This is a genomic window from Flavobacterium flavipallidum (assembly GCF_038289905.1).
GTDB lineage: Bacteria > Bacteroidota > Bacteroidia > Flavobacteriales > Flavobacteriaceae > Flavobacterium > Flavobacterium flavipallidum.
The window spans coordinates 57,672-115,342 of the sequence record NZ_JBBYHU010000008.1; the positions used below are offsets into that span (position 1 = coordinate 57,672).

The following is a 57,671-nucleotide window of genomic DNA, read 5'->3' on the forward strand; positions in this document are numbered from 1 at the left end:
CGGGACCCCGTATCTCTCCATCCAAAAAAGGACCTCGAGGATACCGGCTCTATCAGGGCTAAAGCAGGCAAGATGATTGCATATCTTCTAACAAAATCCGCTTAACAAACCAACAAATAACCAAATTAACCTACTTTTGCAACATGAAAAATTGGTTAATCAACCTCTTTACAAAATCACAAAAAGAGGAAAACGCAGATAACATGAAGAAATACCTAATAGTAGGACTAGGAAATATTGGTGCCGAATATGTAAATACCCGTCACAATATCGGATTTAAAGTATTAGATTATTTAGCAAAAAAAGAAAACTTAGATTTTCAGACTGTAAAACTGGGCTCACTTGCCGAATATAAATTCAAAGGAAGAAGTTTTTTTCTTTTAAAACCAAATACCTACATGAACTTAAGCGGAAAAGCAGTGCATTATTGGATGGAAAAAGAAAACATTCCACTAGAAAACATCTTTGTTATTACTGATGACTTAAACCTGCCATTCGGAACGATACGCATTAAACCCAAAGGAAGCGATGGTGGACACAACGGATTAAAAAACATCAATTTAGTTTTGAACACCAACCAATATACACGCTTCCGATTCGGAATAAGTGATGAATTCAAAAAAGGAAAACAGGTTGATTATGTCCTTGGAGAATGGAATTCTGCCGAAAATGAGGCACTAGCTGAACGACTGGAAATTGCCTCAGAAGCCATAAAATCTTTCGGGACAGCTGGTTTAGAAAACACAATGACTACTTATAATGGAAAATAATAAAAGGCGAGAAAAAAGTATTTCTCGCCTTTTTTAAATCACTTACTTAATTATAATTTTAGTCTTCTTTTCAATATCACCATCTTTCAACACCACAAAATAAACTCCTGATCGAGGCCTGTTGGACAACTGAATATTCTTATCAAAACCTCCTGTATTGACATAACTTTCATAAAATATTCGTTTTCCGGAAAGATCAAAAACAAAAACCTCTATATCATTCGTAGAAGTACTTATATATTGAACATTAAAATTCCCATCATTAGAAGTAGAACTTACAATTAAATCACTACCAGCATCACCATAAGGAATCAACTTATAATCTTGAGTACAAATTGAAACCGAAGCCGAATTTAAAACTCCCGTATCACTTGTATACATATCCCTCATTCGTAAAGTCCAAGTTCCTTCAGGATTTTCACCTATAAAATCACTCAAATTCCCCAAAGGAACAACTGTTTGCAAACCAGACTTCCCACAAGACAATTCTTCTCCAGCATCATCATATACTAATTTTAATTCACCGTCAGTACTTCCGCAAACATTATACAATAACTTAACCACTGTTCCTTGTGGACTCACTAAATCCATCTGAACATCAGAAAAATAAGTATGCGTAATATCCAAACTCACATTCACACTTGCAACAGATGAAGTTGTAGCCGGAAAACTAATAGTTCTACTAGTATTAAAATTAGATTGTTCAGGAATAGGAAATGGAGTAGTGAAATTGAATGTTTGACAACTAGAATCTACCACGTAACCAATTGCGAATGCTTTACTATTTACAGCATAAAAAATATTATTTGTAGGCTCAATTAAAATCCTGCATAATTTAGAAACAACATTAGGTACTTTTATTGTTTCTGCCCCATCATTAGCCACTGAAGCAGCTAGAGTTATCGGAAAAGTAACCCCGTTATCCGTAGATAATTTAATATTGACTGCCGAAGCACCTTCAAGAGCAGCTGTTCCATTTACATTCCATGTTATTGTTTGCTCTGTATCCTGAAACCAACTTAAATTCTCAATATTTTGAGAGGTAATTTCGAAAGGTCCGGCATTAGCGCTAACATTTACTACCATTTCATCAGACAAAGTTTGAGCCTGCCCCTCAGCAGCATTATCTCTTGCCGTTAAAACAAAATGAAGTGTTCTAGCTACATCTGAAACCGACTCCCATTTATTCCTTAACCTCCCAGCTAAAACATTATCAAAAGCTGGCATATATCGAACAGGAGTACTAACTGGTGGCAAAGATCTAAAAAGAGGCCCATTCGTTTTAGTACTAACAGCCAAACTTAAATCCCCACTTGCAGTAGTAGCCGGATCATTTTCTTCCCAAACATAACTTACACCAGACGAAGTCCCTGCGGTTCCTTTCAACACAAAAGCGGTTCCTTTAGGAATAGTATAATCAGCACCGGCACTAACAGTAGGGCCAGCTGCAGCAATAGTCGTAACAACAGGACAGGTCTTTGTCGCTAGATTATTTTGAATTTGAGCAATACTAATAAAAGAAAAGTAATCATCCGAATGTAACTCCACATCATAGCCATCGGAAATTCCTGCATATGCCATAATAGTTGTACCACTACCAGGCTCAACATTAACTCCGGAGTCCTCAATTTTATATGAAAAAGTATGATTTGCTCCTAACTGATGCCCCATTTCATGGGCTACAAAATCAATATCAAAAGTATCTCCTTCAGGTCTGTCATCAGAAGGGGATGTATAAGCACTCCCTTTACCAGAATTACAAACACAACCAATACAACCGGAATTTCCACCACCACCTGTAGCTCCAAACAAATGCCCTATATCATAATTAGCACTTCCTATGACTGAGGTTAAATTATTTTGCAACTCAGAACTCCAAGCACCTTCATTTATTCCATTACTAACTCCGGTTGAAGAATCTGAATAAGGATCGGTAGCAGCATTGGTATAAATAACATCTGTATTATTGCCTATTAGAACTAATTTCACTGCCAAATCCCTGTTATAAATTCCATTAACCCTTGTCATGGTGGCATTCATAGCAGCTAAGGCTCCGCTTACCGTACCACCAAAATATTGGGCATATTCTCCCGTACAGGACAAAGCTAATTTCAATGTTCTAAATTTCTTATCGCTTGAAACGATTTTAGCAGTGGAACTTATTTTATTTGTAACACCTCCTTGATTATCAACAGTACTACAATTAAACGGCAAACGTTCTTTAGATTTATTTCCTGAGTCAAACACCACATAAACACCACCGTTATCGGCATCTTTTTCAATAAACTCGATCTTATTTCCTTTTCTGGTAATCATAGTTTGAATTCCCAAAGAAGACATACTAAAATGTATAACTGCTGTCGCATCTGTAATACCAACTCCGGAATATGAACGGATATCTGGATACTTTGCCTGAAGTTCAGGTTCAAAATTAGAATCTTCATGAATAGAAAACGCTTCTAAATCTCCATTAACATTAGGAATTGTTATTTTAGTTTTAACAGTTGAACTTTTTTTATCCTGAACAACTTTAAGCCTTTCTTTCAAAGTAACTTCATCCAACTGAAACAAGACAGCATTAGATTCCTCAACTTTACCTAAAAATTTACCAGAAGTACGAACTAAAGAAGAATTTATTCGCTTCCAAACCTCATTATCCTGCGCATGAACAACAGAAAAGCACAATAAGAAAAACAAGAGTAGTTTGTTTATTTTCATAATGAAATTAATTTGTGTCTCAAAAATAAAGTATTTAAAGTAATATACATTCACCCATTTGTTAATTAATGCGATAAACGCAACTGCTTTGACCAATATTATTTGCAATAGTTGAACTATTCAACTTAATTCTCTAAAAAAAATAAAATGAACATGTCTCAAAAATTAATTTAGATAGCATAAATTTGCACAACAATAAAACAATTGCTTTGAAGATTTTTAATTCTATAAAAGATTTTAGTTCTCCCAAAAAAACCATCCTAACCTTAGGAACCTTTGATGGGGTTCACATTGGACATAAAAAAATCCTTGAAAAAGTAATTCAAAACACACTAGACAATACTTACGAAAGTTTAGTTTTGACTTTTTTTCCTCACCCTAGAATGATTCTACAGGAGCGTTCAGAAATCAAATTATTAAATACAATTTCTGAAAAGGTAAATCTTTTAGAGCAATTAGGAATTGAAAACCTCGTTATCCATCCTTTTGACGAAAGTTTCTCTAGATTAACCGCCGAAGAATTTGTAAAAACAGTATTGGTAGAACAATTCAAAATCCACAAAATCATTATTGGTTACGATCATCGTTTTGGCAGAAACAGGACAGCGGATATCAATAACCTTATTGAATTTGGTGAGAAATACGGCTTTGAAGTTGAACAAATATCGGCTCAGGAAATCAATGACATCTCGGTAAGTTCTACTAAAATCAGAAATGCAATCCAAGAAGGCAATATGCATTTAGCCAACAACTATTTAGGCTATGATTATTTTTTAAGCGGAACAGTTATTAAAGGAAAACAACTCGGAAGAACTATCGGTTTTCCTACCGCCAATCTTAGCATTGAAGAAGACTACAAACTCATCCCACAAAAAGGCGTTTACATAGTTTCAAGTCAAATCAGCAATCAAAAAGTATTTGGCATGATGAATATTGGTCTTAACCCAACCGTGGGAGGAGAACAACTATCAATTGAAATTCATTTTTTAAATTTTGATGCCGATTTATACAATCAAAAAGTTTCTGTTTCTATTTTAAAACGAATTCGCGGTGAAGAAAAATTTAATTCGATAGACTCATTAAAAGTTCAAATTGAGAAAGACAAAACACAAACACTTTCTTATATCAAAAATTTCGAAATTTAATAAAAAAGCACCTGTTTTTTTAAAATAACTCCTGTTTTTTACGTAAATTTGATAGACAATACCCTGTTTATCAAACCATTATTTTTTAACCTTAAAAAATTAAGCGTATGAAACTCTCTAAAGAATTCAGCAATGGAGTCATTATTTTTTTAGGTATTGCTCTTTACTTTTTACTAATGGAAGCGCTTCAGCTTTCTAACGTTTACTTTTTACGACTCTTTAACATCATTTTTGTTTATTATGGTGTAAACAGAACACTAAAATCTAATTTTTTAGAAGGCAAAACTAACCTGTCTGACAATGCGATTTCGGCATTAATGACTTCTCTAACCGGTGTTTTTTTAAGTATTTCAGGACTTGTGGCCTACATCTATGCCAAAGGCGGCGATAACTACATTCTAACACTATCAGATACATTCCTCTTTGTAGGAAGTCCTTCGGTAATGACCTATAATATTTCTTTACTGTTTGAAGGAATTGTTTCGGCTGTAATCGTTACTTTTTCATTAATGTTATTTTGGAAAAAGAAATATCCATCTGATTAAACCATTAAAATTAGCGCAGTAAACCAAAACCGATAAAACCTACATCAAATGAAACCACCTAAAGAAATTACAAACGGAGTTATCATTTTTATAGCTATTGGAATTTACTTTTTACTCATGGAAGCCTTAAGCCTATCTAATTTATTCTATTTACGGCTTTTAAATATCTTTTTTGTTTTTTACGGGGTAAACAGAACCATTCAAATGAACCTCACTGAGGGCAAGAAAAAGTTTGTGTCAAATGCAGTTTCAGCCCTATTCACATCAATCGTTGGTGTTATTTTAAGCATCATTGGTCTGGTTGTTTACAGTTATCTTCAGGGTGGAGATGCTTTTACACAATCTTTATCTGAAACATTTCTATTTGGAGGCAATCCATCAATTGACGTCTATTCTATATCATTATTGTTTGAAGGACTTGCTTCTTCAGTAATTGTAACTTTACTATTAATGCTCTACTGGAACAATCGCTTTACAACAGATTAAATGTTATATCTTATTTTTACCCAATTCCTTTTTAAAGTCATTGCATTGCTATTTTGAACATTTTGACTACTTTTGAGCCATCAAAAAACACAATACAATGAGTATTACAAAACACAATTGGACAAAAGAAGAGATTATTGCTATATATAATAAACCAATGATGGATTTGCTTTATGAAGCAGCTTCAATTCATAGAGAACACCACGACCCAAATGTGGTTCAGGTCTCTACTTTATTATCTATTAAAACAGGAGGTTGTCCGGAGGATTGTGGTTATTGTCCTCAAGCAGCACGCTACCACACTGGTGTTGAAGGAAACGATTTAATGTCAGTTAATCAGGTAAAAGCACAGGCATTACGCGCTAAAGAATCAGGTTCATCTCGTGTATGCATGGGTGCAGCTTGGAGAAACGTGAAAGACGGACCTGAATTTGATCAGGTTTTAGAAATGGTGCGTACCATTAATAAACTAGATATGGAAGTATGTTGTACTTTAGGTATGCTTACTGAAAATCAAGCACAACGTTTAGCCGAAGCCGGTTTATATGCTTACAATCACAACTTAGATACTTCTGAAGAATATTATAAAGAAGTAATTTCTACAAGAGGTTTTGAGGACCGTTTAGAAACCATCGAAAATGTTCGTAAAACTAACGTTACTGTATGTAGCGGTGGAATAATCGGAATGGGAGAAAGCATCGAAGACAGAGCAGGAATGCTAGTTGCGCTTTCTACTTTAAACCCACAACCAGAATCAGTACCAATTAACGCTTTAGTTGCTGTAGAAGGAACTCCATTAGAAGAAGAAAAACCAGTAGAAATTTGGGAAATGATTCGTATGGTCGCAACTACTCGTATTGTTATGCCTGAAACTCAGGTGCGTCTTTCAGCAGGAAGAACTAATATGAGCCGTGAAGGTCAAGCCATGTGTTTCTTTGCTGGAGCCAACTCCATTTTTGCAGGAGACAAGCTTTTGACAACTCCTAATCCGGATGTAAACGAAGACATGAAAATGTTTGAAATGTTAGGATTAAATCCTCAAAAACCATTTACTAAAATTTCTCAACCTAAAACTGTTGAAGCAGAAGATTCTCAATTTGCTTCTTTAGGAGAAAAACCAAAATGGTCACGTCCAGGACACACTATTGAACGTAACTTAGAAGCATCAGTTAAAGGAAAATAAACCTATTTAACTATAAACAAAAAGCCATTAGACAAAATTCCTAATGGCTTTTTGCTTATATAAATATACATTAGTAAATAATCTTTTTCACTACTTTTCCCCCATTCTCTAATTCAAGTTTGACAATTAAGGCTTTGTTCTCAACTAATAAATTATTAATATTTACATTTTTTGAACCAAGAGCTGTTTCCGAATACACTATTTTACCCGACAAATCATAAATAGCAACTGCTTTAATAGATGTTTCAGCAGAAACAATTTTAATTACTTTATCAAACACCGAAACAAATACTCCCGGAACGGTATCGATTTCTTCTACAAAATCAGTTTTATCTTGGTAACGCAACACAAATCGATCATTAAAAATTCCTTTTTCAGTTAAAAACGAATATGGCTTGCTCAAATCATGCAGAACATTTAATAATTTATCTTCTAATAATACTTTTTGCGAAGCTAAAACACCATCAGCATGATCAATACTAATTTTAAATTCGCCCGCAATAGATGTTTTGTAACCTATTTCGATGCTGTCTTGAACCTGAAACGGTAAAGCGCGACCCTGCACAGTTAATTTCACAGATTGATTAATACTGTAAAAGTCCACATATTGATTACCGTCGTAGCTCATCCCATCAAATACACCTTCATATTCATTTGTTGCTCCACTTATGTACCCAACCAACATTTGTTTAAAAGCTCCTTGAGCGTTAAATAAATTTAACCACAAACGATTCTTTTCTACTTCGGCTACTTTCTGTTTAGCACTAACTGTTTTAAAAAAATGAGAATTATCTATTACATTGTTAGACATAAGCCGCATCTCATTTTTAAAAATTACGACTCCTCCATCTTCACTTGAAGGAGCAAAAAAACCTTGCCCAGCAGCTATTAAACCTGTTGGAGTTTCTAAATTATTATTATCACCTGGATCATTCTCATCTTCATCCTCAATAGCTGCATGAGTATTAACTCCTCCTGTTAAATTATATGTTGCATAATCATTACTAGTATAATTATACATCGCATCCCCATCTACAGCACTACTTGGTGGTGAATTATGAGTCCAAAAATATAGTGTCCCTTCTAACTTGTCTGCATTTTCAGTTAAAAATGCATCAGCACTTATCGCCGACGGATAAGGATTTCCTAACAGATAAACTTTATTAGCATCCAACGACTTGGTAATTTCTCCGTTATTTGGCATTCCTTCAAATTTAGGATTGCAATCAATTGCAGCAGAAGTAATACTAAAACTTTGTGGTGCTCTTATAATATAACCTTCACCTTGCTCCATCTCCTTATTACCATTATAATGAATCACCCAAGCTGTATCTGGATTATAACTATAATACTTATCAAAAAGCGTATATGGCGATAAATTTTTCAAGGTCTGCCCTTCAACCGGTGAAGACCAATAAGTAAAATCATAACGTTTTACTGGCTTTGTATATCGTTTGTAAAATATTTTTCCAAAATTTTCACTTTCATCATTTATCTGAATCAAACTGGCATTATTTTCAAAAGTCAAAGAAGCATTAGCATCTACTATCAACTCATTTCTCAATTTCATATATTTACCCGATTGAATAGTCACATTTGCACCTGAATTGACCTCACAGGAACATCCTTCAATATTAACATTTTCATTAAAATCAGATTCAAAAACCACTTTGTTTTCAATGGTAGGAACCACATCCCATACTCCATTCCATGTTCTTGTAGGTGGTGGATCGTTAATAACAACCACAAAAGGAACAGAAACTGTTTGAGAACTGCAATCGCCATTAGAAACAACAAAACTCTGTATTCCTGAAGACAACCCTGTAAGAGTAGCAGTGGAACCTGTCCCTGTATATCCTCCAGGATAAATAGTCCAAGAACCACTAGGCAAATCACTCAGTTCCACACTCCCTGTTGGGACAGCACATGTAGGATGAATTATTGTCCCTTGAACAGGAACAGTAGGACGGTCAAAAATAATTGAAGCATTCACAACTGTAGAACACTCAACAGAACTAAGGTAGGTTATAGTAACTGTAGTTATACCCTCGTTACGTATATCTTGAACTTCAATAGTTCCTGTTCCAGCAGTTTCAACAATCATTGTAGCCGGAGGTGGTGGCACAACCCCTCCATCGATAAAATAAGTAACCGCATAAGTACCTATTGGCAATCCTTCAGGGGTAGAATGCAATGTGATAGTTGGGCTTTGTTCGCAATTGGTATCGGCACTTAGACTTGTAATGCTATAAGTAGGACAAGTATAAGTTACTTTTATTTGCCCATTACCACCATTCCCTCCTGTACTATTAAATAAACTCAAGAGCGTCAAACCACCTCCGCCTCCACCTCCACATGAAGAACCATTACCACCGGAACCAACTAATAAATTTCCAGTCCCACCAGATCCGCCGCCGACAGAACCTCCGCTTCCAGGACTTTGATTTAACAATGTATTATTTCCATTACCGCCAGACGCACCAGATCCAGCACCACCTCCACCACTACCACTACTTAAACCCAATAGAGCAACATTTGCTGCACCTGCACCATTCCCACCGTTATAATCTCCACTACCACCTGCGCCTCCAGCACCATAGTTACCTGATGCAGTAGCTCCTTTACCTCCTTTACCTCCATTAGCTGTTAGAGTTGAAAAAACCGTATCACCACCATCTAAACCATGCATTGAAGAAGAAAAACCTCCTGTACCTCCTAGCCCTACTGTATAAGAAATTTGGACGTTTGTAGAAATTGGAGTTACAATAACAGTCCCTGACTTATAAGCACCTCCTCCACCACCTCCGCCAGCGGCACTCAAAAAATTAGAACCACCACCTCCACCTCCGGCTCCCCAACACTGCACATTCATACTAGTAACTCCAGCAGGAATTTCTATAGTACCAGAAGATGTAAAAGTTTTAGTAGTTTGACTATATGATAAAATTGTACCTATAAAACTGAAAAAGAACAGACTAATAGCTTTATCAACTACCAAATAAAAAGAGAAGTAATGTTTTTTCATACCCTTAATAATTAAATAGACAAACACCCAGATATATAATATCTAGTTTAGAATGACTTTTTGGGGGTAAAAAAATCTGTATTAAAATTATAAAAAAAATCGATTAAATGTAATTTTTTTCTGTTAAAATACAACAACATTATAACAAGAACTAAAAATCCTTTTGCAAAAGCGACTTGAATAAACTCATGAACTTTATATATAATGCAAAAAAAAATCCCGATTACGGTTTGTAATCAGGATTATAAAACTATCTTAAAATTACCATTAATAAATAATTTTTCTATTTACAGTAGTTCCATCTGCCATTAATACTTCAACTATCAACACCTGATTAGCTACCAGCAATTGATGAACATTAAATTCAGATAAATTAATATCCTTACTTCTAAACAGCACTTTTCCTGCCACATCATATACTACCACATTTTTCAATGTTCTTACTGAAGACTTAACATTTATCTCTCCGTTTTGAACAAAAACTACAACATCAAAATTAGAAGTCCCTTCATTCACCGAACCTTCAGACCCGTTATTCCCAGTATCTGAAGGTGTTTCCACTACTTCCTCAACGATATTTTTATCTACATAACGTAATACAAATCGATTATTAAAAACACCTTTTTCAGTTGTAAAAACATAAGGACCTTTTTTAAGATCATGAAGAACTTTCAAATCCTTATCTTCTAAAAAAACATTTTGAGAAGATAGAACGCCATCTGTATGATCAATACTTATTTCAAATTGACCAACAATAGCTGATTTATAACCTAAAGTCACTGTATCCTGTTTTACAAAAGGTAAAGCACGACCTTGAATAGTATATTTAACTGCTTGATTTACACTATAAAAATCAAGATATTGATTTCCATCATAAGTTAAACCATCAAAATTACCTTCATAATTATTAGTTGCTCCAGTCATATAACCTACTAAAGTTTGCTTAAAAGCACCTTCACTATTAGTTAAATTCAACCAAATTCTGTTTTTCTCTGTAATTGTAGTTGTCGTAGTGGTTTTAGAGGTATTTAACTTAAAAAATTGAGAATTATCTAACAAAGCTCCTGTTGAAGAATTTAACCTCATACTATTATTATAGACTACATTCCCCGTGGCTTTTGCAGTAGCAAAAAAACCTTGTCCCGACGCGATTTGACCATTAGGCACAGCCCCCCCTATAAGAGCAGCAGCAGTAGCCACCCCACCAGTTCTATTATAAGCCGCATAATCACTAACTGTATAATTTTTATAACTAGCACTTCCGGTAATCGAAGTACTAGGAGGAGTATTATGTGTCCAAAAATAAAGCGTCCCTTCTAAAACAGAAGAATTTGCATCTAAAAACGCATTTGCATCTAAAGCTGAAGGATAAGGATTACCCAATAGTTGTGCCTGATTTCCAACTACAGAAACTGACTTCACTCCATTATTAGGTGTTCCTATAAAAGTTGGATTCGTGTCAACAGTAGCAACGGTAAGACTAAAAGTTTGCGGAGCTCTAATAATATAACCTTTCCCAACTGTCATCGAAGCAGCCCCATAATTTATACTTTGCCAACCATTGTTATAACTGTAATATTTATCATAAAGCGTATTAGGAGATAAATTTTTCAATAATTGATCTTCAACTGGTGATGACCAATATGTAAAATCATAACGCTTTACAGCAGAAGTATAACGATGATAAGTAATATTTCCTGTGTTTACAGCCGCATCATTAATTTGAACCAAACTTGCATTGTTTTCAAAAATCAAAGAAGCAGTAGATGCAACATCTACTTCATTCGCAATTTTCAAAGTGCGTCCTGATTTAATAGTCACAACCGTAGAACCTGTTACCTGACATGAACAACCTACAATATCAACATCATTTACATTAGTGTAATCAGTAGAAAAAACTAATCGTTGATTAATAGTTGGTGTACCATTACTCCATCCACTTGTAGACCAAGTATTTGTTTCTGGCGCAACAATAATAACACTTACCGTACCTGAAGTACAACTTCCGTTTGAAGCCGAAAAATAATAAGTCCCTGGTAACAATCCAGTTATTGTTTGTGTTCCACCTCCAGTAATTGTATAAGAAGCATTTGCATAACTTCCTATTCTATAAATTGTACCTGATGATGGTAAATTACTTAAAGTAACACTTCCTGTTGGCACTGTACAAGTTGGATTCGTCGGAGTTCCTGCTGTAGGAGCTGATGGCACATCATTTAATGTTATCGTATAAGAAGCAGAAACAGTACCGTTCCCACAACTATTAACACCATAAACTGTTAAATTACCAGAAGTAGCATTAGTTGCAAAATCTATTGTTATACTATGAGTTGTTCCAGAGATTGTCGCACCTGTTCCAGTATAAGTCCAACTATATGAAGTCGCATTAGTAATTACAGGAACAGAATAAACAATTGAACTTACTCCTTTGCACAAAGAAGTAGTTCCTGAAATGATACCCGCTGCATCTGGAAGAGGATTTACGGTAACAGTTGTAGAAACACAAGAGGTTGTATTACATATACCTTCGTATCTTACAAAATAGGTTGTTGTTAAAGTTGGAGAAACACTTATACTACTTCCAGTTCCAACCAAAGTTCCTCCACATGAACCAGAATACCATTTTGCAGTAGCTCCCGTTCCAGCACTTCCTCCATTTAAAGTAAGTGTAGTTGAAGTACCATTACAAATAGTAGTTGTTCCTGTAATAGATGTTGGTGCAACTGAATATGAATTTACACTTACAGTCACGTCTAGTCTTGAAGTGCTCTCGCAACCAGACACTGTTTGAGACGCATAATAATGAGTTCCATTTGTCAAAGCTGTTGTTGATGCTAAAGCAGAACCACCTGTTGAAGCCGAATACCATTTTATTCCAGAACCAGTAGCAGACAAATTTGAAACCGTAGCTCCAGAACAAAATGACTGAGAAGCTGTTCCTGTAGGAGCTGCAGTATTAACGACTGTTGCAGTTATCGCCTTTCTAGCTGTTGTATAACTTCCATAAGCTACTTCTACATAATAAGTTGTAGTTGTACTTAATGTTGGCGTATAGGTATCTGTTCCGGAAGTACTTGTTCTGAAAGCTGTACCACCAGTTGGAGTAGTATACCATTTAATAGTTGAACCTGAAGTTGGAAAAGCAGTTGCTGTAAATGAAAATGTTTTTGACCCACAAGAAGAATCAGATTCAGGAGAAACATTTAAAACATAATAACCACCATTATTCATCACCTCTTGAAATGTAGGAGTACCTCCTCCACCTTGACAATATGAAATAACAGAAGAACCAATGTAAATATCCTGATTATTACTACAATCTCCAGACAGCCCTCCACTTTTAACATTTACAGGAGTACTAGCTGGCAACTTCAAATTAACTTTGTTCTGAAAATTTACTGTAGCCGCAGGAGTCAATCCTGAGGTCACAATTAACCCACTAGTGTTAATATTATAATTCGTACCCGTACCTCCCGTATTTATTCCATTTAAAACCAAAGTACCATTAATGGTCAAAACTCCAAATACCTGAGTAGTAATCCCAGCTGATCCTATAGAAATTGTATTACCTGCCTGAATTAAAACAGCTCCAGTCCCTGAATACTGACCAGGATAACCTTGAGGAGAAGTACCTGAAGGAGTTACCCAAGTTGTTCCATCAAAATATTGCCAACTTGAAAGAGAAGTCCAATTTCCAGTAGCAACTGATCGATAATCCCCTGTTGATTGCGAAAATCCTTGAATTGCAAAAAATAAAACTGCAATAAGAACTAAAAAGTATTTATAAGTAAAATTAGGTTTCATGGTATTTTTAGATTTGGAGGCCGGGCAAGCCTTAAAATTTAATTCATAACTGACAATTCAATCAATTATGAAGCAAGATTAAATCTATTTCCACTTTCCTAAAACTAAAAACGTTGATATACTTGTTTACTCGTTAAAGTGCATTTTTTTCTCAAACCCCTTTAAACACAAGGCTTTTACTGGAACAAAAAATATATTAAAACCCAGATTTTACTTATGCTATTTCATCTAAAAAAAATCGTATTTAGTCGATACTTTTTAATAAAAAAAAATCCTAATTACAAAATGCAATTAGGATAGATATTCATTTATAGTTTCATCTAATAAACAATCTTTACTGTGCTTTTCTCATTATTTACCAGTTCAACTTTTACAAATAGCACCTGATGTGCTAAATTTAAATTTTCAATCCAAAAATCTTTCAAGTTGATGGAGTCACTTTGATAAACAAGCTGCCCTAAAACATTATAAATACTAACTTTTGAAATCAATTCAGAAGAATTTAGCTTAACAGCATTTGCTTTTACAGAAACCAATATTTTTTTATCTAATGACAAAACCTCTGATTTTTTGTCACTATAACGTAAAACAAAACGATTATCAAATGTTCCCTTTTCAGTAACAAACGAGTAGGGCTCCTTTTTCAAATCATGGACTATATTCAAATAATTATCTTCAAGATATATATCTTGCGAATTCAACAAACCGTCTATTTGATCAATACTAATTTGAAAACTACCTTCATTTGAGGTATGATATCCCAAAACAACAACATCTGCATCATTAAAAGGTAAAGCTCTGCCTTGGATAACTAAATCATGTCCTTGATTTACAGAATAAAAATCAACATCATTATTTATATTCAAAATACTCCCATCAAAACCCTTATCATACTCATTAGTAGCTCCTTCTAAATACCCAATTAATATCTGTTTAAAAACCTCTTCTTTATTTGTCAAATTCAACCAAATGCGACTTTTTTCACTTGTTTTCAACTTAAAAAACTGAGAATTATTCACCCCAAAACTACCTCCACCAACTCGCATACTATTATTAAATGTTAACATACCTCCAGCTGAACTTGAAGGAGCAAAAAAGCCTTGGCCTGCAGCTATCTTTCCACTCGGAAGATAACCACCTGAACCAGCCTTAGTAGCTGTACTAACTGTACCCGTTAGATTAAAAGTAGCGTAATCGTTATTACTATAATTTTTATAACTCGCGCTTCCAGAAACCGTGGCACTTGGCGGAGTATTATGTGTCCAAAAATAAAGAGTTCCTTCTAAAACCGACGAATTAGAACCTAAAAACGCTGCTGCATCAATAGCCGAAGGATATGGATTACCTAATAAATAAAACTTATTTGCTGCTAATACCATTTTAACCTCTCCATTATTAGGCACACCAATAAAAACAGGATCTGCGTCAACTTGCTGATCAGTTATGCTAAATGTCTCCGGTGCTCTTATTGAATAACCATTCCCTGGTTGCATTACAGCAGCCCCATTGTAATAAATAAACCAACCCGTATTAGGATTGTAACCGTAATATTTATCAAATAAAGTATTTGGAGACAAATTATATAACGTTTGACCAACAACCGGAGAAGACCAATAGGTAAAATCATACCTTCTTACTGGAGTTGTAAAACGTTTATAATTAATGATTCCTGTATTAATTGCGGCATCGCTTATTTGAACCAAACTCGCATTATTTTCAAAAGTAAGCGATCCGTTAGTCTCAACATCTACACCATTAGTAACCGTTAAAGTATGTGCAGAATTAATAACTACGTTAGCTCCAGAAGAAACCTTACAACTACAACCTGTAACATTATCAGTAGACGAAAAATTACCAGCAAAAACAATCCTCTTAGAACTGTCAGGAGTTCCATTTACCCAAGTAGAACCATTCCATGTACTGGTCATAATTGAAATAGCATCAATATTAACAGGATCTGAAGCTACTGAAGTACAAGCTCCATTTGAAACCGTAAAAGTAAAACTTCCCCCATCGGCAAGACCTGAAATTACAATACTCGAACCTGTTCCAGTTATCGTACTGGCAGAAGTACCAGAACGGTATAAAGTCCAAGTTCCCGTTGGCAACCCAGTCAATTCTACACTACCTGTATCTAAAGTACAACTAGGTTGCGTAATTGTTCCAACTACCGGAGCTGATGGTGTAACTGGCTGAGTATTTATAGTAAAACTTACATTTGCAGAAGTGCATCCCGATACATTTGAAGCAATAGTATAATTCCCTGAAGGCGCTGTTACTAATGCCCCCACAACACTTACACCTGATGAAGGAGACACCATATAAGTATAGGATGCATTATAATTAGAAATTACAAAACTTCCTGTTGCTGCAGCACATGTAGGATGAGTGATTGTACCAACTGTAGGCACAACCGGAATAGGATTGACTACCATCGTAATTGCATTCGACGTCGTTGGAGATCCAGTTAAACAGGGACTCGCATTTGAAGTCATGACACAACTAACCACATCTCCATTAGACAAAGTCGAATTTGCGTAAGTATCTGAATTAACACCTACATTACTTCCGTTTAATTTCCATTGATAAGTAGGCATTGTCCCACCATTAGTTGGAGTTGCCGTAAAGGTTACGTTTGAACCTGAACAAATAGCACCGGAAGGAGAAGCAGCTATTGCAACACTTGCCGCTAAATTTGGATTAACCGTTACGGTAGCACTACCCGAGATTGGATTACTACAAATTGAAGGTGTTTTATAAATAACACTAACTAAATTATATACAAAAGTTCCGGCTGTACTTGTAGCAACAGCTACATTTGCGAAACTACCTCCTACTATATCTATGGTTTGATTTGCTCCACCATTGATATTATAAGTTATAGTTATGCTTACTGTTTGAGGATTCGTAAATGTAATATTTGGTGATATGTCACCAACACACACACTTGTTGTCCCGCTAATAGTGGCTGTGGGTATTGGACGAACATATAAACTTGCTCCTGAGTCATTAAAACTTAAAACATTTGTGTTTGTACAAGTAGCATTTGAGATCGAAACTAAAGTATAAGTCGCATTTGATGTTGGATTGTCGCCCGGAGTAAAACTATAAGCTGAAGCAGAGGGAATTGAAACCGTATATTGATTTAATGTAGTATCATTTTTATACGTAATACTGTAGGGCGTTGAAAAAGTAGCATCTATTGCATCAAATGTCAAGTGAGGACTTCCTCCAGCACAAATAGTAGTTGCTGCAAAACCGTTTGTTACATTATTAGGCAATTCATTTACTATCAGAGTTCCGGTGGCATTAACACTACCACAGCCTCCTGTTAAAGGAATACTGTAATTAAAAGTTCCTGACACAGTTGGTGTTCCACTAATAGTTATTGTATTTGAAGCCCAAGAAGCTGTTACACCAGCTGGCAAACCAGTAGGCAAACCAATTCCCGTAGCCCCTGTTGTAGTATGCGTAATGGAAGTCATTAATGCATCTACACATAAACTAGACGAAGAGGCTGAAGACACCGTATTTAAATTTACAGTAAAAGCTCCCGAAACAGCGGTAGTAAAAGGCGCACCACACGAACTATTTATTACACAATAATAGTATTTAGTTCCACTACTAGCACTAGAAGGTGTATACACGTTAGAAGTAGCGCCGGAAATCGACGTTCCATCAGAATTAGAAGCCGTAGTATTACTATACCATTGATAAGTCAAACCCGTACCATAAGCAGAAACTGAAATAGGCCCAAAACTTCCACCACAAACAGTTTGACCAGCTGTAGACTGAGTATATGTTGAGGCTGAAACATAAACAGGAACTGGGGCTGAATATTTGAAACCTGTACAACTTGTAGAAGAATATTTCACCCGATACCAAGTAGTAACTGTTAATGATGATGGGGTATAAGTATTAGAAATCGCTGAGGGAACCGCTGTATAAGTACCTCCAGCAGAAGAACTATACTCCCATTGATAAGTAGGAACAGGAGCATTAGTTGTAAATGTCAAAGTTGTAGGTGTTGCACCAGAACAAATCGTTTGACTTTGTGGCGCAATTGTAGCTGTATAAGCATTTCCCCCTGAACCACAACCTAACGAAGTTCCTGAACAATTTGAAGCACATTCATTTCCAGAACCGTAAATATCTGACGACCCCTGTGTAGACATCGAACCTGTAGTATAAAACTGCCCTGTAGTTCCTGAAATATCAATATTCCCATTATTAGTACTATAATTACCATAAACCTGCAATAATCCGTTAACGGTAAAAGTCCCACTACTATTACTATTTACAATATTACCATAAACAATCAAACTCGCCCCTTGTTCGATAACAATAACTACTTTATCTCCAATTAAAAAATTATTAGAGGTAGACCCTAAAGTTCCCAATATTAAAGTAGCTCCATTCTTTACCGTTAACGTAAAAGTTGAATTCCCTCCTATACTTGTAACTCCTCCAATTGTTGTCGTACCTGAAGCAATTGTCAAACTACCTGAAGCGTTTACATTTGTCAAATTATAATTTGATCCTCCTGGTTGATCAGTGACATCTTGATTAAAAGTATAACTACCTGTACTAATAGTCAAATTTTGATCTAGAGTTAGCGGACTATTAACTGTTACATTATTAGTACTTAGAGGAACAGCTGAAGGTGTCCAAGTACTACCTGAAGACCATACATAAGTAGACCCAGAAGTTGCAACCTGACAAATAGCTTTAATTGAAAAGCCAAACAATAAAAAAACAAAAAAAACTCTCTTAAACAAGATAAACCTCATAAATTAACAATTATTCAATTAAATCGATAATAAATTATGAAATAGGGCGATTTAAATTAAATCATTAGCTTTCAGAAGATAAAACAAAATCGACAACAAGCGTTTTTCATCGCCAACTAACATTTTTTTAAAAACAAATATGCTTTTCGCAGTTTAAAACATACTTATCAACAGAAATAAGTACCTTTACAGTAGCTATATAACCAAAAAAATAGCATAAAAATGAAAGAAGTATATTCTATCAAAGAAGCCATTCAAAAAATCGAAAATTATTGTGCCTACCAGGAACGTTGCCATGATGAAGTGGAGCAAAAATTACGCAGTTTGAGAATGGATTCAGATGAAATTGCCCAAATAATTACGCATCTGATTAATGAAAACTTTCTTAATGAAGAACGTTTCGCCTGTAGTTTTGCCCGAGGTAAACACCGTATTAAACATTGGGGCAAAATCAGAATTACCAATGAATTAAAATTCAGAGGAATTAATCAAACACTAATTAATATTGCTCTTAAAGAAATAAGTCCTGAAGAATATTATAAAACTTTTGATTCTTTGGCCAACAAAAATTGGGAATCCATTCGAGAAACGAATTCACTTAAAAAACGAAAAAAATTCTGTGATTTTATGTTAAGACGTGGCTGGGAAAGCAATTTGGTTTACGAAAAACTCAAAGATTTAGAATCGGAGAATACTTTATAACGACAGTAAAACACTCACCGCATTTCCACCGAAACCAACTGCATTTACTAAAACTTTTCGAATTGGTTTGCTTTGTATTTGCGCTTTCGCAAAAGGAACTCCGATAAATTGATTGTGTTCCATCATCAGAATAGCCAATTCAACACTTAACATTCCAGAAGCACCAAATGTGTGCCCGATTTTCCATTTATTAGTAGTCAGCAATGGCAAATGATCTCCGAATATTTTTTGAATAGCTTTATATTCTGTCAAATCACCTACTTTAGTTCCTGGAGCATGCATCACAATCGCATCAACTTCTTCGATTTTAGTGTCAGCCAACGCCATTTTCATTGATTTTTGAAAACAAATCGCTTCGGCAGAAATAGAAATATTGTGTTCCAAAATTTCAGTAGCATAACCTACCCCTTCGATAAAAGCCAAAGCATTGTCTTTTTTCCCAAATTCTAAACAACAAACTGCTCCACCTTCACCTAAAATCATTGAACTTAGTTTTTTATCAAAATTCAACGCCTGGTTTGGATAGGTATCTTCACTGTGCGAATAGATTTTTAACGCACGCATTTGCCCAATAGTAAAATCAGTCAATGGCGCTTCACTACCACCAACCAAAAATTTATCCACCATTCCGGAACGCAACCAAGCTACTCCGTTCAACAGCGCATGTAAAGCAGTGGAACAGGTAATAGAATGTGAAATTTCAGGCCCTGTACATTGTAAATCATGCCCCACCCAGGAAGCAATATTCCCCAAAGTGGTGGTAGGCGAAGCTAATGTTTGCGCTTTTCCGGTTTCTAAATATTCTTTATAATGGTTTTCAAACAACTCAGTTGCACCGCGCGAAGAACCAATATTTATCCCAAAAACAGATTCCTTATCCCATTTAGCATCAGCAATTGCTTTACGCGAAGCTGCCATGGCATATAAAACCGATTTATCTAAAGATTTGTATTTGATATCGGAATGTTGCAACTCTGAAACTATTTTTTGAGATGCTTCATCCAAAACTGCCACCAAAGTCTCTTGATGATCTAACTGTTTTTTAGAAAAAAAATGTTCAGCTGAAAGATAATTTTCCCAAATGGTTTTGGAATCATTCCCTAATGGAGAAATTGAGGCTAAAGCGGTAATTGAAATTATTGTTGACAAGACTTTTTTATTTTACTGCAAATGTCGTAAAGTTTTTAAAAACATAAACTATTTAAACCATTTCAATAGCTTTCTCGACTACGGTATATATTTTTTGCAATTGTTCGTCGGTAATGATATATGGTGGCAAAATATAAACGATATTTCCAACAGGACGAATTATAATTCCGTTTTCAATAAAGAAATTATACAATTTGGTTCGCATAGTTCCATAATAACTTTCTTCACCTTCTTTCTTTATTTCCAAGGCAAAAATAGTCCCTAAAACTCTTGTAGTTGTAACTTTAGAATGCTTTTTTATGTATTCCTGAAAACCCAAATGCCTTTGATTGATACGTACTAAATTAGCCTGCATTTCAGGCGTTTGCAACAATTCAAAACTGGCTAAAGCTGCCGCACAACCCGTAGGATTGGCTGTAAAAGTATGTCCATGAAACAAGGCTTTATTAATATCTTCATCATAAAAAGCTTCAAATATTTCCTGAGTAAAAGTGGTAATCGCCATAGGAATGGTCCCTCCGGTCAACGCTTTAGAGAGACACATCATATCAGGAACATTAGGACAATAATCCATGGCAAAGGTTTTTCCGGTTTTCCCAAAACCAGTCATTACTTCATCGGCAATGGTTAACACATTATTGTCTCGACAAATTTGGATTAACTGATCTAAAGCTTCCGCTTCATACATCACCATTCCGGCTGCTCCCTGCACTAAAGGTTCAAATATAAAAGCTGCACAATCATGCTCCTGAATCACCTTTCGTAAAGTATCAAAACTAAGTTGTTCTTTGCCTTTTACAGGAACAGGAATTCGCACTACGTCAATAAACATCCCCTGAAAAGCCTGTGTATAAAAGGAAATTCCGCTGGCAGCCATTGCTGCAAAAGTATCGCCGTGAAAAGCATCTTCAAATGCAATAATGGTTGTTCGTTTTTCGCCTTTATTATAAAAATATTGCAAAGCTACTTTTATGGCTACTTCCACTGATGTCGAACCATTATCAGAAAAGAATATTTTTTGCTGATTTTTTGGCAATAGTTTCATCAATTGCTCGGCAACCTTAATAGCTGGTTCATGCGTAAATCCTCCAAAAAGCACATGTTCTAAAGTAGTGAGTTGTTTGTAAATTCTATCAGCAATGAATCGATTCGAATGCCCAAAAGGATTCACCCACCAAGAGGCAATCGCATCAATATATTCTTTGTTGTTTTCGTCCCAAAGTAAAGCTCCCTCACCTCTGGTTATCGCAATAGGCAATTGAGCTGTTTTGTGTTGGGTATACGGATGCCAAAGGTATTGGCTGTCTTTTTCAGTTAAAGTCATTTGCTTTTTAGATAAAAGAGTAAAGATACAAGAAGAAAGATTAATACCTGATTTCAAACAAAAGTTCTCTTTTTTCTTGCTTCTTTCCTCTTATAAATTCATTAATTTCTCACGAAACAATTCAGCATATTCACGAATTACATTTTGGTCAAAATATGGTTCTTCATCAATTCTTCCGATACAATTGATTCCTGTTTTTTTCAAAATAATTGATTCTGTTGCTTGATTTTCTTTGCCATTAAAAAGGATTCCTGCAATAGCAATTTTCCTGTTTTGCAAAGCTTCAATAGTCAAAAGAGTATGATTTATACTTCCCAAATAATGACGTGAAACTACAATTACTTTATAATCTAGCTGAATCAAATCGACAATCGTTTCATCATCATTGATTGGCACAAAGACTCCCCCTGCACCTTCAACCACAAGATGATTGTTAGTAACCGGCTCTGTTATATTTTTTAAATCAATAACAACATTATCCAATTCGGCAGCCAAATGAGGACTTGCAGGCGTATTCAAAGCATAGCTGTTTGGATGTATAACTGTCTTATCATTGGACAAAAACGCTTTTATTTTATGACTATCCGAAGTATCTAAATCGCCTGCCTGGATAGGTTTCCAATAATCTGCTTCTAAAGCTTCAGTAATTATTGCCGAAGCAATGGTTTTACCTACATCGGTACCAATTCCTGTTATAAATAATTTCATAGTTTGAATTTAACCGCAAAGTTCGCAAAGAAAGCTCAAAATCCACAAAGAATTAACTTTTAACCAACAATTGAATCAATTAAATTCAAAATTGCAACTATTGCATTTGTATTTATGTTTAGAATAAAACGGAATAAACCCTATTATCACTGAAAAAATATACACTAATAGAGATTTATAATCACTTATAGAAGTTCTCATATTGATTTGCTCTGCTCCACAATTTGGACATTTCATCAGCGTATTTTCATTATCTAATGAATACTCCGATATTTGGGAAATAATTTCCATAGCTTTCACATAATCCTCTTTTGAAACTAAAAGTTTCACACCTCCAACAGCATTACTATATAAAGGATTAGCATCTATTATATTAATATCTTTCAAATAAACAACAACACCTTCAGACTCTAATTTCCCTTTAAAAATTAAAGCTTCCGAGCTATATTGATAATTGGCAATTTCTTGAAATTTTGTTTCCTCCATAAGTGGCACAAAATTACTAAATAAATAATGTGTTTAGTCATAAAAAAGGCCATCAAGATTTGATAGACTAATTTTTCATTCTTTTAATTCATCGATTATTTTTCGAATTTCTTTTGCATACTTACCGTAAAATTTATGCACCCACCATTCCAAAACCAAACCCATAAAAAGAATAAAGAAAGCTATCAAAAATATTAAAACAAAAACTTCACTATTTTGAAAACTCATGGTTTCTATTCTTGTCGTTTCTGATAATTTATAGAATTTCATCCCTACGACAAATAGAACAACAAAAGGAATTAGAGCAAATCCAAAAGTTTTATATAATTCCATATTTAGTCGAATATCAAAATACGTTTCGTATAAACTGTCTTTTGTATTCAAGCTAGTTTTTGTTAATCTTTTGTAGAAAAGAAAAAGCTTTACCAAATAATAAATACTTACAGCTATAAAGATTGAAAAAAGTAGATAAAAAGGAATTATAGCTTTAACTGGAAAATTTTTTATTAAAGGCACAAATCCAACTAATATCATAGCTGAAATTTGATAAAAAAATTCATTTTTTAAATTTTTCTTAATCTTATCTAGCGGTGTATTTGCTGCATTTATTTTCTGAAAATTTTGAGGAATCTTTACTTCATTATTTTGTTCGCTATTCCATGCTTTCTGTATATTGTTAAAATCCATAACCTTGATTTTTTATAATTTCTTTCAATTTTTCTTTTGCTCTATTTAATTTCACTCTAGCATTCCCTTCAGAAATACCTAAACTCTCACCAATCTCTCTATGAGAAAATCCTTCTAGTTGATAGAAAATAATGGCTTTGTCAATTTTTTCAAGTTTTTGGACTGCTTTATAAAAGCATTCAATTTGTTTTTCTTTTCCATCAACATCACATTCTTCCTCATGAATATTTGTAGAGGATAATTCATATTTATCTACTTTTCGTTTTTCTTTCTTTAAGAATACAATTGCGGTATTGATGGCGACACGATACATCCAGGTAGAAAATTGACTTTCTCCCTTAAACGATTCAAAAGCTTTCCACAATTGATAAACAATTTCTTGAAACAAATCCTCCTGATCGTCTTTATTGTCCATATACATTTTGGAAACTTTAAAAAGAATTCCTTTATGCTGCTCTATCCGATTTAAAAATGCTTGTTCTTTAACTTTCAAAACGTTTAATTTTTGATAGAAGTCACTGTGTATCCTGCTTGACGCAATAAATTAATTACTCCATTATCTCCTGGTAAATGTGCCGCACCTACCGCAAAGAAAATACTATGTTGTTGCATCATTTCAGGCATTTCAGTGACCCATTTTTTATTTCTGGAATCTAACATAAAATTTTGCACTTCTTTATTCATATATTTTTTATCTGTAGACAAACTAAAAAGTTTATTTATATCTTCATTTTTATAAATACCAACCAATTCATTAAAATGAGTACTATCATATAGCTCTAATTGTTCAATAAATTCATTATTATCATAGGCATTGGCAAAGGCTTTAATTTGATCGTCTACCTTTTCCATCCCGTGAATGATGCTTTTACGTTGCATTCCCATTTTCAAAAATTCAAATTCATACATTTTTGGAGGGCAATTCAATTCCTTCATCAAAACAACACTCAATAAGCCTATTAAATTATAATTTTCATAATCTTTAATATTTAATGAAAATGAATTTTTGAGTATAGCCTCTAATTTTGAATATTCTTCCTTTGTTAATGTTCGAGACAAAGGTGTTGATGCAACGGCTAACTTTTGCATGTTTTGCAGTTCTAATGGGTCATCAAAATCCAATTCCAATGCTAATTCTTCTGTTTGATCAAATGCTTTTATCACTTTTTCTTTGATTACAAAATCATTTTCACACATCATATGAATTGTTCCAAATAGATAAGAAGGTTTTTGTAGTCCATTACCCGAAATTTTCCAAAGTAATGAGTTTTCATTTTTGTCGACTTGAGCAAACCCAATATTTACTACTAAAACTAAACTTGATATTAATACAGATTTTAAAAATTTTTCCATTTTATAATTTTTTTGATTACACTTAATAAGTAATCGAAATCCAAAAACGTTACAAAAAATCAAAAAAAAATTACAAAAGACTTAAAAGAGTAGCGATTACTGAGGTTATTTCCTCTTTCGAATTAGAGGCATGCAAACAAAAACGCAATCGTTCCTGACCTTCCGGAACTGTTGGCGACAAAATGGCTTTGACATCATAGCCCTTATTCTGAAGTTGTCGCGCAATCGCTTTTACTTTTTCATTTCCCGGGACAATCGCACATTGAATTGCTGATTTAGATCGAACAAAAAGAGGCTTTAAACCCAACAGGTTCTTTTGCTGATTGAAATGAATAATATTTTCTTTTAGGGCAAAAATCTTATCCTTTTCAGTTTCCAAATGCTGATAAGCTATTAGAATTGTAGCAACTGAATGTGGAGAAAGCCCCGTTGTATAGATAAAACTTCGGGCAAAGTTGACTAAATACTGTTTTAATTCCTCGCTACCCAAAATAGCAGCGCCATGGCAACCCAAACCCTTTCCAAAAGTCATTATTCGCGCAAAAACTTTGTCTTGTACATCATATTCCTGAACCAAACCACTACCATTTTCTCCAAAAACACCCAAAGCATGGGCTTCATCAACGACTAAATAACAACCATATTTTTCAGAAATAGCAATCAATTCTTCCATATTAGGACAATCGCCATCCATAGAAAAAACGGTTTCTGTAACTATGTATATCTCTTTAATTAAGTTGTCAGACTGAGCCTGTCTAAGTCTTTTCTCTAAATCTTCAAAATCATTATGATTGAATTTATACGCTTTGGCATAAGACAATTGGATTCCGTCTCTGATAGACGCATGACAAAGCTCGTCATAAAGTATCAAATCTCCCTTTTGAGGCACCGAACTAAAAAAACCGACATTGGCATCATAACCCGAATTAAAAATCAACGCAGAGGCTGACTGATGAAATTGAGCAATATAATTTTCTGCTTCCTGATATAAGACATGATTTCCTGATATTAATCGGGAACCCGTCGCGCCATTTTGAATAAAATTATTTTCTATCAAATATTGATGACTTGCCTTAAAAATCGATTCTGATTTAGAAAAACCAATATAATCATTGGAAGTGAAATCAACTAAATTAGAAGACTCAGGCAAATGACGCAAGGCATTACTTTTAATTCTCGCCTCTAGTTTTACTATTAGATTTTTGGGTAAACTTTTCATAAATCAAAAATAAAAAAAAACGCCAAGCAAAAGCTTGACGTTTTTATAGTAACCTGAATTGCCCTAGTCAGCTAAAACAATTACTTTATTGTCTTTCATTTCAATAGTTCCTGAAGCAATAGCTAAAGTATAGTTTTGATCATTTACTTTAGTAAACAATGGCGCTGCTTCTTTATTAAACTTAAAACTAGGCGCTGTAATTTTTACAGTTCCTTTTTGAAGTAAAGAAACTATTGGGGCGTGGTTGTTTAAAATTTGAAAACTTCCGTCAACACCCGGTAAAGTGATTGAGGTAATTTCTCCTTTAAACAAAGATGCCTCTGGTGATACTATTTCTAAAATCATATTTTTTAAAGTTAGAAGTTAGAAGTTAGAAGTTAGAAGTTCTGAAAACTACCAACTGAAAACTGCCAACTGATTTTATGCTTCCGCTAACATTTTCTCTCCAGCTTCGATAGCTTCTTCGATAGTTCCTTTCAAGTTGAATGCTGATTCTGGCAAGTGATCTAATTCACCGTCAATAATCATATTAAATCCTTTGATAGTATCTTTAATATCAACTAATACACCTGGAATACCTGTAAACTGCTCCGCTACGTGGAAAGGTTGAGATAAGAAACGTTGTACACGACGTGCTCTAGATACTGCTAATTTATCTTCTTCAGATAACTCTTCCATACCTAAGATAGCGATGATATCTTGTAATTGTTTGTATTTTTGAAGAATCTCTTTTACTCTTTGTGCACAGTCATAGTGCTCGTTTCCTAAGATATGTGGAGTCAAGATACGAGAAGTAGAATCTAATGGATCTACCGCTGGGTAAATACCTAACTCAGCAATTTTACGAGACAATACTGTTGTAGCATCTAAGTGCGCGAAAGTTGTAGCTGGCGCAGGGTCAGTTAAGTCATCCGCAGGTACGTAAACCGCTTGTACAGATGTAATAGATCCTTTGTTTGTAGATGTAATACGCTCTTGCATCGCACCCATCTCAGTTGCTAATGTTGGTTGGTAACCTACCGCAGATGGCATACGACCTAAAAGTGCAGATACCTCAGAACCAGCTTGTGTAAAACGGAAGATATTATCAACGAAGAATAATACATCTTTTCCTTGGTCTGATCCAGCTCCATCACGGAAGTACTCAGCAATAGAAAGACCTGATAAAGCTACACGAGCACGTGCTCCTGGTGGCTCATTCATTTGTCCGAAAACGAAAGTAGCTTTAGACTCTCTCATTCCTGGCAAATCTACTTTAGATAAATCCCATCCTCCATTTTCCATAGAGTGCATGAATTCCTCACCGTATTTAATAATTCCTGACTCTAACATCTCACGAAGCAAGTCATTTCCTTCACGTGTTCTTTCACCTACTCCAGCGAATACTGAAAGTCCACCGTGACCTTTTGCAATATTGTTAATCAACTCCTGAATCAATACGGTTTTACCTACTCCGGCACCACCAAACAATCCAATTTTACCACCTTTTGCATAAGGCTCGATCAAATCAATTACTTTAATACCTGTAAATAAAACTTCAGAAGAAGTAGATAAATCTTCGAATTTAGGAGCCTGACGGTGAATTGACATTCCGTTCTCACCTGTTTTAGGCAATTCTGGCAAACCATCAATAGCATCTCCAACAACGTTAAATAAACGTCCGTAAACATCTGCACCAATCGGCATTTGAATAGGATTTCCTGTTCCTATTACTTCATAACCTCTACTCAAACCATCTGTTGAATCCATCGAAATGGTACGAACAGTATTTTCTCCAATGTGAGATTGTACTTCTAGGATTAATTTAGTACCATCTTTTTTTACAATTTCTAACGAATCATAAATTTTTGGAAGTTCAACATCCTTACCGTTGAAAACAACGTCAACTACTGGGCCAATGATTTGGGCAACTTTTCCTATTACTCTAGACATTACTTATGTATTTATTAAACAGCTATTTAGGTTTATGAAACTTACCTCTTCAAAATTCAATGAATTAGGTCTTTTTTCAGAGCGCAAAGATAATTTTTTAAAATAAAAAATCAACAATTTTATTTAAAAAACATTAAAAAATAAAATATAGTTTAAAAACTACTTTAAAATTGGGTTACTCCAATCATTTTAACTTAAAATAATTAAATACGTTTTTCTATTATTTAAAAACAACATCCTTCTCATTTTTCAAAAAAATCAAGGATTAATTACCCAAGACACAAAATATTGATGACCAATCCTTCCAGCGCCCAAAACCTGCATATACTCTTTACCACCAATATTTGCTGCTACAATTTTAAGTGTCGATTTCAAAGAAGGTATACTATAATTCATTTGAGCATCAAAAACCGTTGCCGATTTTACGATTCCATCTACCATTGAAGATTCCCATTTATAATCGGTATTCCATCTTCCACTTACATTAAAACCAAAATTTTTAAACAATTTTTCATTTCCAAAAGAAGCTTTCACTCTGTGTTTTGGCGTATTAAAACCTGCTTCAAAACTTGGATCTTTAGCCTGATTAAAATTAAATTCGGCATAATTATAATTTACCCCTACTTCATAATCTTTATAAACCTTTCTATTTAACCCTAAACCAAAACCAAATGATTTAATTTCCACATCAGTATTTGTATATAATTGATAAGCTCTGTAATTATCATTTTGAAGTGCGTGTAAAGTTTGCGCCCCCGGGTCAGTTGGACCACCCAATGGATTTGGAGAATCTTGAACAACACCATAGAATGGAGAAATAACAGTTAGATTTCCAATAAAATCATTATAAATATTATAATAAGCACTCACATCAACAGACATATTACTCACAACAGAACGATACCCTAATTCAAAGGCTCTAACACGTTCCGGTTTTACATAATCCACATTAGCTTTTCTCAATAAATCTGAAGCAGCAATAGGATTTGAAGTCGCCAATGCTACGAAAGCCTGCACCGAACTTGCCAAATAAGAATTACCATAAGCTTCCTCTCCTGTCATCTCTTTCGTTGCTCCTCCATTGAAAAACTGTCCGGTTGGGGTATTAACCTGTAAAATTTCAGAATATCTGGATAAATTATCCGGTGCCGAACCTATCAATACCGCATTACCTACGTTAAAACCGATATATTGATCCTGTGTTGTAGGATTTCTGAAACCCGTTTGAAACGACGCTCTTAAATTATGCTGCTTATTTTCACCGGCAGCATAAACCAATGAAATACGCGGCGAATAATTCCCTTTAAAATTTTGAGATTTATCATATCGGATAGAACCTGTGAATTTTAATCGTTCATCCATAAATTTCTTCATCAATTGGGTATAAGCGCCATACTCATTATAATGAATAGGACCATTAGCATCTGTATAAATTCTTCCGTGAGAATTCAATTGATATTCCCTGAAAGAACCTCCAATTTGAATTTCAGCAAACTTTACCAAATCCTTAAAATTGTAATTAGCATCTGAATGATAGATTTTTGAATTATCAACCAACTTTGAACCCGACAAAACATCAGGTTCTGCAATTACACTATTAAAAGCCGATTTGAAAGCTGAAGTTCCCGGCATTAATCTACCCACATCTGCCTGAGATCTGGCATAGGCATGCGCCCCGACAGCATTATTATACAATGGACTCAAAGGATTCCCATAAGCCCCTGCATAATTTGCAGCATAAGTTCCAAACCAGGTTTCATCTGACTTCCATGTTCTATTTACATTAATCCCAGTAAAAAGCATATCATAGGACTGACCACCATCTTCAGATGTTGTATAACCTCTTAAAAAGAAATTCTTCCCTTTGAATTCTAATTTATGCTGTTGCATAAAAAAGTTATTCAAATAATAACGATTAGCCCCTTGATAAACTGCGTTACCAAAACCAAATTTACTCAACCAAATAACTTCCAATTTCTCATCTCCAAAAGGTCTGAAATGAAAAGCAAGATCTATCTTAGTATTACTAGCTTTGTTATCTGTCAAATCCACCTCCTTATATCCTGTTCTGGAAACATTCTCTTTTGGCAAATATTCTGCAAAACCTGAAGGTAATCCTGCGGCAGTCCATGCCCCACTAGCAACCATCTTTTGACCTACATTATAAATATTCGTACTTACTTCATCACCATAAACATTCACACCATCGTAATTAGGATTCGTTCTGTTCCTACCTGCAAAAAATCGATCATTATAGTCTGTAGCAAACCAATCTGTACCTCTCATATAGGTAAAATTAGCTTTAGCAGCAAAATGTTTATCAAAAGCATGAGCCATTCTAATTCCGTAATCTACAAAATCATTAACCCCAGCGGCTTTTTGACTAGTTTGCCCGTATTTTACATAAGTGGTTATCCCTTGATAATTAAACGGACTTTTACTATTCATAAACATAATTCCGTTAAACGCATTAGCACCATACAATGCAGATGAAGCCCCAGGCAATAACTCTACGCTTTGCACATCTATTTCTGAAACTCCAACCATATTCCCTAAAACAAAATTTAATAACGGAGACGAATTATCCATTCCATCCACCAATTGCATAAAACGCGTATTTGCCACTGTTGCAAAACCACGAGTATTGATAGATTTAAAAGTCAAACTACTGGTATTCATTTGTACTTCTTTCAAATTTTCAAGACCATCATAAAAAGTTGCAGAAGCACTTTTCTTCACATCAGAAATCCCCATTCTTTCAATAGTAACAGGAGACTCAAGCACCCTTTCTGGTGTACGAGATGCAGAAACAACAATTTCATTGAGGACATTTTGTTCTTCTTCAAGCACAATACCCATAAGTTGCTTCAGTGAAGACACTTTAACTCTTTTAGTTACAAAACCCACACTACTTACTTCAAGCTCAAAAGGCAAAATTAATTTTACACTCAAAAGAAACCTTCCATCACTATCCGCAACCGTAGTTACATTTTGACCAACAACCTGAATATTAGCACCAGCAACAGGCAAATTACTCTTTTCCACAACTGAACCACCAACCGAATTTTGAGCAAAATTCAAACCGAAAAAAAACAAAAACAACAAAATAAGACCATTTTTCATAGGGTTAAGTATTAATGATTTGTACTACTAAAATAATATTAATTTTGACACAGCAACAAAATAAATGGCATAATTTCAAGAATAAGTGCAAAAAAAATCATTTAAATTATCAAATTCACAACAACCTTTCAAAACCAACACGTCTTTTCAAAACAAAACTTATACTAACAAAAAAAGCGAGACATTCGTCTCGCTTTTAAAAAATATATTGAAAAATTATTCCACTGTTACTGATTTCGCCAAATTTCGAGGCTGATCAACATTACAATCCCTATAAACCGCTATAAAATAAGACAGCAATTGCAAAGGTATAGTAGTAATAAGTGGTGATAATGCATCAGATGTTTCCGGAATTTCGATAACATAATCCGCTAATTCTCTCACCTGAGTATCACCCTTAGTCACAACAGCAATAATTTTACCGCTTCTTGACTTTATTTCCTGAATATTACTTACAATTTTATCATAATGTCCTTGCTTAGGAGCAATTACAACTACTGGCATTTGCTCATCAATCAAAGCAATAGGACCATGTTTCATTTCAGCCGCAGGATAACCTTCAGCATGAATATAAGAAATCTCTTTTAACTTCAATGCGCCTTCTAAAGCCACTGGAAAATTATATCCACGACCTAAATACAAACAATTAGGAGCATCCTTGAAGGCAGCCGCAATTTCTTTAGCTCTTTCAATAGTTCCTAAAGCCTCTTTTACTTTTTCAGGAATTAATTCTAATTCTAATAAATACCTGTGGAAATCAGAATGAGACAAAGTTCCTTTTGCTTTTGCCAAACGCAAAGCCAACATAGTTAAAACAGTAATCTGAGTCGTAAAAGCTTTAGTTGAAGCAACACCAATTTCAGGTCCAGCATGCGTATAAGCTCCTGCATGAGACTCTCTTGAAATAGAAGAGCCTACTACATTACAAACGCCGAAAACAAAAGCACCATGTTCTTTAGCTAACTTGATAGCCGCCATAGTATCAGCCGTTTCTCCAGATTGAGAAATTGCAATTACCACATCAGTACTTTTAATAATTGGGTTTCTATATCTAAATTCAGAAGCATACTCTACTTCTACCGAAACACGAGCAAACTCTTCAATAATATACTCCGCTACTAAACCTGCATGCCAAGATGTACCACAAGCCACGATAATTATTCTGTCGGCATTTAAGAATTTCTCCAAATGATCTTCAATTCCAGACATTTGAACAATACCCTTATCTGCGTGCAGCCTTCCTCTATAAGTATCTTTGATAACACTTGGTTGCTCAAAAATTTCTTTTAGCATAAAGTGATCAAATCCTCCTTTTTCAATTTGCTCCAAATTCATTTGAAGCTCCTGAATATAAGGATCAACTAAACTATCATCCTTTATTTTTCTTATTTTGATTGGCTTACGAAGATTAATATTAGCCATTTCACCGTCTTCTAAATACACTGCATTAGAAGTATATTCAATAAAAGGAGAAGCATCAGAAGCAATAAAATATTCCTCTTCACCAACACCAATTGCCAAAGGACTACCCAAACGAGCAGCAACAATTTCGTCAGGATTTTTATTATCAAAAACAGCGATAGCATAAGCACCTACCACTTGATTAAGCGCTAACTGAACTGCTTTACCTAATTTTAATTTTTCTTTTTTCTGAACTTCTTCAATCAAATTCACCAATACTTCTGTATCCGTATCTGAATGAAAAACGTACCCACGCTTCATTAATTCTTCTTTTAACGGAGCGTAGTTTTCTATAATTCCATTATGAACAATAGCCAACTCACCTGAATTTGAAAGATGAGGATGTGAATTCACATCATTTGGAACACCATGTGTAGCCCAACGGGTATGACCTATTCCAATTGTTCCATTTGTTGCAATCTCTTTTTGCGCCTTATCTTCAAGAGCAACAACCTTTCCTTTTGTTTTACAAACTTTGATTGCACCATCGTAAACCATTACACCGGCACTATCATAACCGCGATATTCAAGCCTTTTTAAACCTTTAATAACGATAGGATAAGCTTCTCTATGTCCTATATAACCTACTATTCCACACATATAATTCTATTAATTCGGTTTTGTGTAATATATTTGCAATTTTAATTTTTTCTTGTCAGGCACAGAAGAATTCCCTCCGTACAAAACTACTCCTAAAGGATTCATAACTGCGGCCTGAGGCACTTTAGAAATTACCTTTCCATCTGTCAATGTAAAAGAAGAACGCAATTTATTCATAGCGCTATTATTAATATTCTCAGTAACCACCACACCTAATTTCACGTTTGTCGAATCGGTATTTTTAACTAGACTACGAATATGATTAGTTATATTTATTTTATAAAAATAGTCTCCGGCAGTATTTTTTCTTAAGTTACCACCATAAATTAACAATCCATTTTTAGCATTAGTTCCAGTTGTTCCGTCATAAAGATAATCAACTATTGTTGTACTATTAGTTAAATCATATAGATAAATACGATTTGGTATTTTAGTAGCCCCCATAGTAGTATCAACATGAAAAACAAGATTAGCCTCATTAATCATAATACTTTTTCCTGTCACAGGATCTTTACGTCTTAATTCATCCAACTGATCCGGAATATGATTCATACCAACTGTCTCATTTCCATTAGCATCATATCCTTTAACATCAGTTTTATCAAAAAGATCTAAAACAGTCATCGCTCCTTCTCCACCTTTTACATACAATTGACTATCACCCAAAGTTTTGTTAGGATTATTTAAGGCCGTATCATAAGCTGGCTTCTTGGTATTTGTCAACAAACTTACTGTATTACCTGTAAGATTGAGCACTATTGACTTAGCCACTCTTGTAGTCGTAGACTGACCGTTAGTAGTTGTCACTAAATCTTCTTTATAATTTATAGTTATTGTTCCTTTTTTAAAATCCATCATAGCCAAACGCCCTGGACTAGCACCGGATTTCTCTACTTTAAAATACAAACCTCTAAAATAATTTTTAAAAACATCATTAGAAGCTAAATTCCCTGAAGCCGTTTTTAAAATATTATCTGTGAAATAAGCTTTATCTAACATCAAACGCATTTCAGGATCTTTCAGTTGCAAAGTTTTTACGCCATTAACATATACGCTATCTTTAAATCCTTTATTACTAAATACAAATTGGTCATTTTGTGAAGGATCATCATCTTTATTATTCAATCTATCAGAAACTATTAAATTTTCAAAAGCACTTACCTGATCAGTGTAATATTTTTGAGTTTCTAAAAACCCAGTTAATGGATCTAAATCCCTCATAAAATAACCACTCCTATAAACACTCAATTTTATTTTTCCCTCGGGATTACCAAAAATAGAATCTAACTCATATTTTTTATCCCCTGTTTCTGTATAAGTAAATTTACTAAAATAAGGAATTGATATATACACACTATCAATCTCCGGATTAGCACCAATAGTTGGATTTACCGATGCCAAGACAACTTGGGTAACAAAATTAGCTTCGGTAGTTCCAAAAACATCATCTTCATAAATCCCCAAAGGGTTAACTGGTAAATTATTAGAAGCAACCGGATCTAATTTTTGATTATAAGAAAGAACATTAATACTATCATGTACTAATCCAAAATGTTCATCACCAATCAAATCACCACCTATTGTGTTAAAATCTTTATCACAGGAAACAAAAAAAACAACAGTAATTGCCAGTAGAATTATCTTAAAAAAAGAAGTATTACGCATATTAAATACTTAAAAATTGAGGGTTAAAGCATTTCTTTATAAAAATTACTATACGCATCGGCGAAAGTATCTTTAGGGACGTAAGGTAAAAAAGGTTTCCCTGAAGTTTCAATAAATTTTGTTAAACTTGAACTAAGATTTGGAGAAGCCACAATTACCGCGTCAGAATGCATTACAGTTGCCTTCATGATATTTTCAAAATCAGGCACAGAAAGCATATCAACCGCTTCCTGAGGAACTCCATCAAGTTTTACTTTGTTAAGCATTTCAACATCCAAAGTTCCGTCAAATGATTGTCCATAAACAGAAGTAACAATCTTAGTTTCAGAAAATAATGCTTCATTTTTATAAAAATGCTTCATATAAACAGGCAACATTGCTGCCATCCAACCGTGTACATGAATAATATCAGGTACCCAATTTAATTTCTTTACCGTTTCAACAACACCTTTTGCAAAAAAGATTGCTCGCTCATCATTATCAGGATACAATTGTCCGTCTTCATCAGCAAAAGTTGCTTTTCGCTTAAAATATTCGTCATTATCAATAAAATAAACCTGAATTCTTTCTTTAGGAATAGAAGCCACCTTAATAATTAGCGGCATATCTAAGTCATTTACTACCAAATTCATTCCCGAAAGACGAATAACTTCATGTAATTGATGTCTTCTTTCATTAATATTACCGTATCTCGGCATAAAAATTCGAATCTGTCCCCCTTGGTCATTTACCATCTTAGGAACATCATAAGACATTAAAGAAACCTCATTCTCAGCCAAATACGGCACCACTTCAGATGATACATATAATATCCTCTTATCTTTCATATTGTAATTTAGTTAGTTCGTTGGTAATAAAAACCACGCAAAATTACAAAATTTTATGCAGTTATTAACTAATATATTATGTTTGCACTCAATTTTAATAAAATTATCATGCCTATTTTCTATGGGAAAGCAGCTTTGGTTGAATTTTTAAATTCGGTTAAATCAACTCATTCCACTATTGGTTTTGTTCCAACAATGGGTGCACTACACCAAGGTCACCTTTCTTTAATGCAACAATCACTAGCAGAAAACCAAAACACTGTAGTGAGTATTTTTGTAAATCCAACTCAGTTTAACAACGCTGAGGACTTGGAAAAATACCCTAGAACTTTAGATGAAGACACTAAAAAAATCAATCAATTAGACCCAAATATCATTATCTACGCTCCTACGGTTGATGATATTTACGAAGGAAACGTCACTTCGCAGGATTTTGATTTTGATGGTTTAGAAAACCAAATGGAAGGCAAATTCAGACCAGGGCATTTTAATGGCGTTGGCACCATTGTAAAACGCCTTTTTGAAATTGTATCTCCTGACAATGCTTACTTTGGCGAAAAAGACTTCCAGCAATTGCAAATTGTCAAAAAAATGGTGAGCAAAAATCATTTGGATGTCAAAATCATTAGTTGCAACATTTATAGAGAGAATAACGGACTGGCGATGAGTTCCCGCAACGAACGCTTATCTGCAGAAGAAAGAGAGAAAGCTTCAATTATTTATCAAACTTTATTGGAAGCCAAAGAAAAATTCAAAACTCAAGATTGTACAGAAGTAAAAAATTGGGTCAATACAATCTTCGAATCCAATGACTTGTTTGATTTAGAATATTTTGAAATCGCTGATGAAGAGACACTTATTTCTTGCGATACCAAATCAAAAGATAAAAATTATCGTGCATTTATAGCCGTATTTGTTAATAATATTCGTTTGATTGATACCATTTCATTAAAATAATTTATTTTTGCACCATGCAAATTCAAGTTTTAAAATCAAAAATTCATCGGGTAAAAGTAACAGGAGCCGATTTAAATTACATTGGCAGTATTACCATCGATGAAACCTTATTAGAAGCATCTAATATTATTGAAGGAGAAAAAGTTTCTATTGTTAATATCAATAATGGAGAACGTTTTGACACTTATGCCATTAAAGGAGAGCGAAATTCAGGCGAAATCACACTTAACGGTCCAGCTGCCAGAAAAGTACAAAGAGACGACATTATCATTATCATTTCTTATGCAACAATGGACTTTGAAGAAGCAAAAACCTTTCAGCCGTGGATTATTTTCCCGAACGAAAACAACAATTCATTAACATAGATAAAGATTAAAACATTAATTCAAAGCGTTTCCCTCACAGAAACGCTTTTTGTTTTTATAGGCTTTATTTTACTTTGATTAAAAATTAGTATCTTGCTTTACAGTTTAGAATCTTCATTTTAAATCTCCCCAACTATGAAACAACTTCTACTTTTTTTCTTTTTTTCAATTTCGCTATTTGCTCAAAAAAACACCGAATTAATCAAATCCGGAAATCTTAACGAAACCCGAGAAATTTATGTTAGTCTGCCCCAATCCTACGAAAGCAGCCCAACCAAAAGATATCCCATCTTATTATTATTAGATGGCGATTATTTATTCGACCCTTTTCAGGGCGCTTTGAAATATGGCGAATATTGGGATGACTTACCTGAAACCATTATCATAGGCATTAAACAAAAAAACAGCCGAATGGACGATTGCGCATTTGATGAAGCCCAAGGCACTCCAACCAAAAGAGCTGTGGCATTTTACAATTTCATTGGCGAAGAACTAATTCCTTTTATAGAAAAAAAATACAGAGTTGCTCCTTTTCGAATTATTGCCGGACACGATACTACAGCCGGATTTTTGAATTTCTTTCTCTACAGAGACAATTCTTTTTTCAATGCTTACATTTCATTAAGTCCTGAATTAGCTCCGGGAATGCAAAACCAAATTGCCACTACTTTAACCAACACCAAGAAAAATATTTTTTATTACCAATCTTCGGCTGACGGAGACATTAAACAATTGCGCCAGCCAATTGAAGAATTAGATGCTAATATTAAAGTGATTGCCACCAACAATCCATTAGTAAACTATCAATACGACAAGTTCAACAATGCTTCTCATTATTCATTGGTATTATATTCGGTTCCAAATGCTTTGTATCAAATTTTCGATAGCTACAAACCCATTTCATCCACTGAATTTGCTGATAAAATTGTCATTCTCCCATCTGGATACGTTGATTATCTCATTAAAAAATATGAAAATACCACTCAAAAATTAGGCATGAACGTTCCTATTCGAATCAATGATTTCAAAGCCATTGAAGCCGCAATTTTAAAAAACAAAGCTTACGAAGAATTAGAAAAACTTTCTCAATTAGCCAATAAAAATTACCCAAAATCGATGCTTGCCGATTACGAATTAGGCTTAATGTATGAAAAACTAGGCGACAATAAAAAAGCCTCCAACAAATACCAACGCGCTTCACAATTAGAAGAAATTGGTGATTTGACCAAAGATATGATGTACAACAAGTACGAGGATATGAAAAGTTTAAGCGTAAAAAAATAATGTCAAAAGTTAAAACCTCTTTTTTCTGTCAGAGTTGCGGAACTTCCTATGCGAAATGGCAGGGACAATGCAACGCCTGCAAAGAATGGAATACCATTGCCGAAGAAATTATTCAAAAACAAGATAAGGTAGCCTGGAAAAGCGAACCAACACCCGCTAACAGAGCACCAAAACCCTTAAAAATTACCGAAATCGATTCGACACAGGAAATCCGAATGGATACCACGGATTCCGAATTGAATCGTGTTCTTGGCGGAGGAATTGTTCCCGGTTCGTTAACACTTTTAGGCGGTGAACCCGGGATTGGGAAAAGCACACTGTTACTCCAGATTTCTTTAAAATTACCTTATAAAACCTTATACGTTTCGGGCGAAGAAAGTCAGAAGCAAATTAAAATGCGCGCTGAACGAATTACTCCCAGCAGCGATAATTGCTACATACTGACCGAAACCAAAACTCAAAATATCTTCAAACAAATTGAAGCCATTCAACCCGAAATCGTAATAATCGATTCGATTCAAACGCTTCATACTGATTATATCGAATCGACCGCAGGAAGCATTTCGCAAATCAGAGAAACCACCGCAGAGCTGATTAAGTTTGCCAAAGAAACCAATATTCCGGTTATTCTTATTGGCCACATTACCAAAGACGGAAACATTGCCGGACCAAAAATTTTGGAACATATGGTCGATACGGTTTTACAATTTGAAGGCGATCGTAATCACATTTACCGAATCCTTCGTTCGTTAAAAAACCGTTTTGGATCTACTTCCGAAATTGGCATCTACGAAATGCTGGGCAGTGGTTTACGCGAAGTTTCCAATCCTTCGGAAATACTGATTTCGCATAAAGACGAAGAACTATCCGGAACCGCTATCGCCACCACACTCGAAGGCATGCGCCCGCTGATGATAGAAATTCAATCCTTAGTTAGTACAGCAGTTTACGGAACACCACAACGTAGCACCACAGGTTACAACGCCAAAAGACTCAACATGATTTTGGCAGTTTTAGAAAAAAGAGCTGGTTTTAGGCTTGGCGCCAAAGACGTTTTCCTGAACATCACCGGAGGAATTTCGGTTGATGATCCAGCTATCGATTTGGCCGTAGTAGCCGCTATTTTATCTTCAAATGAAGACATCCCGGTGGACAAAGGTTTCTGTTTTGCCGGCGAAGTAGGACTTTCAGGCGAAATCCGTCCGGTAAACCGCGTGGACCAACGTATTCAAGAAGCCGAAAAACTGGGATTCTCTACGATTTTCGTATCCAAATACAATAAAATTGCTTTAAAAAATACAGGGATTAAAATTGAACTAGTCGCCAAAATCGAAGATGTAGCAAGTATGCTTTTTGGGTAAATCCTTATTATCATATAGTAAACCCGACAGCTTTTGAAAACCTGCCGGGTTTAAAAATTTTATTTAGCTGAATCTTTTACAACTGCAATTTCTTGATCAGGCGTTGCTTTCACCTTAACCGGCCTAACAAATTTGACTTTAGGAGCCATAACCGAAACCGTATCCCGAATCACTCTCGCACTTGGACGAATTGCTTTTTTAACCGCAACTGCATCGGTTAACACAAAAGGAGTTGGCATCATCCAGTCGGCACGTTTTTTCATGGCAAATGATGGATCTTGTAATAAATCAAACGAACTTTCTAACAACTGCATATCCAAAACAGTTCCCGCATTGATATTAAATTCCAAAACCAATGGCTCATTATCCACCACATAATAACTCAACAAGCGCTTCCCCTCCCTTTCGTAAATTTTCCCTTTTTGTTCTAAATGTGAAACACCATTCGCTCTGATATTGTACAAATCCATTTTCTCATTAGCAAAAATATCATAGCGATTCACTTTTCGGTTAGGAGCAATTCGAATCTTCAAATAACGCTGATTATCCGAAATACTATCCGTTAAAAAATCGACAGTAGGTTGTGCGATACGTTTTAAAGGTGCTTTAGCAGCAAAAGTAAAATGAGTATCGAATTTACTAAAAAGTGGAATAGCTTCCAATCCTTTTGCTTCTCGCGGATTTTCTCCCAGATAATTTTTCGTCCACTCATCCAGATTTTTATCATACGTTAACCATTGTGCCATATTAACATCAGCATCATAGAGATAAACCAAACTATTTGATTTTGCCTTTCCTTTTTCATACTCAGATGCTGTATGCGCTTTCGCAAAAAAACCAATTGAGGCCAAAAGAAAAAGTACTGACCAGGTTCCTTTTTGAACAAAATTGCCAAAAACAGGCAAAAGTAATCCAAAACAAAGTGCCGTTAAAACTGCACTTCCATATACTATTTTCAAACCTAAACCTACGGGAAACATCACAACAAAAGGAGCGATAATCAACAAAGCAGGAACGCAAAAAATAAGGTTTAAAATCGGATTGTATTTTTGAGTAAGAATATAAAATCCAAAAGCAAAAATCCCGAAATAAACAGGAACAATCAAAAAACCGGCACCTCTTAATCCAAAAGCAATTCCCGCATTAAGAAGCAACCAAATGAACAAAGGCGCTACAAAATGATTAGCTGTGATTTTATTGGGAGCAAAAAAATGATAAAAAGCAAAACAAACCGCGATGCTTAATAAAACAAAAGCCTCAATATAATCATGCCCATTATAAGTGAATCCATTGAGTAAATCATTGTATTGCGGATAAAACTGCAACAATAGTTTCCAACCCAAAAAAGTAATTAAACCTGAAGCAAACAAGGAACCCAGAAGAGGGATAAACCCTTTTACAATTTTTTGCATCGTTAGTATTCTCTTGGCAATTCCTAAAAAGACAAAGAATAAGAACAAAACAAAAGCAATAATCAGCATAGACATTACCCAACTAAAAGGATAACTGATAAAACCAAAAGGAATAGAAAAATACACCTTATCTTCAACCGCCTGAACACTGTTTAAATCAGCATTAGCAAAATAACTAAGCAAAGGCATCAGATAAGAACCCTGATGTGCTAAAGAATTAACATCTAAATGTTGTACATCATCCTGAGCCGTATGGTAATTATAATGCCCGTCAATGAAAGCAAAATTAAAACCCTGTATTTTCCCCTGTTCTCTAAAAACCGTCAAATCGGTATCATTAGGCAACATTTTATAAATGCTATACATTAACGAATTGGAAACCGTAAACGAAGGACCGGCTGCTGCGAAATTTTCTACCATTCCTGCATTTCCTTTAGTGGTTTCCATTAACATATAACTGGGCCCCGATGTTCCGCGAGCTTCAAAATTTAACACCAAACCTACTTCCTTAGCCCATTGATGTTGTGTTACAAAAAGAGCAGCTCCGTTTAAACCTAATTCTTCGGCATCGGTAAACAGAATAATAACATCATTTTTATGTGCCGATTTAGTATGTAAAAAAGCACGAACACTTTCTAAGATGGTAGCGATTCCGGAAGCATCATCACTAGCTCCAGGAGAAGCCGAATGCGGTGCACTGTCATAATGTGAAAGTAACAATAATGCTTTGCCATTTTCACTCCCTTTAATTCGGGCGATGATATTGTGTGACTTGGTTAAATTACCCCAATCGGTTAAGGTATAGCCATCCTGAAACTGGGTTTGCAGTCCTAATTTATGTAATTCAACCTGCAAATAATTCGCCACCTGATTGTGATAATCTGAACTTACAAAATGGGGTTTTTGGCTCATTTTTTTAATGTGAACCAAAGCTCTTTTAGTCGAAAATTCGTTTAAAGGTTTTTCGTCATTCATTGTCCATCTTGGCATAATACTGAGGTAAACCAAAGCAAGAAAAGCCGAAAAAAACAGTACATATACTATGGATGATAAATCTTTTTTCATTTAGGGTTGATTGAAAAATTCTTAATTGTCTTTTTTTACAAGGATATACATATCATTTTCTAATAACATATAACCCTGATCGTATAGAAAATAGTATGTGTTTCCTGTTTTAGTTTTCAAAATATTCGTAAAAAACTCAAAATCGAAACCTTTACTCAGCAGTTTGGTTCTGGTTGTTTTGGATTTCCCATCGGTATTCAGCTCACTAAGAATGCGATAATTTTTGCGTAATTTATTATTAATATTACGCATGATATTATTGCTATCTTTATTCATCTTGTTATTATAGGCATTGCGACAACCGTCGCTGCAAAACTTCTTGTCTTCGCGACCTATAATTTTTTCACCACATTCTAAACAGTTTTTCATAACTAACTTTTTAAAATTGTCCTCTGTAATATAAAGCTTGTTCTATATGTGCTAAATGATGATTGCAATGCCAGGCATAAACGCCAATAACTTCCTCTAAGCTCAACGTTTTATTGGTAGCCGGATGAATAAATTGTTTCTTTAATTCCTGTTCACCAAAAGATTTCAATAACAAAACCCAGCGTGCATGCACCCCTTCAATTATTTGAAGTGAAGCAGTTAAATCATCATCCAGTCCATCAGTAAGTTCAGCCCACAAATGCTCTTCATAAGGTTTAATTACAGGTATATCTTCAGTTAATGCCAATTTAAAACGAACAAAACTATTGATATGACTATCCGCACAATGATGCACTACTTGTTTTATTTTCCAGCCATTAGGTCTGTAAATCCAATTTACTTCATTTACCGGAAGGTTTTTAGTGAGTTCTTTTATTTTAAAAGGAAAACATTCAATGGCCGTAATCCAAGTATCCAAATCGCCTTGAGTTATACAATCCGGTTTTTTAAATTCTCCTATTGGAAATCGTAAGCTTTCCAAATCATACAATTGGTCATTCATACTTAACTTCTTAGTTTTTTAATTCGATACAAATCATGACGACGGTCTTTTAAGATATTGACACTTCCGTGTTCGTGTAATTCTTTGAGCAAATCCAAATCGACATCCACAATCAAAGTCATTTCGGTATTTGGTGTAGTTTCGGCCTTTATTCCGTTACTTGGAAAAGCAAAATCAGATGGCGTAAAAACTGCTGTTTGCGCATATTGAATATCCATATTATTTACTCTTGGTAAATTACCCACACAACCAGCAATAGCCACATAACATTCGTTTTCAATCGCTCGTGCCTGTGCACAATGTTTCACACGGGTATAGCCATTTTGAGTATCAGTCAGGAATGGAACAAATAGAATATTCATGCCTTCATCGGCCATTAATCTTGATAATTCCGGAAATTCGACATCATAACAAATCATGATTCCTATTTTACCACAATCGGTATCAAAAGTCTGAATCGTATTCCCTCCGGTTATACCCCAATAAAAAATTTCATTTGGCGTAATATGAATTTTAGTGTAGGTTTCATAAGTTCCATCCCTTTTGCATAAATAACCACTATTATATAACACACCGTCAACTAAAGTAGGCATACTTCCAGTGATGATATTGATATTGTATGAAATAGCCAATTCCTGAAATCTTTTCCGAATGGGTTCGGCATATTTAGCCAGTTCCCTGATGGCATCAGCTTCAGACAAATGGTTATAATCAGCCATAAGAGGCGCAATAAACAATTCCGGAAAAACCGCAAAATCACTTCCGTAACCCGAAACGGCATCAATGAAGAATTCAGCCTGTTCTATTAACGCATCTAAATCGCTCAACGGACGCATTTGCCATTGAATCAAACCCAGCCGAATAACACTTTTAGTAGCATTAATTATCTGCGGACTTTCATCATAATAAATATTATTCCATTCTAATAAAACGGCAAATTGCTTAGATTTTCGATCACCTTCCAGATAGTTTCTCATCACACGCATTACGTGAAATTCGTTACTCAACTGAAAGGATAATACCGGATCGTGAATTTCTTTCCTTCTTACTTTATCAATATAAACTTTGGGTGTAATCTCATTTGCATATTGCCCGTAATTCGGGATTCGTCCCGCAAAAACAATAGATTTTAAGTTTAATTGTTCGCAAATTTCTTTTCGGGCATCATATAAACGACGTCCTAAACGCAAACCACGGTATTTTGGCACTACAAAAACATCAATACCATACAAAACTTTACCTTCAGATGTATGTGTTGAAAAAGTATAATCGCCAGTAATTGTCGCATAATCATGATTTTTTTCAACCAATCTTTCATCAACAATTAATGACAACGCAGCTCCAACAACAATATCATCAACTAAAATAACCAATTGTCCTTCGGGAAATATTTTGAGTAACTTTTTAATATCTGATTCTCTCCAATAATCATCTACCATTTCAGGATAAGACTCGATCATGGATTTTTTTAAATCTTTATAATCTTGAATTTTTAAATTTCGTAATTCTACTTTATTGATTTCTGCTTGCATAAAATATACTGATTTCCTGCAAGATACAAAAAAATATCCGTTTACAAACGTTTACAAATATTTACAACCGAAAGTAAATAACTAACAACCGAATAACTATTGGTGTTGATGCAATTTTGTCTCGTCGAAATGAAACAACATCAATTTCAATGACAATTACAAATTTCAATTTTTATTAACTATTAAATTTTATACGCCATGAATGCATTAAGAAACAAAGTACAGTTAATTGGTCACTTAGGAAATGAACCAGAAATCAAAAATTTTGAAGGAGGAAAAAAATTAGCCAACTTTACATTAGCCACTAATGAAAGCTACAAAAATGACAAAGGAGAAAAAGTTGAAGAAACCCAATGGCACCGCTTAGTAGCCTGGGGGAAAACAGCCGAAATTATCGAGAAATATGTAACTAAAGGAAAAGAAATTGCCATTGAAGGCAAACTAACACACCGCAGTTATGAAGACAAAAACGGCGAAAAACGCTATGTGACCGAAGTGGTGGTTTCAGATTTGCTTTTGCTGGGAAAGCCATAAGTTAAATGGATTTTTAACCACTAAGTTCACTAAGTTTTTACGCAAAGCTTACAGAATTATTTACCGCAGATTCACAGATTTTTCAATTTGAATTTGCGGTTTTTAATTTTACAATCAAAAGCAAAGGATGCATTTTTTTTACGCAAAGCAAATACAAAAGATAGAACTCTTAAATAAACTTAATGTCTTAATAGTTTCTTTTAAAAACTTTGCGGACTTTGCGAAAAACTTGGTGTTCTTTGCGGTTAAGTAAGGATTTAGATAAAACAGAAAACCCATCACATTTTTAAAACGAGATGGGTTTTTATATTTATTTAGGCCACTTTTTTGATCAAATCATACATAGGGCAACGTTTGCAACGCTTACTTTCTGATTTTTTATATTTATCACAGCAAGAAGATTTACAGTTTTCTACTTTTTTAATAACAACAAGAGCTTCCTTTTTCTTTTTGTCTTTCTTCTTTTTTTTGCTGTCTTTTTCTTTTTCTTTTTCTTTTTTGCCCATCTTGCTATCAGTTTAAAACTGAAGCAAATATAAATTAAAAAATGTTATTTTTATATATTCTAAATAAAATTTAACTTTTTTATTTAGCAGTATTTGATGCCGAATTAGCAACTGCTAACTGCTGAATATCACGATCAAACAAATACAAACCACCTTTATCATCACCAATAAGGTTAATTTTATCCAAAATATTCTTAGCAGTAGCTTCTTCTTCGATTTGTTCCGACACATACCATTGTAAAAAGTTATGCGTCGCATAATCTTTCTCAGAAAACGTAATATGAACTAATTCATTGATAGAATCCGATACAAAAACTTCATGTTTGTATAATTCTTCAAACATTTCTTTGAAAGTAGTATAAGTTGTTTTAGGAGCTTTTAAATCGGTAACCTGAGCATGTCCGCCACGTTCATTGACGTATTTAATCAATTTAAGCATGTGTGCTCTTTCTTCATCAGATTGGGCATACATAAATTGTGCAATACCTTCTAAACCATGAACCTCAGCCCAACAAGCCATGGATAAATAAGTTTGAGAAGATTCGGCTTCAATGCGAATTTGTTTATTTAATGCGGTCTCTATATTTTTTAAAAGCATAATATCTAATTTTAAAGTTTATAATTATCGTAAAGTTAGCGAAATTCTTTCTTTTGAAAAAAGATTAATTGAAAGTCTTATTACGCAAACAGCTTTAAAACTTCAGCAATATTTTCAAAAGCCTTAAAATTTTCATGTTTTACTTCATGGTCAATTTTTTCATGTGCCCAAGTGGTGTGAAACGGGATATGGGCAGCATAACCACCAATATTCAGCACTGGCAAAACATCCGATTTTAAAGAATTTCCAATCATGTAAAATTCTGAAGGCTGGACTTCCAAACGTTTAATCAAATCCAGATAATCCTGTTCCTGTTTATCGGACATCACCTCAATATGATGGAAATATTTTCCTAAACCTGAGTTATGCAATTTACGGCGCTGGTCCAGTAAATCGCCTTTGGTAGCCACAACGAGTTTATATTTTCCATACAAAGCTTCCAGCGTTTCTTCAACACCATCCAAAAGAACAATGGGTTTTTCTAATAACTCTTTACCATATTGAATAATTTTTTCGATTACTTCAACCGAAATCGTATTATTAGAAATAGTCATTGCTGCTTCAATCATGGAAAGAATATAAGCTTTGATTCCGTATCCGTAAATTTTTAAATTGGCAATTTCAATCCTGAAAAGTTCCTGCGAAAGTCCCTGATGCGATAAATAATCACTCATCAATTCACAGAATTTTTCTTCTGTTTCTAGGAAATAAGTTTCGTTAACAAATAGTGTATCGTCGGCGTCGAAGGCAATTACTTTTAGGCTCATATTTATCTTAATTTTCTATAAACAATCGGTTTGTTGTAAAAAGTGATTCGTATTCCTAAAAGTAGAAAAATTGCGCCAATAATTCGAAACCAACTCATTTTTTCGTCTAAAAATATCCAGGCAAGTAGTGTAGCCAAAACAGCTTGTCCCAATAAACTTAGCGAAACCCTTGTAGCCTGCAAATACAAAGTTGAATAACTAATTAATAACCAAGCTATCAATTGACAAACCGCACCTTGAATGAATAAAACTAACCAGGCAGTATTTGAAAATCCGATAAAACTTTCTCCGTTAATTTCACAGATAATTGCCAAAAACAAACTGGAAGAAACCAAAACGATTGTCATAAAAGTTAAGATATCAACCTTCGATAAAATATTTTTACTAATTAAAATGTAAGTAGCATAGAGCATTCCGGACAAAAGAGCCAGAATAAATGCCAAATCAAAATTAAGATTACTAAAAGTCTCAAAACCTACTAAAACAACCATTCCTATCAGAGCAATGATTGTTCCTATCCAAAAATTAATACCAGGTTTATTTTTTAAAACCAAAAAAGAACCAATTCCTACCCAAACCGGAGAAAGATTAGCCAACAAAGTCGCCTGCGTGGCACTCGATTTTTGGATAGCAATATTCCAAATGGCTATGTCGGTGGCAAAAATAATTCCGCAAACACAGGAAAGTAACAATAATTTGGTTGAAGGCAATCGGAATTTCTTTGAAAGAAAAACATAAGGCAACAATAAAACTGCTGCAATAAACATGCGGTAAAATGCCGAAATCAATCCGTTAGTCAAATGCAATCGAACCAAAACAGGGAATATAGAAATACAGAGTATTCCTGCTGCTAAAGCTAATTTTGGTTTTGCATTGTTCATACTTCCTGTCATTATAAACACGAATTTCACTAATTCACACAAATAAATTGGTGTAAATTAGTGAAATTACTTCGTCTGTTCGCTATCTCTCGAGTCGTGTTTGTTTAATTTATTAGTTTATCGTCTCTCCATTCCCAACACCATCAGTATCCGGATTTACAAAAACCAATTTTCCTTCGGCATTGTTTGTCATCAAAATCATTCCCTGACTTTCAACACCACGAAGTGCTCTTGGAGCTAAATTTACCAAAACGGTTACTCTTTTTCCAATAATATCTTCGGGTTTGAAACTCTCAGCAATTCCGGAAACAATCGTGCGAACATCAATTCCGGTATCTACTTTCAATACCAATAACTTATTGGCTTTTGGCATTTTTTCGGCTTCGATAATAGTTCCTACACGTAAATCCATTTTAGCAAAATCCTCATATTGGATTAAGTCTTTCTGAGCCTCTACCTTTTTATTTTCTGCCTGATTGGCTGTTTTTGTAGCTTCCAATTTGTCTATTTGTTTTTGAATGGCTTCGTCTTCAATTTTAGCAAATAATAATTCGGCTTGTCCAATTTGGTGACCTGCCGACAATAAATCTGATGATTCAGAAATTGCCTTCCAATTCATCTCGACTGCGCTTGATGTGACATTAAGAATACGTTTCAATTTAGCGGCAGTAAATGGCAAGAAAGGCTCACAAAGCGAACTCAAAGCAGCCGCAATTTGCAAGGCCACATACATCTGCGTTTGCACGCGTTCCGGATTGTCTTTGATTACTTTCCAAGGCTCTTCGTCGGCCAAATATTTATTTCCTAAACGAGCCGCATTCATCATTTCGCCTAAAGCTTCACGGAATCGGTAACGCTCAATCGAGCTTGAAATCACCTCAGGATACGCCTGTAATTCGGCTAAAGTTTGTTCGTCAACTTCCGTTAATTCATTTGGAGTTGGAACAATTCCATTATAATATTTATTAGTCAACACCACCACTCGGTTGATAAAGTTTCCAAAAATCGCTACCAACTCATTGTTATTTCTAGCTTGGAAATCTTTCCAGGTAAAGTCGTTGTCTTTAGTTTCCGGAGCGTTTGAAGTCAGCGCATAACGCAATACATCCTGTTGATCCGGGAACTCTTCTAAATATTCGTGTAACCAAACCGCCCAGTTTTTAGAAGTAGATAATTTATTGCCTTCTAAATTCAGGAACTCATTTGCCGGTACATTTTCAGGTAAAATATAACTTCCTTCAGCTTTCAGCATCGCCGGGAAAATCACACAGTGAAATACAATATTGTCTTTCCCGATGAAGTGAACCAGTTTTGTGTTTTCATTTTTCCAATAAGGTTCCCAGTCTTTACCTTCTCTGGCTGCCCATTCTTTGGTAGATGAAATATAACCAATTGGTGCATCAAACCACACATATAATTTTTTCCCTTCAGCACCTTCAACCGGAACATCAATTCCCCAATCCAAGTCACGGGTTACCGCACGAGGCTCCAAACCGCCATCAATCCAAGATTTTACTTGTCCGTAAACATTTGGTTTCCAGTCGTTTTTATGTCCTTCCAAAATCCATTCTCTCAAGAAAGCATCATATCTGTCTAAAGGCAAAAACCAGTGTTTTGTTGATTTCAACACAGGTGTTTCACCAGTAATAGTCGATTTTGGGTTAATCAAATCGGTAGCGTTCAAAGTCGAACCACATTTCTCACATTGATCACCATAAGCTTCTTCATTACCACATTTTGGACAAGTTCCCATAACAAAACGGTCTGCCAAAAACTGATTCGCTTTGGCATCATATAACTGCTCTGTAACCTCTTCAATAAAATCACCATTATCGTATAATTTCTTAAAGAATTCCGAAGCCGTTTCATGGTGAACAGGCAAAGAAGTTCTCGAATAATTATCGAATGCAATTCCAAAATCAGCAAAGGATTTACGGATAATTCCGTCGTATTTGTCAATTACTTCCTGAGGTGTAATGCCCTCTTTTTTGGCTTTCATCGAAATGGCCACCCCGTGTTCATCGCTTCCGCACACAAACAAAACGTCTCTACCCTGCAAACGCAAATAACGCGAATAAATATCAGCCGGAACATAAACACCCGCCAAATGCCCAATATGAATAGGTCCGTTAGTATAAGGCAAAGCCGCCGTAATCGTATATCTTTCTGGATTTTGTAACATAATTCAATTTTATAGAGCGCAAAAATAAGGAATCCAATTTTATTTAAAACATTTTACTCACAATCTTGTCATTCCGAGGCACGAGGAATCTCATCAAGTAACTAACACTACTTAAATTTCTTCTTCGTCAGAATGATAAAATCAATAATTACCAAAGTCTCTCTCTAAGATTATTTTTTATATTTGAAATATAATCTTACATACCTACTTTTTAGAAACACAAACAATATTCGCAAGAATGAGTAAAACTACATTTGATAATTTAACTAGAAGTGCACTTTGGACAGCGTATAAATGCATTTGTTTTTATTGTAGTCAACCATTAGATTGGGGAGATTTACATATCGATCATATTATTCCTGAATCTCTTACACAAAAAGATGAGAAATTCGAAAAAATCAAAGAAGGACTAGGTTTAGAAAAAGATTTCAATTTAAATGAATTATATAATTTGGTTCCGTCGCATAGCAAATGTAATCATAGAAAAAGTGATGATTTTTTTTCAAAAAGCACTACACTATTTTACCTCTCAATTGCTAATAAAACAGCATTAAAAGTTAAACTTGAAATCGAAAAATTAAAAAGAAACAAAAACAAAGGTTTAATTTTATCTAAATTACAATCAGCACTTTCTTCAAATACTATCAACGAAAAGGATTTAAGAAAAATTTTAATTGAAGCTGAAAAACACAACTGGAATATTAAGGAAATTAAATTACCGTTTGGAGTAGAATTTATAGATAAGATTTATGATACTTTTTATCTTGACACTGATTTTTCAGAATTACTAGATAATAAGCTATTATTACACAATGATGAAGATTCTTTAGAGTTAGTGAATGACAACAATGAAAAAGTAAATGTTTCGACTTTAAATGAATGGAAAAAAGCATCAATTGAAGGATTTTACCCTTTAACAACTTATGCTATAAAATCAGCTTCAATATTTACTTTCTTTGAAGAATTGATTAAAGCTTTAGAGAAAGCAAAAATGCCAAAAGTATCTTTTATTAGTGAACCTTGGTTAGAAATTGATATGTTAGATTACCTATCACCCAATATCCTTATGGATGTTGAAGATGAATTATTAGAGCATATTGAAAATAGATTGTCAGTTGGAGATTTAGTCAGATTAGGAATAGTTAAAGTTAACGATCCTTATCCTTATAAAATATCTCTAGAATTTGGAAGTTTTGAAACTTCATTAATTGAGCAGTTTAGAGCTGACTTTAATGATGATGGAATCGAAGATATATTTGTTAGAGGTTGGACAAGAGCAATTGGAGGAACTATGGGATTTGGTTTTACTTCAATTTTAACTAAATTATCAGAAAAACATCTAATTGAAAAAGAAGAACATTACTCACAAGACATGTAGCAACTTCATTGCTTTACAAACGGATTTACAGAAAACAAATTATGCCAAAAGGACCTGAAAAAGACGGAAAAAACAAGGCTCTGCACACCAAATTACTCAACCGTAAAAAAACTAAATTACAAGAAGAGAAAGCAGCAAGAGCCTTGCGTTTGAAAGCTATTGTTACCAAAATGAATCAGCAAAAGGACAACAAGAATTCTTCTGCTGTTGAATAAATTTGCGGTTAAACAAAATAGCAGCTTCAAAAAAATCAGTAGCAATCCGTGTAATCTGTGGCAAAAAAACCGAAATTTGCAATCCATTCATAAAAGAAACTCATGGAATTTGGAAGTATTTTAATCTCAGAAACAGCTGCTAACAGCGAAAATCCTCAGGACGTCATCAATTCTAACATTTCGATTGTCAACCTGATGCGCGAGGAAAAAATCGATGATGAAAACATTCACGAAGACGCCTTAATGAGTTACTATCTGGATTATTATGCTTCGCAATGTCGTGAAGGCAATTTTGCTCAGTTTGTTTACAATTCGGGCTGGAACAAGGAATTAAATGAATTGATAGAAGAAGGACTTCAAATTCTTGGCGCCGAAAAACATTTAGCACTTTTTCAGGAACAAAGTAAAAAAGTGCGTTTAATGAGCAGTGTTAAATTGGCCAAATTTTTAAAAGGAAAATTAGAAGGCGTTAATCCTATTCGGGATTTACTTAACAACGGCACTGCTTTCAGTCCGGAAATTTTAGGCGATGAAAACCTTGTTACATTGAACGCGGAATTCTTAAAAAATCATCCTGATACTCAAATCCTTCCGGTAGAAGCTATTTTTGAACTATTAGAAGACTATTTGGAACGCGAAATCACAAGAAACTAAAATTTTTTCGGAAAAAATCAAAATTAGTCGCTTATTTCTTATACTATTCACAAAAATAAATTTATTTTTGTAAGTATAACTTGTACATACCCATACAAAAATAGACTACGATTAATTTGATGGAAATATTACACCAATTTTCGAAATTATTTGTTCTCGACATCCGAAACACGATGGGTATTTTGTTTTGGGGAAACTTCGTTCTCGCTATTCTTGTTTTTTCTTTCCGGTTTACATCAACAAGCAAGCAATCCCATAAACAATTATTAGTTTTTGGATGTTCAAAGATTCTGCTTGCAATAGCCTGGCTAGCATTTTTTCTGCGTGTAGATACTGTGTCCTACAACCCTATTCAATTTATCACAACCAACACTTTAGTCTTTTCAGGATATTATTTAGAATCAGTAGCCATGCTAATGGTCTTAAAAAAAAGAACGAAAAAATCATATCAAAATCAATTTTTTCTATTTATAACAACCTTAATAACTTTTTATATTGCTGTTGCTCTGGAAGCACCTGCCAACATAAGGGTTTCTTTAGCTTCGATTAATATATTCATATTGTTGATAGTACCTACGTCGCTTTTTTTAACAGAATCTAGCGGTAGCATGTTTAGAAAAATTCTTGGCTTAAACTATATTATCCTATTGGTAACACTGATTTTCAGAATAATCTATCCTCTATTTAAAACCTCAACAAGCCTATATTCAGTCGACATTACACAAAAAATTATTTTTTTAATTATTTTCCTGATGATGACCATCAGCGGAGTAGGTTATTTACTCTTATTACAGGAAAAAAAAGAAATGCAGGTCAAAAAACTTTTGAGCGACAAGGATCAGTTTTTTTCAATTATTGCACACGATTTAAAAGGACCTTTTAACGGAATCATTGGATTATCTGAACTTTTATTAGAAAGAGAAAACGAATTAAATCAAGAAGAAACTAATGAATTCATTGAACTGATTCATGAATCTTCTAAAAACACATTTTCATTGCTTAACAATCTATTAACCTGGTCACAGTCACAAACCGGAAATTTAGAATTCAACCCAAATAAAACCGACATTAGTGCACTTATTGACAAGACCATCCATTTGTTAGCTAATCTTGCTAAAAGCAAAAACATCACCATACATTCAAAAATTGAAAAAAATCAATTTCTAATTGCCGACAAGAACATGCTTGAAACTGTTTTTAGAAATTTGATTTCCAATGCCATAAAATTTACTCACTACGACGGAGAGATTATTCTTTCTATGAAAAAAAAGGACGATCAATATGTTTTTTCAATTCAGGATAACGGAATCGGGATTGCGCTTGAAAAAACCAGTAACCTTTTTGCTATCAAACAAAAAAACAACACCTTAGGCACCAACAACGAAACCGGAACCGGTTTAGGACTGATGATTTGCAAAGATTTTATCGAAAAACATGGTGGGAAAATCTGGGTACATAGTCAAATTGGACAAGGAAGTACTTTCAAATTTAGCATTCCGGCAAACATTCAAAATTCCGATTTTCAATTAAAAAACCAAAACACATTAATACGACTTCCTAAACTAACAATATAATAACACTACCAGATTGCTTTTTTTAAACTTTTGTTGGTCTTCCATCTAAACTTTGTCGTGTTACTAATAAACATTTGCTTAAATTTGCTACCGTTATTAGAAAATTTATAGTTATAAAAATCAAACTATGTTACAAATTGCATTTATTAGAGAAAATCAAGAAAAAGTAATCCAGGCTTTGGCCAAAAGAAATTTGGATGCCAAAACCATTGTGGAAGAAGTTGTAGAACTTGATGAGCGTCGTCGTGCTACGCAAGTAGAATTAGACAACATCCTTGCTGAATCTAATAAATTATCCAAAGACATTGGAGAACTAATGAAAGCCGGCGAAAAAGCCAAAGCAACTATCTTAAAAGAAAAAACAGTTAGCAACAAAGAAAAGAGCAAAGCATTGGCAGAAACTGCTGATGCAATCGCTGCTGAGCTAACTGAAAAACTATATACTTTACCAAACCTTCCTGCAGAGATCGTACCTGAAGGAAAATCTGCCGATGATAACTTGAATGTTTTCCAAGCAGGTGAAATACCTGTTTTGCACGAAGGAGCGCAACCGCACTGGGAATTGGTGAAAAAATACGACATCATTGATTTTGAATTAGGAAATAAAATCACCGGAGCAGGTTTCCCGGTTTACAAAGGAAAAGGAGCTCGTTTGCAACGTGCTTTGATTAATTATTTTTTAGACAAAAACACCGCTGCTGGATACAACGAAGTGCAGGTACCACACCTTGTAAACGAAGCTTCAGGATATGGAACAGGACAATTGCCGGACAAAGAAGGACAAATGTACCATGCCACTGTTGACAATCTTTATTTGATTCCAACAGCTGAAGTTCCAGTAACCAATTTATTCAGAGATGTTATTTTGAACGAAAGCGAATTACCTATTTTAACAACAGCTTATACGCCTTGTTTCCGTCGTGAAGCAGGTTCTTACGGAGCGCACGTACGTGGTTTAAACCGTTTGCACCAATTTGATAAAGTAGAAATTGTACGCATCGAGCATCCTGAAAAATCATACGAAGCTTTAGATGGCATGGTGGAACACGTAAAAGCCATTTTGGACGAATTAAAATTACCATATAGAATTTTACGCCTTTGTGGTGGCGATATGGGTTTCACTTCGGCATTGACTTATGATTTCGAGGTATTTTCTACAGCACAGGATCGTTGGTTAGAAATCTCTTCTGTTTCTAACTTTGAAACTTTCCAGGCAAACCGCTTGAAATTGCGTTTCAAAGACAAAGACGGTAAAAACCAATTGACACACACCTTAAACGGAAGTTCATTGGCTTTGCCTCGTGTTTTAGCAGGTATTATTGAAAATTACCAAACTCCGGAAGGAATTGTAATTCCTGAGGTTTTACGTCCATATTGCGGGTTTGATATTATAAATTAACAAGCTATAATTTTATAATATGACAAAACATCGATTGGCTTTTTTATTATTAATTATTTCGAATATAATATTTGCGCAAAATAACTTAGACAAAACTATATACCTGGATTCTCTTTGGAAAGAAACATCCAAAGAGAATTGCAAATATTATAGAATCGTAAAAGATTATTATAATGATAAAGAAATTTATCGCTTTGAAGATTATTACAAAAATGGAACCCTTCAAATGGAAGGTTATTCAAAAGCAAAAGATGCTTTAATAAGTGAAGGTGAATTTACATATTACTATGAAAACGGGAATAAGAAGAGTACCCAATCATATATAAAAGGAAGACCTTCTGGTTTGTCTTATACATGGTATGAAAATGGAAATAAAAAATCAGAGCTAGAATATATTACGCAAAAAAACAATGAGCTCTTATATGATATAAAAACCAATCAGTATTGGGGAAAAGACAATACACAATCAGTAATAGATGGGAATGGTTATATTGATGAAAAAGAAGGAAAACTTCAAGAAAAAGGAAGTATAAAAAATGGTTGGAAAGAAGGCGAATGGAAAGGAACCGATTCACAATTTAAAATTAGTTTTACGGAGAATTACAAAAACGGAAAACTCAAAAATGGCACTTCTATTGATTCTTTGATGGTTAAACGAAAATACAATGAAGTTTTTAATTACCCAAGACCTAAAAGAGGGTTACAACATTTTTACTCGTATGTTGCTAAAAATTTTAAAATTCCCGGAAACAAAGAAGACATAAGTGGCAAAATAATTTTAACTTTCATAATTAATAAAGATGGAAGTACTGACAAAATAAAAATAGCGAAAAGCTTAGATGAAGTTCTCGATGCTGAAGCTGTCGAATTAATAAGAGGATATCCTGAATGGGAAAGTGGTCAATATAGAGGTATCGGAGCTAAAGTTGAATATTCAATTCCTATTAAGATTGTATCAGGCAGAAAATAACTAAGCATACATTAATGAAAAAACTACTTCTACATATCGCCTTGTTTTTTTCATTAATTTGTTTCTCTCAAAACGAGCAATTAGCTCAGTATTACTACGACAAAGGCGATTTTGAAAAAGCTAAAATCAGCTATGAGGAATTATTGGCAAATATCCCTCAAAACATGCAGTATTTCCTTCGAACTGTAGATTGTTATCAGCAATTAAAACAGTTTGATACAGCCGAAAAAGCTATTCAGGATCGATTTACTAAATACAATCAGGGTAGTCTTTTAGTGGAGTTAGGCTATAATTATCAATTGCAAAAAGATGCTGCCAAAGCCAAGATTTATTACGATCAGGCACTAGAACGTATTCGAAAAAACCCGAATGAAGTTTATGCCATTGCTAATTCTTTTGAACGAAAAATACAATTAGAATACGCTTTAAAAGCTTATCAAACCGCCACTGAAATCCAACCCAAATTTAATTTTAATTACCAGCAGGGTTTGTTGTACGGACAATTGGGAAATTTTGACATGATGATTACCACTTTTTTGGACGAAGCCTATACTAATCCCCAAAGTCAGATTGTAATTCAAAATCAATTGTCACGCTTCATGACTGATGAAGCCGATGTGAGTTTTAGTGATGCCTTACGAAAAGCCTTAATTCTGAAAGTTCAAAAAAATCAGGATTTGTTCTGGAATCATTTTTTGAGTTGGTTTTATGTTCAGCAAAAAGATTTTTCTAAAGCTTTTATACAAGAAAAGGCCATTTATAAACGTAATCCAGAGTCACTTTCCAGCATTTTAAATCTGGCCAATTTAGCTATCGAAGAACAAAATCAGGAAATAGCTAAGGAAATTTTAGATTTTGTAGTCGAAAATACTAAGGATTTAGAATTATTAGTTCAAGCACATTCCTATTTGTTAGAACTAAAAATCAGTAAGGCCACCGAAAAAGACTTTGCCACGATCAACACAGAAATTGAAGCGTTGTTGAAACAATTTGAAATAAGTCCTTTTAGCTTATCTTTGCAGCTCATTCAAGCGCATTTTGTAACTTTTAATTTAAAAAAACCCGAACAAGGAAGAGCCATTGTAAAAAGAGCTTTAGAGCTACAATTGAATCCTTATGAAATTGCTCAGGTCAAAATGGAACTGGCCGACATTTTCCTTTTTGAAGAAAAATTCAATCAAGCATTATTGTATTATTCACAAATTGAAACCGATTTAAAAAACAATGAAGTAGCTCATGAAGCCAGTTTAAAAGCAGCCAAAACGAGTTATTTTAAAGGTGATTTTCCTTGGGCTTTAAAACAATTTAAGGAACTGAAATCGGCAAATACACAGCTAATTGCTAATGATGCCTTGGAATATTTCTTATTGATTAATGACAATACGGTTGCTGATTCGACACAAA

General features: G+C 34.4%; 45 protein-coding genes (1 of these 45 only partly in view). 18 read left to right on the top strand and 27 right to left on the bottom strand.

Going from position 1 to position 57,671, the window contains the following annotated elements; genetic code table 11:
• The first annotated feature begins 143 nt into the window (after positions 1 to 143).
• Positions 144 to 770 (top strand): aminoacyl-tRNA hydrolase, encoded by a 627-nt coding sequence (pth, locus tag AAEO59_RS06040; protein ID WP_341699838.1) that lies wholly within the window; start codon positions 144 to 146, stop codon positions 768 to 770.
• Between the two features lie 42 nt (positions 771 to 812).
• Here the strand turns inward: pth and AAEO59_RS06045 are convergent, their stop codons facing one another.
• Complete coding sequence (locus AAEO59_RS06045; protein WP_341699839.1) at positions 813 to 3,488, bottom strand: reprolysin-like metallopeptidase; 2,676 nt, start codon at positions 3,486 to 3,488, stop codon at positions 813 to 815.
• Positions 3,489 to 3,697: 209 nt separating this feature from the next.
• Between AAEO59_RS06045 and AAEO59_RS06050 the strand changes: the two genes are divergently transcribed.
• From AAEO59_RS06050 to bioB, 4 genes are all read left to right on the top strand, one after another.
• Positions 3,698 to 4,633 carry a bifunctional riboflavin kinase/FAD synthetase gene (locus tag AAEO59_RS06050; protein ID WP_341699840.1) on the top strand — a complete coding sequence of 312 codons (936 nt, stop codon included), beginning with the start codon at positions 3,698 to 3,700 and terminating at the stop codon, positions 4,631 to 4,633.
• A gap of 107 nt (positions 4,634 to 4,740) precedes the next feature.
• Positions 4,741 to 5,178: a hypothetical protein gene (locus AAEO59_RS06055; RefSeq protein WP_341699841.1), complete on the top strand. Its 438-nt coding sequence runs from the start codon at positions 4,741 to 4,743 to the stop codon at positions 5,176 to 5,178.
• Between the two features lie 48 nt (positions 5,179 to 5,226).
• Complete coding sequence (locus AAEO59_RS06060) at positions 5,227 to 5,664, top strand: hypothetical protein (protein WP_341699842.1); 438 nt, start codon at positions 5,227 to 5,229, stop codon at positions 5,662 to 5,664.
• 97 nt (positions 5,665 to 5,761) lie between these two features.
• Positions 5,762 to 6,847 (top strand): biotin synthase BioB, encoded by a 1,086-nt coding sequence (bioB, locus tag AAEO59_RS06065; RefSeq protein WP_341699843.1) that lies wholly within the window; start codon positions 5,762 to 5,764, stop codon positions 6,845 to 6,847.
• 70 nt (positions 6,848 to 6,917) lie between these two features.
• Here bioB and AAEO59_RS06070 read toward each other — a convergent pair whose 3' ends face one another.
• The 3 genes from AAEO59_RS06070 to AAEO59_RS06080 form a co-directional block, all read right to left on the bottom strand.
• Positions 6,918 to 9,872, bottom strand: coding sequence for a glycine-rich domain-containing protein (locus AAEO59_RS06070; protein ID WP_341699844.1), 2,955 nt, complete (start codon positions 9,870 to 9,872; stop codon positions 6,918 to 6,920).
• 267 nt (positions 9,873 to 10,139) lie between these two features.
• Positions 10,140 to 13,676: an Ig-like domain-containing protein gene (locus tag AAEO59_RS06075; RefSeq protein WP_341699845.1), complete on the bottom strand. Its 3,537-nt coding sequence runs from the start codon at positions 13,674 to 13,676 to the stop codon at positions 10,140 to 10,142.
• A 320-nt stretch (positions 13,677 to 13,996) separates the two neighbouring features.
• Positions 13,997 to 18,466 (bottom strand): T9SS sorting signal type C domain-containing protein, encoded by a 4,470-nt coding sequence (locus AAEO59_RS06080; protein ID WP_341699846.1) that lies wholly within the window; start codon positions 18,464 to 18,466, stop codon positions 13,997 to 13,999.
• A 222-nt stretch (positions 18,467 to 18,688) separates the two neighbouring features.
• Here AAEO59_RS06080 and AAEO59_RS06085 point away from each other — a divergent pair, with 222 nt between their 5' ends.
• Positions 18,689 to 19,168: a regulatory protein RecX gene (locus AAEO59_RS06085; RefSeq protein WP_341699848.1), complete on the top strand. Its 480-nt coding sequence runs from the start codon at positions 18,689 to 18,691 to the stop codon at positions 19,166 to 19,168.
• On the opposite strand, the gene AAEO59_RS06090 is transcribed toward AAEO59_RS06085, so the two are convergent.
• The 14 genes from AAEO59_RS06090 to AAEO59_RS06155 form a co-directional block, all read right to left on the bottom strand.
• Positions 19,163 to 20,317, bottom strand: coding sequence for a beta-ketoacyl synthase N-terminal-like domain-containing protein (locus AAEO59_RS06090; protein WP_341699849.1), 1,155 nt, complete (start codon positions 20,315 to 20,317; stop codon positions 19,163 to 19,165). The genes AAEO59_RS06085 and AAEO59_RS06090 overlap by 6 nt on opposite strands.
• A 52-nt stretch (positions 20,318 to 20,369) precedes the next feature.
• Entirely contained in the window at positions 20,370 to 21,641 is a 1,272-nt protein-coding gene (gene bioA, locus AAEO59_RS06095) for an adenosylmethionine--8-amino-7-oxononanoate transaminase (protein WP_341699850.1), read from the bottom strand.
• Between the two features lie 90 nt (positions 21,642 to 21,731).
• Complete coding sequence (gene bioD / locus AAEO59_RS06100; RefSeq protein WP_341699851.1) at positions 21,732 to 22,349, bottom strand: dethiobiotin synthase; 618 nt, start codon at positions 22,347 to 22,349, stop codon at positions 21,732 to 21,734.
• 75 nt (positions 22,350 to 22,424) lie between these two features.
• On the bottom strand, positions 22,425 to 22,835 hold the full coding sequence (locus AAEO59_RS06105; protein WP_341699852.1) for a putative signal transducing protein: 411 nt from the start codon (positions 22,833 to 22,835) through the stop codon (positions 22,425 to 22,427).
• Between the two features lie 75 nt (positions 22,836 to 22,910).
• The gene (locus AAEO59_RS06110) at positions 22,911 to 23,522 is read right to left on the bottom strand and encodes a hypothetical protein (RefSeq protein ID WP_341699853.1); all 612 of its coding nucleotides are present in this window, start codon (positions 23,520 to 23,522) and stop codon (positions 22,911 to 22,913) included.
• On the bottom strand, positions 23,512 to 24,015 hold the full coding sequence (locus AAEO59_RS06115; protein WP_341699854.1) for an RNA polymerase sigma factor: 504 nt from the start codon (positions 24,013 to 24,015) through the stop codon (positions 23,512 to 23,514). The genes AAEO59_RS06110 and AAEO59_RS06115 overlap by 11 nt, the downstream gene beginning before the upstream one ends.
• A 5-nt stretch (positions 24,016 to 24,020) precedes the next feature.
• Positions 24,021 to 24,875, bottom strand: a complete 855-nt coding sequence (locus AAEO59_RS06120) for a TraB/GumN family protein (RefSeq protein WP_341699855.1) — start codon at positions 24,873 to 24,875, stop codon at positions 24,021 to 24,023.
• A gap of 70 nt (positions 24,876 to 24,945) precedes the next feature.
• Complete coding sequence (locus tag AAEO59_RS06125; protein ID WP_341699856.1) at positions 24,946 to 26,094, bottom strand: aminotransferase class I/II-fold pyridoxal phosphate-dependent enzyme; 1,149 nt, start codon at positions 26,092 to 26,094, stop codon at positions 24,946 to 24,948.
• A gap of 63 nt (positions 26,095 to 26,157) precedes the next feature.
• Positions 26,158 to 26,439, bottom strand: a complete 282-nt coding sequence (locus tag AAEO59_RS06130; protein WP_341699857.1) for a F0F1 ATP synthase subunit epsilon — start codon at positions 26,437 to 26,439, stop codon at positions 26,158 to 26,160.
• Positions 26,440 to 26,514: 75 nt separating this feature from the next.
• Entirely contained in the window at positions 26,515 to 28,026 is a 1,512-nt protein-coding gene (gene atpD / locus AAEO59_RS06135; RefSeq protein WP_071184177.1) for a F0F1 ATP synthase subunit beta, read from the bottom strand.
• 258 nt (positions 28,027 to 28,284) lie between these two features.
• Entirely contained in the window at positions 28,285 to 31,149 is a 2,865-nt protein-coding gene (locus tag AAEO59_RS06140; RefSeq protein ID WP_341699858.1) for a TonB-dependent receptor domain-containing protein, read from the bottom strand.
• A gap of 216 nt (positions 31,150 to 31,365) precedes the next feature.
• Positions 31,366 to 33,210: a glutamine--fructose-6-phosphate transaminase (isomerizing) gene (glmS, locus tag AAEO59_RS06145; RefSeq protein WP_341699859.1), complete on the bottom strand. Its 1,845-nt coding sequence runs from the start codon at positions 33,208 to 33,210 to the stop codon at positions 31,366 to 31,368.
• Positions 33,211 to 33,219: 9 nt separating this feature from the next.
• The gene (locus tag AAEO59_RS06150) at positions 33,220 to 34,875 is read right to left on the bottom strand and encodes a DUF4270 domain-containing protein (protein ID WP_341699860.1); all 1,656 of its coding nucleotides are present in this window, start codon (positions 34,873 to 34,875) and stop codon (positions 33,220 to 33,222) included.
• A gap of 23 nt (positions 34,876 to 34,898) precedes the next feature.
• A complete protein-coding gene (locus AAEO59_RS06155; RefSeq protein ID WP_341699861.1) occupies positions 34,899 to 35,702 on the bottom strand; it encodes a glycogen/starch synthase in 804 nt (267 codons plus the stop codon).
• 78 nt (positions 35,703 to 35,780) lie between these two features.
• Between AAEO59_RS06155 and panC the strand changes: the two genes are divergently transcribed.
• The 4 genes from panC to radA all read left to right on the top strand — a co-directional run bounded on the left by panC (position 35,781) and on the right by radA (position 39,669).
• The gene (panC, locus tag AAEO59_RS06160; protein WP_341699862.1) at positions 35,781 to 36,659 is read left to right on the top strand and encodes a pantoate--beta-alanine ligase; all 879 of its coding nucleotides are present in this window, start codon (positions 35,781 to 35,783) and stop codon (positions 36,657 to 36,659) included.
• 14 nt (positions 36,660 to 36,673) lie between these two features.
• Positions 36,674 to 37,024 (top strand): aspartate 1-decarboxylase, encoded by a 351-nt coding sequence (gene panD, locus AAEO59_RS06165; RefSeq protein ID WP_066328269.1) that lies wholly within the window; start codon positions 36,674 to 36,676, stop codon positions 37,022 to 37,024.
• Positions 37,025 to 37,159: 135 nt separating this feature from the next.
• Positions 37,160 to 38,308, top strand: a complete 1,149-nt coding sequence (locus AAEO59_RS06170) for an alpha/beta hydrolase (protein ID WP_341699863.1) — start codon at positions 37,160 to 37,162, stop codon at positions 38,306 to 38,308.
• Positions 38,308 to 39,669, top strand: coding sequence for a DNA repair protein RadA (gene radA, locus AAEO59_RS06175; protein ID WP_341699864.1), 1,362 nt, complete (start codon positions 38,308 to 38,310; stop codon positions 39,667 to 39,669). Before AAEO59_RS06170 ends, radA begins: the two co-directional genes overlap by 1 nt.
• A gap of 59 nt (positions 39,670 to 39,728) precedes the next feature.
• Here radA and AAEO59_RS06180 read toward each other — a convergent pair whose 3' ends face one another.
• From AAEO59_RS06180 to AAEO59_RS06195, 4 genes are read right to left on the bottom strand one after another with little or no spacing between them, the layout of a single operon-like run.
• Complete coding sequence (locus AAEO59_RS06180; protein ID WP_341699865.1) at positions 39,729 to 42,146, bottom strand: M28 family peptidase; 2,418 nt, start codon at positions 42,144 to 42,146, stop codon at positions 39,729 to 39,731.
• 21 nt (positions 42,147 to 42,167) lie between these two features.
• Positions 42,168 to 42,515 (bottom strand): hypothetical protein, encoded by a 348-nt coding sequence (locus AAEO59_RS06185; RefSeq protein WP_341699866.1) that lies wholly within the window; start codon positions 42,513 to 42,515, stop codon positions 42,168 to 42,170.
• 10 nt (positions 42,516 to 42,525) lie between these two features.
• Positions 42,526 to 43,077 carry a YfiT family bacillithiol transferase gene (locus AAEO59_RS06190; RefSeq protein ID WP_341699867.1) on the bottom strand — a complete coding sequence of 184 codons (552 nt, stop codon included), beginning with the start codon at positions 43,075 to 43,077 and terminating at the stop codon, positions 42,526 to 42,528.
• Positions 43,078 to 43,079: 2 nt separating this feature from the next.
• Positions 43,080 to 44,609 carry a carbon-nitrogen hydrolase family protein gene (locus AAEO59_RS06195; protein WP_341699868.1) on the bottom strand — a complete coding sequence of 510 codons (1,530 nt, stop codon included), beginning with the start codon at positions 44,607 to 44,609 and terminating at the stop codon, positions 43,080 to 43,082.
• 198 nt (positions 44,610 to 44,807) lie between these two features.
• On the opposite strand from AAEO59_RS06195, the gene AAEO59_RS06200 reads away from it, so the two are divergent.
• Complete coding sequence (locus AAEO59_RS06200; RefSeq protein WP_341699869.1) at positions 44,808 to 45,143, top strand: single-stranded DNA-binding protein; 336 nt, start codon at positions 44,808 to 44,810, stop codon at positions 45,141 to 45,143.
• A 314-nt stretch (positions 45,144 to 45,457) separates the two neighbouring features.
• Here the strand turns inward: AAEO59_RS06200 and AAEO59_RS06205 are convergent, their stop codons facing one another.
• From AAEO59_RS06205 to metG, 5 genes are all read right to left on the bottom strand, one after another.
• Positions 45,458 to 45,649, bottom strand: a complete 192-nt coding sequence (locus AAEO59_RS06205) for a hypothetical protein (protein ID WP_341699870.1) — start codon at positions 45,647 to 45,649, stop codon at positions 45,458 to 45,460.
• Positions 45,650 to 45,728: 79 nt separating this feature from the next.
• Positions 45,729 to 46,247, bottom strand: coding sequence for a ferritin (locus AAEO59_RS06210; RefSeq protein WP_341699871.1), 519 nt, complete (start codon positions 46,245 to 46,247; stop codon positions 45,729 to 45,731).
• A gap of 80 nt (positions 46,248 to 46,327) precedes the next feature.
• Positions 46,328 to 47,014: an HAD family hydrolase gene (locus tag AAEO59_RS06215; protein ID WP_341699872.1), complete on the bottom strand. Its 687-nt coding sequence runs from the start codon at positions 47,012 to 47,014 to the stop codon at positions 46,328 to 46,330.
• Positions 47,015 to 47,016: 2 nt separating this feature from the next.
• Complete coding sequence (locus AAEO59_RS06220) at positions 47,017 to 47,895, bottom strand: DMT family transporter (protein WP_341699873.1); 879 nt, start codon at positions 47,893 to 47,895, stop codon at positions 47,017 to 47,019.
• Positions 47,896 to 48,007: 112 nt separating this feature from the next.
• Positions 48,008 to 50,077 (bottom strand): methionine--tRNA ligase, encoded by a 2,070-nt coding sequence (gene metG, locus AAEO59_RS06225; RefSeq protein WP_341699874.1) that lies wholly within the window; start codon positions 50,075 to 50,077, stop codon positions 48,008 to 48,010.
• Between the two features lie 238 nt (positions 50,078 to 50,315).
• On the opposite strand from metG, the gene AAEO59_RS06230 reads away from it, so the two are divergent.
• The 7 genes from AAEO59_RS06230 to AAEO59_RS06260 all read left to right on the top strand — a co-directional run.
• Entirely contained in the window at positions 50,316 to 51,455 is a 1,140-nt protein-coding gene (locus AAEO59_RS06230) for an HNH endonuclease (protein ID WP_341699875.1), read from the top strand.
• A 41-nt stretch (positions 51,456 to 51,496) separates the two neighbouring features.
• Positions 51,497 to 51,670: a hypothetical protein gene (locus AAEO59_RS06235; RefSeq protein WP_341699876.1), complete on the top strand. Its 174-nt coding sequence runs from the start codon at positions 51,497 to 51,499 to the stop codon at positions 51,668 to 51,670.
• 102 nt (positions 51,671 to 51,772) lie between these two features.
• Positions 51,773 to 52,324, top strand: a complete 552-nt coding sequence (locus tag AAEO59_RS06240) for a DMP19 family protein (RefSeq protein WP_341699877.1) — start codon at positions 51,773 to 51,775, stop codon at positions 52,322 to 52,324.
• A gap of 752 nt (positions 52,325 to 53,076) precedes the next feature.
• Entirely contained in the window at positions 53,077 to 53,898 is an 822-nt protein-coding gene (locus AAEO59_RS06245) for a sensor histidine kinase (protein WP_341699878.1), read from the top strand.
• A gap of 127 nt (positions 53,899 to 54,025) precedes the next feature.
• A complete protein-coding gene (gene serS, locus AAEO59_RS06250) occupies positions 54,026 to 55,297 on the top strand; it encodes a serine--tRNA ligase (protein ID WP_341699879.1) in 1,272 nt (423 codons plus the stop codon).
• 19 nt (positions 55,298 to 55,316) lie between these two features.
• Positions 55,317 to 56,267 carry an energy transducer TonB gene (locus AAEO59_RS06255; protein WP_341699880.1) on the top strand — a complete coding sequence of 317 codons (951 nt, stop codon included), beginning with the start codon at positions 55,317 to 55,319 and terminating at the stop codon, positions 56,265 to 56,267.
• Between the two features lie 14 nt (positions 56,268 to 56,281).
• Positions 56,282 to 57,671 carry the 5' portion of a tetratricopeptide repeat protein gene (locus tag AAEO59_RS06260; protein WP_341699881.1) on the top strand. 389 nt of this gene lie beyond the right edge of the window, so 1,390 of the gene's 1,779 nt are visible here — the first part of the coding sequence; it begins with the start codon at positions 56,282 to 56,284; the stop codon falls past the right edge of the window.

Excerpts from the sequence above, each read along its gene's own strand:
- pth (WP_341699838.1), top strand. The coding sequence starts at position 144 with ATGAAAAATTGGTTAATCAACCTCTTTACAAAATCACAAAAAGAGGAA.
- AAEO59_RS06045 (WP_341699839.1), bottom strand. The coding sequence starts at position 3,488 with ATGAAAATAAACAAACTACTCTTGTTTTTCTTATTGTGCTTTTCTGTT.
- AAEO59_RS06055 (WP_341699841.1), top strand. The coding sequence starts at position 4,741 with ATGAAACTCTCTAAAGAATTCAGCAATGGAGTCATTATTTTTTTAGGT.
- AAEO59_RS06060 (WP_341699842.1), top strand. The coding sequence starts at position 5,227 with ATGAAACCACCTAAAGAAATTACAAACGGAGTTATCATTTTTATAGCT.
- bioB (WP_341699843.1), top strand. The coding sequence starts at position 5,762 with ATGAGTATTACAAAACACAATTGGACAAAAGAAGAGATTATTGCTATA.
- AAEO59_RS06070 (WP_341699844.1), bottom strand. The coding sequence starts at position 9,872 with ATGAAAAAACATTACTTCTCTTTTTATTTGGTAGTTGATAAAGCTATT.
- AAEO59_RS06075 (WP_341699845.1), bottom strand. The coding sequence starts at position 13,676 with ATGAAACCTAATTTTACTTATAAATACTTTTTAGTTCTTATTGCAGTT.
- AAEO59_RS06080 (WP_341699846.1), bottom strand. The coding sequence starts at position 18,466 with ATGAGGTTTATCTTGTTTAAGAGAGTTTTTTTTGTTTTTTTATTGTTT.
- AAEO59_RS06085 (WP_341699848.1), top strand. The coding sequence starts at position 18,689 with ATGAAAGAAGTATATTCTATCAAAGAAGCCATTCAAAAAATCGAAAAT.
- bioA (WP_341699850.1), bottom strand. The coding sequence starts at position 21,641 with ATGACTTTAACTGAAAAAGACAGCCAATACCTTTGGCATCCGTATACC.
- bioD (WP_341699851.1), bottom strand. The coding sequence starts at position 22,349 with ATGAAATTATTTATAACAGGAATTGGTACCGATGTAGGTAAAACCATT.
- AAEO59_RS06105 (WP_341699852.1), bottom strand. The coding sequence starts at position 22,835 with ATGGAGGAAACAAAATTTCAAGAAATTGCCAATTATCAATATAGCTCG.
- AAEO59_RS06110 (WP_341699853.1), bottom strand. The coding sequence starts at position 23,522 with ATGGATTTTAACAATATACAGAAAGCATGGAATAGCGAACAAAATAAT.
- AAEO59_RS06120 (WP_341699855.1), bottom strand. The coding sequence starts at position 24,875 with ATGGAAAAATTTTTAAAATCTGTATTAATATCAAGTTTAGTTTTAGTA.
- AAEO59_RS06125 (WP_341699856.1), bottom strand. The coding sequence starts at position 26,094 with ATGAAAAGTTTACCCAAAAATCTAATAGTAAAACTAGAGGCGAGAATT.
- AAEO59_RS06130 (WP_341699857.1), bottom strand. The coding sequence starts at position 26,439 with ATGATTTTAGAAATAGTATCACCAGAGGCATCTTTGTTTAAAGGAGAA.
- atpD (WP_071184177.1), bottom strand. The coding sequence starts at position 28,026 with ATGTCTAGAGTAATAGGAAAAGTTGCCCAAATCATTGGCCCAGTAGTT.
- AAEO59_RS06140 (WP_341699858.1), bottom strand. The coding sequence starts at position 31,149 with ATGAAAAATGGTCTTATTTTGTTGTTTTTGTTTTTTTTCGGTTTGAAT.
- glmS (WP_341699859.1), bottom strand. The coding sequence starts at position 33,210 with ATGTGTGGAATAGTAGGTTATATAGGACATAGAGAAGCTTATCCTATC.
- AAEO59_RS06150 (WP_341699860.1), bottom strand. The coding sequence starts at position 34,875 with ATGCGTAATACTTCTTTTTTTAAGATAATTCTACTGGCAATTACTGTT.
- AAEO59_RS06155 (WP_341699861.1), bottom strand. The coding sequence starts at position 35,702 with ATGAAAGATAAGAGGATATTATATGTATCATCTGAAGTGGTGCCGTAT.
- panC (WP_341699862.1), top strand. The coding sequence starts at position 35,781 with ATGTTTGCACTCAATTTTAATAAAATTATCATGCCTATTTTCTATGGG.
- panD (WP_066328269.1), top strand. The coding sequence starts at position 36,674 with ATGCAAATTCAAGTTTTAAAATCAAAAATTCATCGGGTAAAAGTAACA.
- AAEO59_RS06170 (WP_341699863.1), top strand. The coding sequence starts at position 37,160 with ATGAAACAACTTCTACTTTTTTTCTTTTTTTCAATTTCGCTATTTGCT.
- radA (WP_341699864.1), top strand. The coding sequence starts at position 38,308 with ATGTCAAAAGTTAAAACCTCTTTTTTCTGTCAGAGTTGCGGAACTTCC.
- AAEO59_RS06180 (WP_341699865.1), bottom strand. The coding sequence starts at position 42,146 with ATGAAAAAAGATTTATCATCCATAGTATATGTACTGTTTTTTTCGGCT.
- AAEO59_RS06185 (WP_341699866.1), bottom strand. The coding sequence starts at position 42,515 with ATGAAAAACTGTTTAGAATGTGGTGAAAAAATTATAGGTCGCGAAGAC.
- AAEO59_RS06190 (WP_341699867.1), bottom strand. The coding sequence starts at position 43,077 with ATGAATGACCAATTGTATGATTTGGAAAGCTTACGATTTCCAATAGGA.
- AAEO59_RS06195 (WP_341699868.1), bottom strand. The coding sequence starts at position 44,609 with ATGCAAGCAGAAATCAATAAAGTAGAATTACGAAATTTAAAAATTCAA.
- AAEO59_RS06200 (WP_341699869.1), top strand. The coding sequence starts at position 44,808 with ATGAATGCATTAAGAAACAAAGTACAGTTAATTGGTCACTTAGGAAAT.
- AAEO59_RS06205 (WP_341699870.1), bottom strand. The coding sequence starts at position 45,649 with ATGGGCAAAAAAGAAAAAGAAAAAGAAAAAGACAGCAAAAAAAAGAAG.
- AAEO59_RS06210 (WP_341699871.1), bottom strand. The coding sequence starts at position 46,247 with ATGCTTTTAAAAAATATAGAGACCGCATTAAATAAACAAATTCGCATT.
- AAEO59_RS06215 (WP_341699872.1), bottom strand. The coding sequence starts at position 47,014 with ATGAGCCTAAAAGTAATTGCCTTCGACGCCGACGATACACTATTTGTT.
- AAEO59_RS06220 (WP_341699873.1), bottom strand. The coding sequence starts at position 47,895 with ATGAACAATGCAAAACCAAAATTAGCTTTAGCAGCAGGAATACTCTGT.
- metG (WP_341699874.1), bottom strand. The coding sequence starts at position 50,077 with ATGTTACAAAATCCAGAAAGATATACGATTACGGCGGCTTTGCCTTAT.
- AAEO59_RS06230 (WP_341699875.1), top strand. The coding sequence starts at position 50,316 with ATGAGTAAAACTACATTTGATAATTTAACTAGAAGTGCACTTTGGACA.
- AAEO59_RS06235 (WP_341699876.1), top strand. The coding sequence starts at position 51,497 with ATGCCAAAAGGACCTGAAAAAGACGGAAAAAACAAGGCTCTGCACACC.
- AAEO59_RS06240 (WP_341699877.1), top strand. The coding sequence starts at position 51,773 with ATGGAATTTGGAAGTATTTTAATCTCAGAAACAGCTGCTAACAGCGAA.
- AAEO59_RS06245 (WP_341699878.1), top strand. The coding sequence starts at position 53,077 with ATGATGACCATCAGCGGAGTAGGTTATTTACTCTTATTACAGGAAAAA.
- serS (WP_341699879.1), top strand. The coding sequence starts at position 54,026 with ATGTTACAAATTGCATTTATTAGAGAAAATCAAGAAAAAGTAATCCAG.
- AAEO59_RS06255 (WP_341699880.1), top strand. The coding sequence starts at position 55,317 with ATGACAAAACATCGATTGGCTTTTTTATTATTAATTATTTCGAATATA.